The sequence below is a fragment of the uncultured Zoogloea sp. genome (genome assembly GCF_937894855.1).
Classification (GTDB): Bacteria; Pseudomonadota; Gammaproteobacteria; order Burkholderiales; family Rhodocyclaceae; genus Zoogloea; species Zoogloea oryzae.
Genome location: NZ_CALAYQ010000022.1, coordinates 1 through 46,593 on the forward strand (window position 1 = coordinate 1; position 46,593 = coordinate 46,593).

A 46,593-nucleotide genomic window follows, 5' to 3' on the forward strand; every position below is an offset into this window, starting at 1 on the left:
GCCCGCAGAAGCGCTTGTAGCTCATGCGGTCGAGCAGTTGGTACTCCATCTGCTCATCCGACAGGTTGTACAGCCGCTTCAGGACCAGGATGCGCACCATCGTCTCGGTCGGATACGGCGGGCGGCCACCCTGAGGGCTGACCGGCCGGGGCGCAATCCGATCGACCTCGGCCGCCAGCGCCACGAAATCGATGTACGACTCGATCTCGGCCAGCGGGTCGCCCAGAGTGTCGATCTTCTTGCGGTGAAGTTCGTCGGCGAACAGGTCAGTCTTGATGGCGCTGCGCGGTTTCATCGGAGTCGGCTGGGGGCGGATTCAGAACGCTGTAATTTTATCAAGGGCGGGCGAGTCGCGGTTTTTCGAGGTGCCCTACTTTGAACCTGTTGGCAGGCGGATATGTCCGGACTGATGCCCTGATCTGAAAGGGATTAAGACGCTTGGCGGGGGCGTCACTGTCGGCCGTGGGCAGTCCGGACTGATGCCCTGATCTGAAAGGGATTAAGACTCTGGGCGGCTTCGCGCTTGCGCTGCCGGGTGTGTCCGGACTGATGCCCTGATCTGAAAGGGATTAAGACGAAAGCGCGCGGTGAAGGTGTCGAGGAGATCGTGGTCCGGACTGATGCCCTGATCTGAAAGGGATTAAGACACGCAGTTCTTTAACGGCTTCGTATCCCATTACAGTCCGGACTGATGCCCTGATCTGAAAGGGATTAAGACATCTTAAACAAATCCACGTTGTAAATGTTTTTTGTCCGGACTGATGCCCTGATCTGAAAGGGATTAAGACTATCAATTGCCCATTGCATTAGGAAACTGTCTTGGTCCGGACTGATGCCCTGATCTGAAAGGGATTAAGACGCTCTGCGTGCCAGCCATGAGGATTCAGGGCGGCGTCCAGACTGATGCCCTGATCTGAAAGGGATTAAGACCGATCTCGCGGGCCAGGTGTTCGCACCAGGCTTGTCCAGACTGATGCCCTGATCTGAAAGGGATTAAGACGTATCGCCCTTGCTGTTTTGGGCATAGGCGCCGCCGTCCAGACTGATGCCCTGATCTGAAAGGGATTAAGACCCATCAGCTTTGTTTTCTTCGACGAGGTTTTGGAGCGTCCAGACTGATGCCCTGATCTGAAAGGGATTAAGACCGATGATCGCTTCGTAGATTGCGGCTTCCAGTCCAGACTGATGCCCTGATCTGAAAGGGATTAAGACGTCGGCACACCGCTTGCGTTTTGAGTAATGTCCAGACTGATGCCCTGATCTGAAAGGGATTAAGACACAATCAACTGGATGCACATGAGCAGCGCTTTGAGTCCGGACTGATGCCCTGATCTGAAAGGGACCATGACTTTTTTCACCGATACACAGGGCGCAGTATTCGAGTCGGGAGTGATAAGGACTGAATTTGACGCTCCCCGTCTTCACTATCAGCACCGCGTATCCCAGCGATTCCGTCACGTATCCCGATCACTGCGTCACGTGACGCAATGATCGGGATACGAGGGGTCGGGGGCTGGAAGTGGTGGGTTTGGCTGGTGCAGGTTTATTTGGGGTGGGCGACTGAAGCCTCCCCTGCACCACGGCCGGGCTCAGCCCCGCCCGAAACCCTTGCCCCGCGCGGCTTTCAGGCCATTTCCACCTTTTTCCGCCGCCCCCTTCCTCCTCTCCGGCAATCATTCCACGACGTCGTGCACTCATTGCAGGACGTCGTGCAGCAGTTGCCGGATGTCCTGCAAACGCTGCCAGACGTCCGGCATTGATTGCATGACATCTGGCGATCATTCATGGACGTCCGGCTGTGTTTGCTGGACGTCCGGCAACCGCAGCCGGATGTCTGGCAGTCGTTGCCCGATGTCCGTCGATGACTGCCGGATGTCGGGCGACCATCGCAGGACGTCCTGCAACAGGTGCACGACGTCGTGCAGCGATTGCAGGACATCGGGCAGAGGTCGGTCGACGTCGGTGAGCCACCGCAATCCGTCGCCCAAGGCATGGCGGGCGACGCGGGGCGGCTGCCGGGGGTCGGTGGGCGACGGAAGTTGCCCACGCAGGGGTAGCGGGGGCGGCACCGGCCAGCCGCTTCTCCGCCACCCCACCCAGCCCCGCCCCTGTTAATCTCCCCGTCACAAAACCATAACAGCGTTGGGAGAATCGCCATGCCGGTCAAACTGGTCGACCGTACGCCGGACGCGTACGGCTATCCGCTGCTGATCAAGCAGCTTCTGCACACGCCGCTGGCCACTGCGCCGGATCAGGAGATCACCTACATGGGCGGGCGGCGGCACAGCTACCGCACGCTGCGGGAGCGCATCGGGCGGCTGGCCAGCACGCTGGCCGGGCTGGGGGTGGATGCCGGCCACACGGTGGCGATGATGGACTGGGACAGCCACCGCTATCTGGAGTGCTTCTTTGCGGTGCCGATGATGGGGGCGATCCTGCAGACGGTGAATGTGCGCCTCACGCCGGAGCAGATCCTCTACACCCTCAACCACGCGCAGGCGGATGTGGTGCTGGTGAATGCGGAGTTTCTGGGCATCCTGGCCGCCATTGCGCCGCGGCTCACCACGGTGCGGCGTTTCGTGCTGATCGAGGATGCGCCAGCGGATGGGCCGCCGCCGGTGGATTATGCGGGGGAATACGAGGCGCTGCTGGCCGCCGCGTCGCCCGATTACGACTTTCCGGATTTCGACGAGAACGCCAAGGCGACCACCTTTTACACCACCGGCACCACCGGGCTGCCCAAGGGAGTGTATTTCAGCCACCGGCAGCTGGTGCTGCACACCCTGGCGGTGGCGGCGGGGCTGGGCGGGGCGCCGAGCCAGGGCCGGCTGCACCGGGACGATGTGTACATGCCCATCACGCCGATGTTCCACGTGCACGCCTGGGGCCTACCCTATGTGGCGACGATGCTGGGGCTCAAGCAGGTGTATCCGGGCCGCTACGTGCCCGAGACGCTGCTCAAGCTGGTGCGCGACGAGGGGGTGACCTTCTCCCACTGTGTGCCCACCATCCTGCACATGCTGCTGGTGCATCCGCTGTCCAAAGTGATCGACCTCTCCCGCTGGAAGCTGATCATCGGCGGCTCCGCCATGTCGCAGGCCCAGGCCAAGGCTGCGCAGGAGCGCGGCATCGACGCCTTTACCGGCTACGGGATGTCGGAGACCTGTCCGATCCTCACCGTGGCCTTTCTGCCGGAAGCGGCGCTGGACGGCCCGCCGGCGGATCAGGCGCTGCTGCGCACCCACACCGGCCTGCCCCTGCCGCTGGTGGACATCCGCGTGCAGGGGCCAGACGGCGCCGATCTGCCCCGCGACGGGCACAGCGTGGGCGAGGTGGTGGTGAGGAGCCCGTGGCTCACCCAGGGTTATCTGCACGACGCCGAGGCATCCGCCACCCTGTGGCAGGGCGGCGTGCTGCACACCGGCGACATCGGCCACATCTCGCCCGACGGTTGGCTCAAGGTGACGGACCGGATCAAGGACGTCATCAAGACCGGCGGCGAATGGACCTCGTCCCTGCAGATCGAGGACGTGGTGGCCCAGCACCCGGCGGTGGCCGACGTGGCGGTGATCGGCGTGCCCGACGCCAAGTGGGGCGAACGCCCGCTGGCCAAGGTGACGCTCAAGCCCGAGCACGTGGGCAAGGTCACGCCCCACGAGATCCGCAACTTCGCCGCCAAACTCATCGAATCAACCGGCGTGAGCCGCTACGGCGTGCTGCTGCAGGTGGAGTTTGTCGAAGCCCTGGCCCGCACCAGCGTGGGCAAGCTCAACAAACGGGCAATGCGCGAAGCGCAAGGGCGGGAGTAAGCGCCGGTCGGACTGTAGGTCGGACTTCAGTCCGACAGCCCCTGCCTGACCAACCCGCGATGTCGGACTGAAGTCCGACCTACAGGGCGGCGGTTGGTCGGGGTTGGGGGTGGATTGTGGCTGGGCGTGGGGCTGAGGCCTCGCGCGCCGGGCACTGGCTTGCCTCGTTGTAGGTCGGACTTCAGTCCGACAGACCCTGCCTGATCAACCCGTGTTGTCGGACTGAAGTCCGACCTACAGGGCGGCGGTTGGTCGGGGGTGGGGTGGATTGCGGTTGGGCGTGGGGCTGCGGCGTCGCGCGCCGGGCACGGGCCGGCCTCGTGTAGGTCGGACTTCAGTCCGACAAACCCTGCCCGATCAACCCGTGATGTCGGACTGAAGTCCGACCTACAGGGTGGTGGTTGGTCGGGGGTGGGGGCGTGGAGCTGGCTAAACGAAGCGCTGTCCCGTCTGGCTGTAACGCTTGTGATCTACCGTGATCGAGGGCTTGCCGTGCTGCCATTCGGCGCGGAGTCGGGCCGGAAAATGCGGGCGGCGCCCGATGGTGCCGCGGCGGCAAGGGCGTGCCCTCATCCGGGGCCTGACGCCGCCGGCGCACTGGAATGGTGCGATCCATACTCTCCAAGTTGGTGCATCGACACCACGGCCTGGATCGCCGGGGACGGAAAAGAGGGGCGAAAGACGCGCCAAGGCCCTGAATTGGCTTCAAAACGTCGTGACCACGGCATATGCGTCGTGGCATGAACATTGCTAAATCTATCCGCAAGCCTGAAACCCGCAGCTCAAGAACGGAGTCTCCCGTGACCATCCACGTTGCCCTCAATCACCTGACTTCCTACAAGTACGACCGCCCGATCAACGTCGGCCCGCAGGTCGTCCGTCTTCGCCCCGCTCCCCACAGCCGCACCCGCATCCTGTCCTACTCCCTGCGTGTGCTGCCCAAGCCGCACTTCATCAACTGGCAGCAGGATCCGCAGTCCAACTATCTCGCGCGGCTGGTGTTTCCGGAGAAGGTCACCGAGTTCAGCGTCGAGGTTGATCTGGTGGCCGAGATGTCGGTCATCAACCCCTTCGACTTCTTCCTGGAGCCCGAGGCCGAGAACTTTCCGTTCGCCTACGACAAGACCCTCGCCCACGAACTCGCGCCCTTCCTGCTGAAGGAAGAGGCCACCCCCGCCTTTGCCGAATACCTCGCCACCATCTCGCGCGAGACGATGCGCAGCGTCGATTTTCTGGTGAAGATCAACGCCGACCTGCAGCAGCACATCGGCTACGTGATCCGGATGGAACCCGGCGTGCAGACGCCCGAAGAGACCCTCACCAAGTGCACCGGCTCGTGCCGCGACTCCGCCTGGCTGCTGGTGCAGTTGCTGCGCCACATGGGCCTGGCCGCGCGCTTTGTGTCCGGCTACCTGATCCAGCTTAAGGCCGACGTGAAGGCCCTGGACGGCCCGTCGGGCACCGAAGTGGACTTCACCGACCTGCACGCCTGGACCGAGGTCTATCTGCCCGGCGCCGGCTGGGTCGGCCTCGACCCGACCTCCGGCCTCTTTGCCGGTGAAGGCCACATCCCGCTGGCCTGCTCGCCCGACCCCTCCTCCGCCGCGCCGATCTCCGGCCTCATCGACGAGTGCGAGTGCGAGTTCGAGCACCGCATGGCCGTCACCCGCGTGAAGGAAGCGCCGCGGGTCACCAAGCCCTACACCGAAGAGCAATGGGCCGAGATCGAAGCCCTGGGCCACCTCATCGACGTGGACCTGGAAGCCCACGACATGCGCCTCACCATGGGCGGCGAGCCCACCTTCGTGTCCATCGACGACCCGGACGGCGCCGAGTGGAACACCGAGGCGATGGGCCCCAACAAGCGCATCCGCGCCGAAGACCTCTACCACCGCCTGCGCGACAAGTACGCCCCCCAGGGCCTCGCCCACTTCGGCCAGGGCAAGTGGTATCCGGGCGAGCAGCTGCCCCGCTGGTCGCTCACCTGCTTCTGGCGCAAGGACGGCGAGCCCATCTGGACGCGCTCCGACCTCATCGGCGATTCGGCCACCCCCGGCAACGTCAAGGTCGACAAGGCCCACACCTTCCTCGCCGGCGTGGCGCAGCGCCTCGCCGTGGACCAGCGCCGGGTCTTCCCGGCCTATGAGGATGCCTTCTACTACCTGTGGCGCGAGCGCCGCCTGCCGGGCAACGTGGATCCGTTCGACGCGCGCCTGGACGACCCGCTGGAACGCGACCGCATCCGCCGCGTGTATGAGCACGGCCTGCCCAACCCGGTGGGCTACGTGCTGCCGATCTCCCTCAACGCCTACACCGGCGCGTGGCAGACGGGGCCGTGGTTCCTGCGCGACGAGCGCTGCTACCTGATCCCCGGCGATTCGCCGGTGGGCTACCGCCTGCCGCTGGATTCCCAGCCGTGGGCCGCGAAGGGTGACTACCCCTACGTGAACCCGGTGGACAGCCACCAGACCTTCCCGCCCCTGCCGTCCCACTCGGCGATCCGTCGCCAGCTGCCCGGCGGCCAGACCGCCGTGCTCAACGCCCTCACCGACGACGAGAGCGGCTTTGGGACGTCCGCCGCGGCCCGCGCCGCCGAAGCCCTCAAGGCCGCCCGCGCCGCCGAGAAGCTGAGCCCCACCGACCGCCAGCCCCAGCCCTTCCAGTCGGCCGACTGGATCGTGCGCACCGCCATGTGCGCCGAGCCGCGCAACGGCACGATGCACATCTTCATGCCGCCGCTGTCCAGCCTCGAGAAGTACCTGGAGCTGGTCACCGCCATCGAAGCCACCGCCGCCGACCTCGGCATGCCGGTGGTGCTGGAAGGCTACGAGCCGCCGCAGGACCCGCGCCTCACCCACTTCCGCATCACCCCCGACCCCGGCGTGATCGAGGTGAACATCCACCCGGCCAGCAACTGGGAAGAGCTGGTGGAGCGCACCACCCACCTCTACGAAGCAGCCCACTACTCGCGCCTCACCACCGAGAAGTTCATGGTGGACGGCCGCCACACCGGCACCGGCGGCGGCAACCACTTCGTGCTGGGCGGCGCCACCCCGGCGGATTCGCCCTTCCTGCGCCGGCCGGACGTGCTGCGCAGCCTGATCTCCTACTGGCACAACCACCCGAGCCTGTCCTACCTGTTCTCGGGCCTGTTCATCGGCCCGACCAGCCAGGCCCCGCGGATCGACGAAGCCCGCAACGACTCGGTATATGAAATTGAGACGGCCTTCCGCCAGTTCCCGAAGATCGGCGAGCAGGTGCCGCCGTGGCTCATCGACCGGCTGCTGCGCAACCTGCTGATCGACGTCACCGGCAACACCCACCGCTCCGAGTTCTGCATCGACAAGCTGTACTCGCCGGACGGCCCCACCGGGCGGCTCGGCCTGGTCGAGATGCGCGCCTTCGAGATGCCGCCCCACGCGCGCATGTCGCTGGCCCAGCAGCTCCTGCTGCGCGGCCTGCTGGCCCGCTTCTGGGAAACCCCCTACGCGCCGGAACGCCTGGTGCGCTGGGGCACCGAGCTGCACGACCGCTTCCTGCTGCCGCACTTCGTGGATCAGGATTTCAGCGACGTCATCGAGGACATGCAGGCCCACGGCCTCGGCTTCAAGAAGGAATGGTTCGCCCCGCACCTGGAGTTCCGCTTCCCCAAGATCGGCGACTTTGCGGTGCGCGGCATCGAGGTGGAGCTGCGCAACGCCCTCGAACCCTGGCACGTGATGGGTGAGGAAGGCGCCATCGGCGGCACCGTGCGCTTCGTGGATTCGTCCGTCGAGCGCCTGCAGGTGAAGGTGACCGGCATGTCCGACGACCGCTTCCAGTTGGCGGTCAATGGCCGCACGGTGCCCCTGCAGCCCACCGGCACCGTTGGCGAGTACGTGGCCGGCGTGCGCTACCGGGCCTGGCAGCCGCCGTCGTGCCTGCACCCGACCATCCCGCCCCACGCGCCGCTCACCTTCGATCTGGTGGACACCTGGAGCGAACGCTCCCTGGGTGGCTGCCAGTACCACGTGGCGCACCCGGGCGGTCGCAGCTTCGAGACCTTCCCGATCAACGCCTTCGAGGCCGAGAGCCGCCGCCTGGCGCGCTTCTTCCGCATGGGCCACACCGCGGGCGAGCCGAAGGTGAAGGTTTCGCCGGTGGAGAAGGAGTTCCCCTTCACCCTCGATCTGCGCCGCTAGCCCGGCAGGGCAATCCGGCCGTAAAGCCCCCCCGTGAAGTGCCCGGTGATATCCTCACCGTGCACTTCATCCTTTACGCCCCCCACGCAACGTCAGTAGCCTATGGGGTTCGCGGAGAGGGGCCGACCTCCCGCGTGGAGGCTCGGCCCGGCTCCACTCCGCCCTACCAGACACCTGCCGCGACCGCATGACAAGCCCACTCCTCGCCCATTACACGTACCGCCCCGAAGTCTACGACGAGCTGTGCGGCGAAGAAGGCGTACGCCCGCACTGGCAGCAGTTCATCGACCACCTGGACGAATCCGGCAGCGATGTGCTGAAGGCCCGCGCGGCCCAGCTCGAACGGGGCATCCAGCAGAACGGCGTCACCTACAACGTGTACGCCGACCCGCGGGGCATGAGCCGCCCGTGGTCCCTCGACCTGCTGCCGCTGATCCTCGAAGCCGACGAATGGCGCGGCATCGCCGCCGCCATCGGGCAGCGCGCGCGCCTGCTCAACACCCTGCTGGGTGATCTCTACGGCCCCCAGACGACCCTCGCCGAGGGCCTGCTGCCCCCCGAACTGGTGTTCGGCCAGAAGCGCTTTTTGTGGCCGTGCCAGGGCATCAAGCCGGTCGGCGGCAACTATCTGCACCTCTACGCCGCCGATCTGGCCCGCTCGCCCGACGGCCGCTGGTGGGTGATCGCCGACCGCACCCAGGCTCCGTCCGGCGCCGGTTACGCGCTGGAAAACCGCCTGCTGGTGTCCCGCGCGTTTCCGGATCTATTCCGCGACATGCAGGTGCAGACCCTGGCGCGCTTCTTCCGCAGCCTGCAGAGCACCCTCGCCAGCCAGGCCCCCACCGACGGTGAGCCGCCCCTCACGGTGCTGCTCACCCCGGGGCCCTTCAACGAGACCTACTTCGAACACGTCTACCTGGCCCGCTACCTGGGCTTCCCCCTCGTCGAGGGCCAGGACCTCACGGTGCGCAACGACACCGTGTACCTCAAGACCGTCTCCGGCCTGGAGCGGGTGCACGCCATCCTGCGCCGCCTGGACGACGACTTCTGCGATCCGGTCGAGCTGCGCGCCGACTCGGCCCTGGGCGTGCCCGGCCTGCTCGGCGCGGTGCGCGCCGGCCGGGTGCTGGTGGCCAACGCGCTGGGCTCGGGCCTGCTCGAATCCGCCGCCCTGCCCGGCTTCCTGCCCGCCATCTGCCGCCACCTGCTGGGCGAGGAGCTGGCCATGCCCTCCGTCGCCACCTGGTGGTGCGGCGAGGCCCCGGCCCGCAAGGAGGTGATCGAAAACCTGCGCAAGCTGGTGCTCAAGCCCACCTTTCCGGGCGCGTCCAACGAAGTCATCTTCGGCGACCGCCTGGGCGAGGAACAGCTCGCCGCCGTGGCCGCCCGCATCGAAGCCGACCCTTCCGCCTTCGTCGCCCAGGAGCTCGTCAAGCTGTCCCGCGCGCCGGTGTGGATCGACGGCCAGCGGCGCAAGCTGCGCTCCCGGGCCATGGGCCTGCGGGTCTACGCGGCGCTCACCCCCGAAGGCTACACGGTGCTCCCCGGCGGCCTGGCGCGGGTGGCCGGCGTCGAGAACACCCGCATCCTCACCCTCCAGAAGGGCGGCAGCAGCAAGGACACCTGGGTGCGCGCCGACGGCCCGGTGTCGGGCTTCAGCCTGCTCCACAGCACCATCCGGGTGGATGACCTCATCAAGGAAACCGGCACCCTGTCGTCCCGGCTGGCCGAAAACCTGTTCTGGTTCGGCCGCTACTCCGAGCGCTGCGACGCCATCTCCCGCCTCGCCCGGCTGGCCCTGGCCCGGCTCTCGGAAGGCCGCCAGGCCCAGCGCGCCGGCGCCCTCACCTCGCTGCTGGAGCTCGCCGCCGGCGCCCAGCTGATCGAACCCGAGGTGATCGACGCGCCCGTCGCCAAGGCCGAACTCGACCTCTTCCGCGCGGTGCTCGACCGCCACGCCGAACACGGCCTCGCCGCCAACCTGCAGCGCCTCACCTGGTGCGCCGGGCAGGCCCGCGAGCACCTGTCGCTCGACCACTGGCACGCCCTCAAGCGCCTCTCGGCCGAGATCGAAACCTGTCGCAAGCGCGTCTCGGACGTGCCCGCCCTGCTCGAATTCCTCGACGAAGCCCTGACCACCTTCGTGTCCCTGTCGGGCTTTGCGATGGACAACATGACCCGCGACATGGGCTGGCGCCTGCACATCGTCGGGCGGCGCATCGAGCGCCTCGACAACCTCGCCTCGCAGCTGTCCACCTTCCTGCGCGCCCACACCGAAACCTCCGCCGCCCTGCACCGGGAGCTGGCCATCGAGGCGCTGCTGGAGCTGTGCGACTCGATCATCACCTACCGCACCCGCTACCGCGCCCAGCCGGCCCTGCTGCCGGCCCTGCACCTGCTGTGCATGGACGACGCCAACCCCCACGCGCTGTCCTTCCAGGTGCGCATGCTCAGCAACTACCTCGTCCGCTTCAACGGGGAGAGCGGTGGCCTGGGTATCGCCGGGCTCGAAAGCGCCTTCGAGGCCCTGCGGGATTTCCCCTGGCAGCAGCTCGAGGACGGCGTGGCAGACGACATCCGCAACGCCGCCTGCCTCACCCTGGCCAACCACTTCGATGGCCTTGCCGCCGCCGGCCGCCAGCTCTCCGACCAGCTGGCGATGCGCTTCTTCAGCCACACCGGGCGTACCGCCCAGGCCACTTTCGCGGCATGATGACGCAGCCATGACCCGAAGCATCGACTACATCGTCATCCACGAGACCGAGTACCCGCCCTGCGGCGTGCCGGTCTCGCTCGCCCAGCACCTGCTGCACCTGATCCCCCGCGACCTGCCCTGGCAGACCCGCGCGTCGGGCACCATCACCATCGACCCGGATCTGTCGCGCCTCATCGAAGGCGAAGACGTGTTCGGCAACCCGGTAGCCTGGCTGTCGCTCGACACCCCCCACGACGGCCTGCTGGTGCGCGCCGAGAGTCACGTCACGGTGATCGGCCGCAGCCTGCCCAAGCCCGCCGACTCGCCCCCCTGGGAAGAAGTGCGCGAGCGTTTCCGCTACCGGCCCGAGCCCTGCGAGGCCAACGTCCTCGACGCCCAGCGCTACCTCTACGCCTCGCCCCGGGTGCCCTGCGACGCCGCCCTCGCCGCCTTCGCCCGCCAGGCCTTCAAGCCCGACGTGCCGCTGCTGGCCGGCGCCCAGGCGCTGATGGACCTGATCTTCAAGACCTTCACCTTCGACGCCAAGGCCACCGAAGTGGGCACCCCGGTGCATGAGGTCCTCACCCGCAAGCGCGGCGTGTGCCAGGATTTCGCCCACCTGATGATCGCCGCGCTGCGCTCCATCGGCCTGCCGGCGCGCTACATGTCCGGCTACCTGCTCACCGACCCGCCGCCGGGCAAGCCGCGCCTCATTGGCGCCGACGCATCCCACGCCTGGGTGTCGGTGTGGTGCCCCGAGAACGACTGGGTGGAGTACGACCCCACCAACGGCATCCAGCCCGATCTGCGCCACGTCACCCTCGGCTGGGGACGCGATTTCCAGGATGTCTCGCCGCTCCGCGGGGTGATCCTCGGCGGCCTCGCCCAATCCCCGGAAGTACGCGTCACGGTGATGCCCGAAGCCGAATGGCAGGCCCGCCAGGCGGCGGCCGAGAAAAAGAAGTAGCTCAGTCCGTCAGCGGCAGGCGGACATCCACCCGCAGCCCGCCCAGCACCGCCGAGCGCCCGAACCCGATCGCCCCCCCGTATTGGGCGACGATGTCGCTGACGATCGCCAGGCCCAGCCCATGACCGGGCCGCGCCTCGTCGGTGCGCAGGCCGGCGGCGCCCAGCCGCTCCAGCACCTCGCCCGGCACGCCGGGGCCGTCGTCCTCGACGCTGAAGGCCAGCACCCGGCCCGATGCATCCGGCGCCACCACCACCCGCACCCGCCCGCGCGCCCACTTGAAGGCGTTGTCGAGCAGATTGCCGAAGAGCTCCAGCATGTCCTCCCGATCGGCCGGAAAGCCCTGCTCCGGCGCGTCGATCTCCACCCCGAAGCGGCCCTCGCCATGCAGGCGCTGGAGCACATCGGCCAATAGCTGCAGCTGGGCGCGGGCGTCGAAGGTTGCCCCCACCGAGCCGCCGCCCGCCAGCCGCGCCCGGCGCAACTCCCGCTCAATGGTGCGGCTCATGGCGTCGACCTGCCCGCGCATCGCCGCGGCCAGCGCGGCGTCGCCCTGGGCTTCGATCCCATCGGCCTGCTGGGCGAGCACCGCGAGGGGCGTCTTGAGGGCATGGGAGAGGTTACCCACCGCGTGGCGGATGCGCCCGAGGCGCTGGGCGTGGTGGCGGGCCAGCCGGCCCACCGCGTCGAGCATGGGCTGCACCTCGGACGGGGCGGTCGCGTCCAGATCGGCCGGCTCGCCGCGCTCCAGCCGCCGGCAGGCCTCGACGGCCGAGTCGAGGGGCGCCAGCCCCTTCAGCAGCAGCCGGCGCTGGAGGATCAGCAGCAGGCTGAGCGCCAGCGCCAGCACGGCGAGCGTCTTGAGGCGGAAATCGGCGATCGCGGCGTCCAGCCCGGCCAGATCCTCGGCCACGGTGACGACCACCGGCGCCGCGTTGCCCACGCCCGGAAAGTGCTTGGCCACCACCAGCAACGACTGCCCGGCCGGGCCGTCCAGCCGCCCCCCCGTGCCGGCGGCAGCCAGGGGGATGTCGGTGTCCCACATGGAGCGCGAGCGGATGCGCTGCCCGCCCCGCTCGATCAGGAAGTAATGCCCGGACAGGGGCAGCTCATACACCGGCCCCGCGCTGCCCAGCCGGGCCGGGTCGATCTCCGCGGCGCCGGGCTCGCCCGCTGCGACCGCATCCGCCAGCCGCACGTAGAGCAGGTCGGCGTCGTGACCAAGGCGGCCAGCCACGTAGTTCTCTACCAGCCGCCGCGGAAAATCCTGCAGGCCCACGGCCAGCAGCGCGCCGGCGGCGATCAGCACCAGGGCGAGGGTGAGGGACAGCCGGCGGCGCAGGGAGCTCATCGGTCGACCCTCACGGCTGGCTGCGGAAGAGGTAACCCTGGCCGCGCCGGGTTTCGATGCGAGCATTGCCCAGCAGGGAGCGCAGGCGGCACACGTAAACCTCGATCACGTTGCTGTCGCGCTCGCCGTCGTAGTCGTACACGTGCTCGGCGAGGTGGGTCTTGGAGAGCACCACGTCCGGGTGACGCATGAAGTAGCGCAGCAGCCGGAACTCGGTGGCGGTGAGCGTCGTCGGCCGCCCCTCGCCATCCACCAGGCACTGGCGCCCCTCGTCGAGCAGCCACGCGCCCACCTGGAGCCGGGTGTCCTGCACCGGCGCGGCGCGGCGCAGCAGGGCCTGGATGCGGGCGATCAGCTCTTCAACGTGGAAGGGCTTGCCCAGGTAGTCGTCGGCGCCGGCCTGCAGGCCCTCGACCCGCTCGGCCCAGCCGTCACGGGCGGTGAGGATGAGCACCGGCACCCGGTTGCCGGCGGCACGCCATTCCCGCAGCACCGCGAGCCCGGGCTTGTCGGGCAGGCCCAGGTCGAGGATCACCGCGTCGTAGGGCTCGGTGGCGCCCAGGTGGGCCCCGTCGATGCCGTTGGCGGCCAGATCCACCGCGTAGCCCAGGCCGGTAAAGCGGGTGACGAGGCTGTGGCCGAGGCTGGCCTCGTCCTCCACGATCAGCAGCCGCATCGATCACTTCTCCCGGTGGCTCAGCAGCTCGCCGGAGGCGGCGTCGAGTTCGAGCTTGTGGAGCTTGTTGGCGGTGTCGATGAGCTTGATCTCATAGACCATCCGGCCGGCCTCGCGCTCCAGTTCGAGCCCGACCAGCTGGCCGGGCTGGATCTTGCGGGCGCGGGCGATGATGTCTTCGGCCGACAGGATCTTGCCGCTTTCGCGCAGCTGGCGGACATCGTCGGCCCGCGCGCGGTCGCCGGCCTGGGCGGTGAGGGCGAGGGATGCACCGGCCGTCACGACGGCCGCGAGGATGAGGGACAGGAATTTCATGGCGGGGCTCCTTGGGGGGCGAGTTGGGCGGCGGGCGCGTCAGCGATCCCTGCGCAGCTTGACGCCGGTAATCATGGCACCGATCAGGTTGGTGCGCTCCAGCCGGCCCATGATGATGGCGGCGGCGGCGTGCAGGCCGGCGAGGCCGAGGAGCGTGGAGGCGAGCGCCTCGTGCACTTCCTCCAGCCATTCGTCGCCCCAGAACATGTCGGTCGTCTGCAGGTAGCCGGTGAGGCCCAGCAGCAGCACGAAGGCCATCAGCGCCAGCATCATCAGCGCGCCGGCCGGGTTGTGGCCCACGTGGTGCTCACGCCGGCCGGCGAGCAGGCTGGCAAAGTGCCGGCGCAGGCGGGTCGGGGTCGGGAAGAAATCCGCGAAGCGCGCATGCCGGGTGCCCACGAAGCCCCACAGGATGCGTGCGCCCACCAGCGCGCTGGCGGCGTAACCCAGCGCCTGATGCAGGGCTTCGCCCTCCTCGACGACGAAGTTGAGGAGCACGCAGACCACGAGGCTCCAGTGGAAGACGCGGACAAACGGGTCCCACACGCGGACGGGCTGGCTGGGGGTCGGTGCGTTCATGGTGTCGCGCTCGCGGTTCGGCTTACTTGGCCAGCAGCACGGCGGCGGTCTGGGGGTCGAAGTAGATCTCGACCTTCTTGCCGGCCTTGTTGAAGCCGTAGATCTCGTAGCAGTTGCCCGGGGTGATCTTGAAGGTCTTGATGCGGTAGCCCTCGGCTTCGAGGCGGGCCTTGAAATCCGGCACCTTCATCCACTTTTCCTGGGGTGCGGTGCAGGTGGGGCCGGCGATGGCGGTGGTGGCGGCGAAGGCGGTCAGGAGGGTGGCCAGGGCGGCGGGCAGCAGTTTCATGTCGGGGTTCTCCAGGGTCTGAGGGGCGCCGCGAATCGCAACGCGTGGCGCATTCTCGCCGCCGCTTCCTGAAGCCAAGCTGAAAGCCGGCCCGCGCGGATCAGGCCCGCCCGCCTCGCGCCCGGGCCGCGACCGCCACGGCCACCAGTACCAGCCCGGCGGCCACGCCGAAGGTGCGCTGCATGCCGGCGGCGACCGCCTCCGGCGTGGCGCCGGCGATGTCGGCCACGCCCACCGCCGCCGCAAACACCGCGCCCATCACCGACGCCCCCGTCACCAGCCCCAGGTTGCGCGACAGGTTGAGCATCCCCGACATCGCGCCCCGCCGCTCCGCCCCCACCGCCGTCATCGCCGCGGTATTGTTGGCGGTCTGGAACAGCGCGTAACTGGCGGTGAGGATCGCGATGGGCACCACGTAGCCGGCCACGCCCGAGGCAGCCGGCAGTGCCGCCAGCAGCACGGCGCCCACGGTCATCCCCGTCAGGCCGGCGATGGTGGCGGGCTGCGCGCCGAAGCGGTCGGCGATGCGCCCGGCCGGCACCCCGGCCAGCGCCGCAACCACCGGCCCCACCGACACCACCAGGCCCACCTGCGCCGCGCCCAGCCCCAGCGCGCCGGCCAGGTAGAACGGCCCGACCACCAGCGTCGCCATCACCACCGCCGACACCAGCAGGCTGGTGCCGAGGCTGGCCGCGAGCAGCCGGTCGCGGAACATCCCCAGCGCCACGAGGGGCGAGGCCGCGCGCCGCTCCACCGCCACGAACAGCGCCACCCCGGCCGCCGCAGCCACCAGCAAAGCCAGGTTGAGCCCGCCGAAGTGGCCACGGCCGAGGGTCATCGCCAGCGCGTAGGCGCCGAGGCTGCCCGCCAGCAGCAGCGTGCCGGGGATGTCGAAGGCGGGCCGGGGCGCGTCTGCTCGCCGCACGTCCTGCGGCAGGTGGCGGCGGGCCAGGTACAGCGCCGCCAGCCCGAAGGGCAGGTTGATGAAGAAGATCGCCCGCCAGCCCGGCCCGGCGATGAGCAGGCCGCCCAGCGACGGCCCGAGGGCCGTGCCCACCGCCGACATCGTGCCCAGCAGGCCCATCGCGCGGCCGGTGCGCTCCCGGGGCACCACATCGGCGACGAAGGCCAGGGTGAGCGCCATCATCACCGCCGCCCCCAGCCCCTGCAGCACCCGGGCCGCCAGCAGCAGCGCCAGCGTGGGCGCCGCGCCGCCTAGTGCCGAAGCACCGGCGAACAGCGCCAGCCCGGCCAGCAACAGGCGCCGGCGGCCGATCACATCCCCCAGCCGCCCGACGCTGACGATGAGCGTGGTGATGGCGAGCAGGTAGGCCAGCACCACCCACTGCACCGCCTGAAAACTCGCCCCGAAGGCCACCGCCAGATCCGGCAGGGCCACGTTGGCGGCGCTGGTGCCCAGCGAAGCCAGCAGCACCGACAGGGCCAGCCCCGCCAGCGCGCCCCGCCCGGACGCGGCCACTTCCGCCCCGGCGCCGTCCATCCTCATCTCCAACCGATCCGTCTTCATGTCCGCTCCTTCCGGGCGACCTGCCCGATGACCTGTTCCAAGCGTAGTGGGCCGCCAGACATGGCGGAAGACGCCGCATTCGCACTTAATCCGTGCACGAAACGCCATGTCTAATGGGCCGACGGTGCTAAGGTGAAACCATGAGCACCCCCGACCTGAACCTCCTCATCACCCTCGATGTGCTGCTCGCCGAGGGCAGCGTGGCCGGCGCCGCCCGGCGACTGCGCCTGAGCCCGTCGGCCATGAGCCGGGCCCTGGCGCGCCTGCGCGAGACCACCGGCGACCCGCTGCTGGTGCGCGCCGGCCGCGGCCTCGTGCCCACCCCGCGGGCCATCGAGCTGCGCGATCCGGTGAGCCGGCTGGTGCAGGACGCCCGGGCCGTGCTGCGCCCGGTCGAGGCCCTCGATCCGGCGCGGCTCGCACGCAGCTTCGTGCTGCGTACCAGCGAGGGTTTCGTGGAGAACTTCGGGGCCGCGCTCATCGCCCGCGTCGGGGCCGAGGCGCCGGGCGTGCGCCTGCGCTTCCTGCCCAAGCCCGACAAGGACAGCGCGCCCCTGCGCGAAGGCCTGGTCGATCTGGAGACCGGCGTGATCGGCAGGGCCACCGCGCCGGAGCTGCGGGTGCAGGCGCTGTTCCGCGACCGCTTCATCTGCGTGGTGCGCGAGGGGCACCCGCTGTGCACGGGCGAAATCACCCCGGCCCGTTACGCCGCCGGCCGCCACGTGCTGGTGGCGCGTCAGGGGGTGGAGCGGGGGCCGGTGGACGAGGCGCTGAAGGCCGTAGGGCTGGAACGTCAGGTGGCCACCACCGTGGGCGGTTTTTCCACCGCGCTGGCCCTCGTGCGCAGCACCGACCTGATCGCCAGCGTGCCCGAGCGCCACACCGGCCTGCTCCGTGCGGGCCTGTTCAGCTTTGCGCTGCCGGTGCCCGTGCCGGAGATCACCGTGTCGATGCTGTGGCACCCCAGGCTCGACGGCGACCCGGCGCACCGCTGGCTGCGCGGGGTGGTGCGACGGGTGTGCGGAGCAGGCTGAAGCGCCCGCCGCAGATTAGCGGGCGGAATCCTGGAAGAAGCGCCAGATCACGTCCGTCGCGTCCAGTGCCCGGGATGCGGGCGCCTTGCCCCGGCGCACGGTGTCGGCACCGGGCCAGCTGTGGCCACCGGTTTCGGTGACGCACAGCTGCACGCTCGCCCCGTCGCGACAGTCCCCATGGGCCTCGCAGAAGGCACCGGGCGCATCGAAGGTGCGCTGCACGGCCGGCGCGCACTGGTCGCGCTTCACCCAGCGGACGATGGTCTCGGGCACCGAGACGAAATCGGTCACCTTGCTGGCGTCGCGGAAGGCGCCCTGGCCGGCGCCGCCACCAAACAGCACGTGGTCGTCGTCGCGGGCATGGATGTGGAGCACCGATATCGGGCGGGACGGGTTGCAGCTCAGGGTGGCGTCGGTGCCGGCCACCGAGGCCACAGCGCGGAACAGGTCTGCCGCGTCGCAGCCCAGCCGGTGCCTCAGCATGCCGCCGTTGGACATGCCGGTGGCGAAGATGCGCGCCGGGTCGATGGCCACCTGCCGGCGCACGTCGGCCACCACCGCGCGGGCAAAGCCCACGTCGTCGACCTTGCGGTCCCGCGCATCGCCGCAGCAGGCGCCGGCGTTCCAGGTGGCGAAGTTGCCGCCGGGCAGCCGGCTGAAGCCATTCGGAAACACCACCACGAAGCCCTCCCGCCGGGCCTTGCCGACCCACCCGTAACGGGCGTCGTCGGCCATCAGCCCGGCGTTTCCGCCGCCGCCATGGAAGGCCAGCACCAGCGGCACCGGCCCTCGCGGGTCGAGGCCGGGCGGGACGTACATCAGGTATTGGCGCTGCAACCCATCGTGGGCCAGCGTATGGGCGAGGGGTGCGGCGGGCTCGGCCCGGCGCTGCTCGAGGCGTTCGCGGATGCGTTCACGCAGGCCTGGCCGCTCGGCGTCCTGGGCCGACGCGCCCGACACCCAGCCGAACACGACAATCAGTAGAAGCCACCACCAGCGACGTCTCATTTCACCCCCCAATCAGCACCCCAGATCGCGATACCGGCTGCGCAGCCCGAACAGGCGTCGCTGCACCTCCGCCAGATCGGCCCCCGCAGCCTGCCGCTCGCTCTGCTCCAGCGCCGGCAGCTGGCTGTCGAGCTGGCGACACTCCCGCTGCGCCTCCGGCGAAAGCTTCATCCGCCGGCCAAAGGCATCGTACTGCCGGGGATTCATCCCGCTGAGGGGCCGTACTGCCTCGGCGATCTGCTCCTTGAAGACCTCGCGACGAACGTCCTCGCCAACCCGCTCCTTGCCCGACAGCTTGCTGACCCCACGGGTCGGCTCCACGTCGACCTTCTTCGCCCCCATGCAGGGCACGTCGGAATACACAACCCGGCCGCCCTCGTCGCACTTGAAGACATGACGGGCTGGCGAAGGCAGGGACTGGGCGACGGCGAGGCTGGTGCAAAGCAACGGGCCTGCAAGCAGGATGAGCGTCTGGAGAGGACGGAATGGCATGGGCGACAGGCAGGGCAAGGTTGGGGGGCGTTGGCGATGACGGCTGATGCTCGTCGGCGGAGAGGGCGCGGCGGCGAATTCTCGCACACGTCATACGTCATGCCAATTTTTCCGAACCCAATCCGCCATCCACACCACAACACCGGCATCGCCGCCAGACGTGACAAGGCCGACCCTTGCGAGGTCGGCCTTGTGTGCTGCCTTGGAGGCTGCCGGTGGACGATCAGCTGCCCTTCCAGCCGCCGCCCAGGGCCTTGAAGAGATCCACCGAGGCGTTGAGGCGGGCCTGACGGTTCTGCACCCAGGCGAGGGTGGCGTCGTTGGCGGTGCGCTGGGCGGTGAGCACTTCGAGGTAGGGCGAATAGCCGCCGTCGTAGCGCGCCTGGGCGAGCTTGAGGGCGCGCTGCGCTGCCGTCATGGCCTTGCCATAGGCGTCTTCGGCTTCGGCGTTCTGACGCACGTTGACCAGCGCGTCGTTCACCTCGCGGAAGGCGGTCTGCACCGTCTTGCGGTAGGTTTCGAGGGTCTGGGTCTGCTGGGCGCTCACCTGATCCACCTGGGCGCGCAGACGGCCGCCCTCGAAGATCGGCTGGGTGATCCCGGCGCCCAGCGACCAGATGGCCGACGGGGCGCTGAACAGCTGGGACAGATCCTTGCTCTCGCGGCCGAAGTTGCCGGTGAGGGTGATGCTCGGGAACAGCGCTGCCTTGGCGACGCCGATCTTCGCGTTGGCGGCGATCAGGTCGGTCTCGGCCTTGCGCACGTCGGGCCGGCCTTCGAGCAGCGCCGAGGGCAGGCCGGCGGGCGGCACCGGCGGCACCGGCAGGCTGCGCAGGTCGGCCGGGGCCAGCTTGAGCCCGGGTTGGCCGACCAGCAGGCCGATGAGGTTTTCGGCCAGGGCGCGGTTCTTCTCGAGCTGCACCTGAGCCGCCGTGTAGGTGGCGAGCTCGCCTTCGGCCTGCTGCACGTCCAGCTGGGAGACGATGCCGCCCTCGAAGCGGGTGCGGGTGAGCTGGGCGCTCCTGGCCTGGGCGGTGACCGAATCGGTATTGACCAGGATCTGGGCGTCCAGCGCGCGCAGGCTGAGGTAGGCCTGGGCCACCGACGCGGCAAGGCTCAGGGACACCGTGTCGCTGGCGTAGCGGGTGCCCAGTGCCTGGGCGCGGGCGGCCTCGGAGGCACGCCGGAGCTTGCCCCACACGTCCAGCTCGAAGGAGGTGGACAGCGCCATCTTCACGTTGCTGCGGGTGATCGGCGCGGTGGACGGGATGGGCGTGGCGGTGGTCTGGCTGATCCGGTTGCGGGTGCCGGCGACGCTGCCATCCACCTGGGGCAGCAGGGCTGCATCCACCTGACGCAGCACGGCGTCGGCTTCCTCGATGCGGGCCGCGGCGATCAGGGCGTCGGGGCTGCTGGCGAGGGCCTGGCGAACGAGCTCGTCGAGGGTGGCATCGCCAAACAGGGTCCACCAGTTGCTGGCCACCGCCGGCGCCGCGGAGAGCGGCGCCGCGGCGTATTGATCGGGCAGCTGGAGCCGGGCGTCGGGGCGGGCGTAGTCGGGGCCGATGGCGCAGCCGGCGAGCGCGCCGGCCACGGACAGCGCCAGGAGGGCGGGAAGGGTGCGGAACATTACTTCACCTCCTCGGTGTGGGCGTGGGGCAGATCGCCGGCCGGGTGGCGGACCTTGCCGCGGCTCAACCACTTGAAGAACAGGGGGACGAAGATGGTGGCGATGAAGGTCGCGGCGAGCATCCCGCCGACCACGCCGGTGCCCATCGAGCGGCGGGCGGCAGCGCCGGCGCCGGTGGAGATGGCCAGCGGCAGCACGCCCAGCACGAAGGCCAGCGAGGTCATCACGATGGGGCGGAAGCGCAGCCGGGCGGCTTCGACCGCGGCCTCGACGATGCCCATGCCTTCGGCCTGCTTCTGGGCCGCGAACTCGACGATCAGGATCGCGTTCTTGGCTGCAAGCCCCACCAGCACCACCAGACCGATCTGGAAGTAGATGTCGTTGGGCATGCCGCGCAGGAGCACGGCCAGCAGGGCGCCGAACATGGCGAAGGGCACCGCCATGATGACCGCCAGCGGCAGCGACCACTTCTCGTACTGGGCGGCGAGGATCAGGAAGACCATCACGATGCCGAAGGTGAAGGCGATCACCGAGGCGTTGCCGGTGCGCTTCTCCTGGAAGGCCTGGCCGACCCATTCGGTGCGATAGCCTTCCGGCAGCACTTCGGCGGAGACTTCCTCGACGGCCTTGATGGCGTCGCCCGAGCTGTAGCCCGGCGCGGCACCGCCCATCACCTTGGCGGCGACGAAGCCGTTGAAGCGCTCGATCATCTCGGGGCCGGTGATGGTCTTGACGGTGGCCACCGCCGAGAGCGGCACCATCGACCCGCCAGCCGCCTTGACGTAGGACTTGAGGATGTCTTCCGGCTTCGAGCGGTAGGCCGACTCAGCCTGCAGCTGGACCTTGTAGGTCTTGCCGCCGCGGTTGAAGTCATTCACGTACAGCGTGCCGGTGGTGGCCTGCAGGGTGGCGTAGATCGAATCCAGCGAGATGCCCATCGACATGGCCTTGGGCTCGTCCACCTCGACGAAGAGCTGCGGCGCGCTGACCCGGAAGAAGCTGTTGATGCCGGCAAGTTCCGGACGCTTCTTGAGGGCTTCGACGAACTGGCCGGTAACTGCCGCCAGATTGCGGGCATCGCCGTCGGCACGGTTCTGCAGGTACACCTCGAAGCCGCCGGCGGTGCCGAGGCCCTGGATGGGCGGCGGGTTGAACACCAGACCCATGCCGTCGGGCAGGGTCATGCCGAGGCCGGTGAACTTGCCGGCCATGGCGTCGGTGGTGACGGTGCGCTCCTCCCACGGCTTGAAGATGATGAAGGTGGTGGCAACGCTGGGCCGGTCGTTACCGGTGATGAAGTCCACGCCCTTCACGAAGAAGATGTTTTCGATGTCGTCCGAGGCAATGCGCTGGCGCATCTGGTCGGTGGCGACTTCGGTCCGCTTGGCCGAGGCACCATCGGTGAGGGTGACGAAGCCGAACAGGTAGCCCTGATCTTCGGCCGGCACGAAGCTGCCCGGCACGGTACGCAGCAGGAAGGCCGCAGCGCCGATAGTCAGCAGGAACACCAGGGTGCCGATGATGCCGTGGCGCAAGGTGAGGCTCACCGTGCCGGTGTAGCTGTTGGTGAAGCGCTCGAACAGCCGGTTGAAGGGCTTGAACAGCGGCTTCTCCTCGTGGGTCGGCTTGAGCAGCAGGGCGCACAGGGCCGGCGTGAGGGTCAGCGCGACGATGCCGGAGATCACCACCGCGACCGCCACGGTGACCGCGAACTGCTTGTACAGCACGCCGGCGATGCCGCCCAGGAAGGCCACCGGCACGAACACCGCGCAAAGCACCAGCACGATCGCGATCACCGCACCCGAGACTTCGCGCATCGCTTCGACGGCGGCGTCCTTGGGGGATAGCTTCTGCTCGTTCATCAGGCGCTCAACGTTCTCGAGCACGACGATCGCGTCATCCACCACGATGCCGATCGCCAGCACCATCGCGAACAGGGTGAGGGTGTTGATCGAGAAGCCGAACAACCACATGCCCGCAAAGGTGCCGATCAGCGACACCGGCACCGCGATGATCGGGATCAAGGTGGCGCGCCAGTTCTGCAGGAAGAGATAGACCACCGCGATCACGAGGATCACCGCTTCGGCGAGGGTCTTCAGCACTTCCTTGGCGGATTCCTGGATGAAGCGGGTGGTGTCGTAGGGGATGATGTACTCGACGCCCTTCGGGAAGCGCTTCTGCATCTCGTCGAGGCGCGCCCGCACCAGCTTGGCGGTGTTGAGGGCGTTGGCGCCGGACTGCAGGTAGATGCCCATGCCGGAGACCGGCGCGCCATTCACGGTGGTGCTGCGGTCGTAGCTGTCAGCACCCAGTTCGATGCGCGCCACATCACGCACGCGCACCACCCCGTTGGGGCCGTCGGCTCGCAGGATGATGTTGCCGAACTCCTCGGTGGTGAGCAGACGGCCCTTGGCGGTGACGGTGTAGGTGAGCTGCTGGCCGTTGACCATCGGCTCGGCACCGATCTTGCCGGCGGCGTTCTGGGTATTCTGCACCCGGATCGCGGCGGCCACCTCGGAGGTGGTGACGCCGAGCTTGGCCATCACGTCGGGCTTGAGCCACAGGCGCATGGCGTAGATCGGGTCGAACTGCTGGGCGTCGCCCACGCCGGGGATCCGGCGGATCTCCTCGACCACGTTGGTATTCACGTAGTTGGAGAGGAACAGCGCGTCATGGGTGCCTTCGGGCGAGCGCAGGGCCGCGAACATCAGGATGTTGTTGGAGCGCTTCTGCACCAGCACGCCGGTACGCCGCACGTCGTCGGGCAGGCGCGGCTCGGCCACCTTGACCCGGTTATTGACGGCGATCAGCGCGTTGTCGGGGTTGGTGCCCACCTCGAAGGTGGCGGTGATGGTGACCACCCCCGCCGAGTTGCTGGTGGAGTTGTAGTAGATCAGCCCTTCCACGCCCGACAGCTGCTCCTCGATGGGCGCGGCGACGGTCTTGGACAGGGTTTCGGCGTTGGCGCCGGGGAAGCTGGCGGTGATGATCACCGTCGGCGGGGTGATTTCGGGGTACTGGGCGACCGGCAGCGTGAGCGAGGCCATGAGGCCCGCGATCACGATGACGATCGAGATGACCGATGCGAAGATCGGGCGACTGATGAAGAAGCGTGACATGGATGGCGCTCCCTCAACCCTTGGCCGGCGCAGCGGCCGGGGCGGCACCCGGCTTGCCGCCGGCACCCGGGCCTTCACCCGGCCCGTGCGGGGCCACGGTGGCGCCCGGACGGAGCTTGATGAGGTTGTCCACGATCACCTTGTCGCCGGCCTTCAGGCCACCCAGGATCACCCACTCCTTGCCGCTCCACTGGCCGGTCTTGACCGGACGCGGGGCGACCTTGTTCTCGGGGCCGACGGTCATCACCACCGGGCCGCCGTCGGTCTGCATCACCGCCGCCTGGGGCACCTTGAACACCCCTTCGCGCTCGCCGGTGATCAGGCGCGCCTTGACGAACTGGCCGGGCAACAGCTTGCCGTCGGGGTTGGCGAACTCGCCGCGGAACTGCAGGGTGCCGAGCTTCGGGTCGATCTGGCTGGCGGCAAAGTTGAGCCGGCCGCGCTGGGCGTAGGTGCTGCCGTCAGGCAGGACGAGCTCGACGCCGCGGATCGCCTTGGGGTTGAAGCGGCCATCCGGCGACGCGTTGGCGAGCTCGGTGTCGGACACCGAGAAGCGCACCCAGATCGGGTTCACCTGGACGATGGTGGTCAGCAGGGTGCCTGCGCCGCTGGCAACCAGCGTGCCTTCCGACACCTGGGCGCGGCCGGTCACGCCGGAAACCGGCGCGGTAACGTTGGCGTACGAAAGATTCAGCTCGGCCTGGCGCAGGGCGGCCTGGGCGGCCTGCACCGCAGCCTGGGCGACGCTGTTGTCGGAGGTGGCGGTGTCGTACTCGCGCTGGCTGATGGCCTGCTGGGCGAGCAGCGCCTTGAGGCGGGCGGCTTCGCGCTGGGTCTGCTCGACCCTGGCCTTGGCTTCGGCCAGCTGGGCCCTGGCCTGGGCGACGGCCACGTCGAGGGGCTCGCGGTCGATCTGGAAGAGGGTCTGGCCGGCCTTCACGGTGGCGCCTTCTTCATACACGCGCTTCATGAGGATGCCGCCAACCCGGGCGCGCACTTCCACTTCCCGCGCGCCTTCGGTCTGGGCGACGGCCTCGACGCTGGTCTCGGCGCGGGTGGGCTGCATCTCGACGGCGGTCACCGGCATCGGCGGCATGCCGCCGGCGGGCGGGCCACCAGCACCTTGTTCCTTGCCGGAACAGGCGCTGAGCAGAACAAGGGAAACCGCCAGGGCCGGCAAGGCGAGGCGGGACGAAAGGGGCTGCTGGGGGCGGGGGTTAGCGCTCAAGATCAACTCCAGGGCTGGATTTCTGGTTTGTATTGGGGCATAGTTTTATACAAACACGAATGTATGTAAATAGCTCTCAACATCATTCTACGACGGGATTAATGCAATATGGTTCGTAAGACCAAGGAAGAAGCCGAAGCGACGCGACGCCAGATCATCGAGGCTGCCCGCCGGATCTTTCTGGAATGCGGGGTGGGCAGTACCAGCCTCGAAAAGATCGCCGCCGCCGCCGGCGTGACCCGCGGCGCGGTGTATTGGCACTTCAAGAACAAGACCGATCTTTTCTTCGCGATGCGCGAGGATGCAGTGCTGCCCTTTCTCGACCGGGTGGTGTTCGACGCGGAGGCCAACGACCCGCTTGGCGGCGTCGAGCACGCCCTGCAGGAGATCATCCGCATCCTGGTGGATCAGGCCCAGACCCGCGAGACCTTCGAGATCCTCGCGTTCAAGTGCGAATACGTGGGCGAGTTCAGCTCGATGAAGGGCTGCACCGCCGGGCAGATGGATTTTCTGGGGATGCTCACCGACGCCTACCGCCGGGCCGCCGCCAAAGGCCAGCTGCGCCTGCCGGCCGACCCGGAGATGCTGGCCTACGACACCTTCCTGTTCGTCGGCGGGCTGATCAAGCACTGGATATCCAGCACGCCCGACGAGCGCTTCCGAACCGACGCCGAGCGCTTCATCACCCAGCACGTGGCCCTGCGCCGGGCCTGAGGCCGGTCAGCGCCCCGCCGGCTGGCGGGTCACCATCCCGTGGCTCTGGAAGGCGCCCGGCGCCCAGGCTGCAGGCGGCGCGAGCGGCTGGGTGCCGATGGGCAGCGCAAACTCGGCCCGGGGCGTGAGCAGTTCGCCCAACGGGCCGTCGGGTTTATCGACCCGCCCGCGCAGGATGGCCGGCGGCGTGAAATCCAGAGACTCCGGCTCGATCGCCCCGCCGGGCAGCGGGAAGTTGCCCCGATGATCACCGGGCAGCGACAGGCTGAAGCCCCCCAGCCCCACGGTGAGGTTGTTGCGGGTGACGATCTGGGTATCCGGCGGCAGCTTGTCGGACCACGCCCGGGTAAACCAAGCCGGCCGCCAGCCCGCGTTGATCAGGGTGTTGTGGGCCATCAGCAGGCGGTTTTCGGCCCAGCGGCTGCTTTCGGCGCCGTAGGCCACGACGATCGGGTTGGGGCTGTCGGCGCTCTGGGCGATCACGTTGCCCACCACCACCGCCACCCCGCCTTCCGGAAACTCCAGCTCGTACGACGCCATGCCGCCAGGCCCATCCACCAGCAGGTTGTAGCGGATCTCGTTGCGCCCGGCCCGGCTCTTGACCAGATGCCCCTGGTAGCCCTGGTGGAAGCGGCTGCCTTCCAGCACGAAGGATTTGATGTGCCCCACGTAAAGCAGGTGGTGCAGCCGGCCGGGCTCGCGCGGGGCGCGGCTGAAGCTGCTGTTGTAGATGCGCAGCTCGGCGGTGTCGAAGTTGGCGGTGATGAGGCCGTTCTGGTTGTCTTCGAAGACGCAGTCGCGCACCTCCAGGCTGCCCTGCTCGAAGCGGATGCCGGCGCCGTTGCCATCGGCCACCCGGGCGCCACGGAACTCGATGTTCTCGACCTTGTAGTTGCCATTCACGAACACCCAGATGCCCTTGCCGTCGGCGTCGCGGCCGTCGGCGTCGAGCACCGGGCGACCGCCGAAACCGCGGATGGTCAGGGATTTCTGGGCCCACACCGCCACGTCACCCTTGTAGGTGCCGGGGCGGATCAGCACGGTGTCGCCATCCTTGGCGAGGCGGGCTGCATCGGCGATGCGGGTGACGGATTCGCCGGGCCCGACGAGGATGGTCGCCGCGGCGGCGGGCACGGCTGGCGCCGAAAGCAGGATGGCGAGGAGCGCGGTTCGGACGTTCATGGCGATGGGCAACGGTCGGGAATAACGATCAGCGCGCCGGCGGCTGGCGCAGGTTGAGGGCCAGCCAGGCCAGCAGCAGCAGGAAGACGGTGATCCGCGGCATGTCGAGCAGGCTGTCCACCATCCCCACCGTCGCCAGCCCCACCAGCGCCGCCAGCAGCGTGGGCGCGTGGGCCTGCAGGCGGGTGGGCGCGCGGGCCAGATGCAGCAGCCCGCCGGCCAGGATCAGCAGCATCGCCACGGTGCCGAGCACGCCCTGCTCCACGAAGGTGTGCACGAAGAGGTTCTTGCCGTGCCAGGGCAAGTGATCCCGGTCCGAGCTGAAGAACCAATGGGCGCCGCCCTGCTCGAAGCCGCCGTTGGCCACCAGCGGCCGCAGCTGGGCGTCGGTGAGCTCGATGTCGTCCAGGTCGATGGGCGTGGGCGAGGTGGTGCCGAGGGTCAACACGGTCGTCCGCGGCAGGCCGCCCACCGAAGCGAGGCCGGGGTCGTTGAGCTGGCTGTCGACGGTGATCCAGCCCTTGCCGCCCGACAGGCGCACCAGCGCGGTGGCGCATGGGTTGGCGTAGAGCAGGTGCTTGCGGCACACCTGCACGATCATCTGGGTATCCACCTCGCTGCGGGCCTTGAAGCGCAGGTGCAGCGGCGTGACGGTATCCACCGGCAGACGCTGGGTGAGCAGCACCACCTCGTCGATGCTGCGCCCCTGGCGCGGCCCGGCCAGCCGCATCGCGCGGCCGTTGGCGTCGTTGATGAGCGCCAGCGAGCCCGGCGTGGCGGGGTCGGCCACCTTCCAGAAATACGCCTCGGGATAGCGCCCCAGGCCCAGCCCGACCAGCGCATCGAGCGGCCCATCCACCAGCCCGATGCTGCGGGTGGTGTGCTGGAAGCGAGTGCCGGCGTCGAAGCCGGTGTTGGAAAGGCGGGCGCCCATGTAATAGCCACCGAGGGTGGTGACCACCATGCCGCCGGCCACCAGCACCACCAGCAGGCCCTGCAGATCGTGCAGGCGCGGCTGCCACAGGGGCGTGCGGCCGAGGGCCTGGCGGGCCAGCACGGCGATCACCAGCAGCGCGCCACCCAGGCTGCCCATGAAGCGCGTCGGCTCGCTCCAGAAGGCACTGATCAGCACAGTCGCCAGCGCCAGCCCGACCAGCAGCGCCAGCATCACCGCGCCGCCCACCCGCAGCCCGCGGCCGCGCAGCACGACGAGCAGCGCCGCCAGTGCCCACAGGCCGGCGTAGGCCAGATAGACGCCCTTCGGCAGCGCCAACGCTGCCGCCGCACAGCCCGCCGCCAGCACCAGGCCGCCCACCAGCCCGAGCACGAAACCGCCGATCCGCATCCCCGAGAGCGCTGCCCCCGCCGGCCAGGCCAGCAGGGCGAGGCCGGTGAAGGCCAGCAGCGCCCGGTAGCCGCCTTCGGGGAAGGTCAGCATCCCGCCCGCCAGCACCACCGCCGCCAGCGCGGCCAGCACCGCCGGATGGCGCCGAGGCCGATCGGCCGGCTGATGCGCCGCCGGCCGGCGCAGGCTGGCCACGCCGAGCACCACCATCGACACGAACAGCGCGCCATAAACGATTCGCGAGAAGGTGGTGAACATCGCGTAGATGCCCACCCCGACCACCACCAGCGCCAGCGCCCGTCCCACCACGCCGTGGGCACGCCGGAAGCTCAGCACCGCAAACGGGAAGCTCAGCATCAGCCAGGCATCGAGCGCCGCGCCGCCCACGTGCATCTCCCAGAACAGGGCGGTCGTACGGTAGTCCGACGCAAAGTTGGTGAGGCCCGGAAAGGCCACCCGCTCCCACATCGCGGTGAAGGCGCAGGTGGCAAAGCCGAGGGTGAGGCCGAGGGTCAGCCGATCCAGCGCCGCGTCGCCATCCCGCCGCACCGCCAGCTGCAGGAAGGGGATCAGCGCAAACGCCAGCAGGAAGCCCTTGCCCACCCGCAGCGCATTGACCGTGGTGTTGTAGCCGATCAGCGATCCCGCATCCAGCGCCGGCAGCGGCAAGCCGCCGCGCAGGCCGGCGATGGCCACGCTCGCCGCCAGCAAGCCGAAGGCCCCCAGGGCGCCGGCCCGCAGCTTGACGGGCGCCCGCCCGGCGAGGGTCGGCACGGGCGGGGCGAAGGCTTCCCGCAGCCCGAGGGCCGCCAGGGTGACGAGGGCCAGCGCGTCGCTCTCGGTGAAGTGGATATGCCCGCCCCACGGCGCCAGATCCACCACCGGCCACAGGGCCGGCAGCAGCACCAGCCACAGGGCCGGGCGGATCACCAGCGCCAGCCCGTAGGCCCCCAGCAGCGCACCTGCCACCGCCCGGTCGAGGGGATAGGGGGCAAACCACGCCGACAGGGCGACGATGGCGAGCACGAGCATCAGGCCGCCGTACAGGCGGGCACCGGGGCCGGAGCGGGGAAGGGCGACAGAGGGGTGGGCGGTGGCGGTCAAGATCGGCAGCGCAGGGGACGAAGTCAGCCAAGGATGCTAACCGATTCGAATGAACGGCGGACGCCCGCGATCGCATCCACCCTTGACCGGTGTCACGGCGCATCGCAGGATTGCGCATTCCGTCACACCTGCCCGCCGATGTCCGCCTCCCCCGCCCCCGCCGAACCCACGCCCGCCCTGCGCGCCCGGCCCCTCGTGGCCTGCCTGCTGGCGACGCGTCCGGCCTTTCTGGCGGTGACGCTGTTCGCCTGCCTCATCGGGCTGGCGGTGGCCCACGGCAGCGGCGTGGCCATCGACACCGGCAAGGCGCTGCTCACGGTGTGCTTCGCCCTCGTCGCCCACGCCGGCATCAACGTGCTCAACGATTTTTACGACGCCAGGAGCGGCGCCGACGCGGCCAACACCGAGCGGGTGTTTCCCTTTACCGGCGGGAGCCGCTTCATCCAGAACGGCGTGCTGTCCGAAGCCGAGACCGGCCGCCTGGGCTGGGTGCTGATGGCGGCCGTGGTGCCCGCCGGGCTGTGGCTGGCGTGGCATGCCGGGCCGGGGCTGATCCTCATCGGCGTTGCCGGGCTCGCGCTCGGCTGGGCCTACACCGCGCCGCCGCTGGCGCTGGTGTCCCGCGGGCTGGGCGAGCTCGCGGTGGCGGCCGGCTGGCTGATCGTGGTGATCGGCACCGATTTCGTCCAGCGCGGCGGGTTTGCGCTGGCGCCGGTCAAGGCCGGGCTCTCCTACGCGCTGCTGGTGGCGGCGATCCTGTTCATCAACGAGTTCCCCGACCTGCGCGGCGACGCTGCCGCCGGCAAGCGCACGCTCGTCGTGCGCCTGGGGCCCCACGCGGCCAAGTGGGTGTTTCTGGCCACGCTGATCGTCGCCTACGGCTGGCTGGTGCTGATGGTCGGCCGCAACCAGCTGCCCCAGGGCGCGGCCGCCGCGGCGCTGACGCTGATCCTCTCTTTCCGCGCCGCCCGCCACCTGCTCGCCCACGCCGACGAGCCCGCCGAACTCGCCCCCGCCATCAAGCTGACCATCGCCGCCGCCCACCTTCACGGCCTCGTCCTCGCCGCGACGCTGGCCTTCGGACGCTGGCCGGGAGCCACTTCATGAGCTTTACCCTGCCCTTCGCCGCCGGCGACATCCGCGGCGTCATCTTCGACATGGACGGCCTGCTCCTCGACAGCGAGCGGGTCGCCCTCGCCACCGTCGCCGCGGCCGCCGCCGAGCTGGGCCTGGAATGGCGCTACGAGGTGGGCCTCGCGATGGTCGGCCTCAACGCCCACGACGGCCCGCTGGTGATCCGCCGCCACCTGGGCGACGACTACCCCACTGCCGCGCTGTACGAGGCCTTCGGGCGGATCTACGAGACCGCCATCCTTGAAGGCCGCATCCCAGTGAAGGGCGGCGCAGCCGAGCTCTTCGACCAGCTCGACCGCCTGGCCCTGGGCCGCGTGGTGGCCACCTCCACCCGCCGCTCCCGGGCCGAGCCCAAGCTCGCCGCCGTCGGCCTGCTGCCGCGGGTGCACGGCATGGTGTGCGGCGACGAGGTCGAGCGCGGCAAGCCGGCGCCGGACATCTTCCTGGCCGCCGCCGCGCGCCTGGGCGTGCCGGTCGAGCACTGCCTGGTGCTGGAAGACTCCAACGCCGGCGTGCGCGGCGCGCTGGCCGCCGGCGCCCGGGTGGTGATGGTGCCCGATCTCCTCCAGCCCGCCGACGACGTGCGCGCCGCCGGCGTACCGCTCGCCGCCAGCCTCCACGACCTCGCCCGCTTCTTTGCCCGATGACCACCGCGATGCGCCACCTCGCTGCCCTCCTCGCCGCCCTGGCCCTGCCCGCCGGCGCCGCCGATCCGCAGCCGACCGCGGCGGGCTCCACCGCCTTCTGCCTGTTCGCCCTCCCCACCGACAACGCCACCCAGCGGCTCATCAATCTGGGTATCGTTCAGTATGTCGACCTGCGGGCCGACGAAGTCCGGATCTACTTCGGCGGCGGCAACCTGGGCAGCGGCCACGAGGCCCGCATCCCGGTAAAAAGCCGCGACGAAGCCGACGCCGTCCTCGCCCGCCTTCGCGCCACCGCCACCCGCTGCGCCCAATCCACCACCGGAGCCACTCCATGAAACTCGTCGGAATGCTTGATTCGCCCTTCGTCCGCCGCACCTTCATCAGCGCCCGGATGCTCGGCGTGCCCTTCGAACACCAGTCCCTGTCGGTGTTTCGGAACTTCGCCGAATTCCACGCCATCAACCCGCTCGTCAAGGCGCCCACGCTGGTGCTGGACGACGGCGGCGTGATGGTGGACAGCAGCGTCATCATCGACTGGTTCGAGCACACCGCCGCGCCGGGCAAGAGCCTGCTGCCGGCCGATCCGGCCCGCCTGCAGCGCTGCCTGCAGCTCACCGGCTGGGGCCTCGCCGCGGCCGAGAAGAGCGTCCAGCGCTACTACGAGACCAAGGTGCGCCCCGAGGAAGCCCGATCGCCCGACTGGATCGATCGCGTCACCGGCCAGATCCGCGACACCTACGCGTTGATTGACCGCCACGTGGGCCAGGACGACTGGCTGTGCGGCGATCGCCCCACCCAGGCCGACATCACCGTGGCCGTGGCGTGGCGCTTCACCCACCACACCGCGCCGGGCCTGGTGGACGACAGCGACTACCCCCACCTCGCCGGCCTCGCCGCCCAGGCCGAAGGCCTGCCGGCCTTCCGCGCCGCAGATTTCACCTGAACGAAAGCCCCCATGATCGGACGCATCACCGGCCGCCTGGCCGAGAAGAACCCGCCACAGATCCTCATCGACGTGAGCGGCGTCGGCTACGAGCTCGAAGTGCCCATGAGCACCTTCTACGGCCTGCCCGCCACCGGCCAGACGGTCAGCCTCGCCACCCACATGGCGGTGCGCGAGGACGGCCATTTTTTGTACGGATTTGCCAGTGAGGACGAGCGCGCCACCTTCCGCCAGCTCCTCAAGGTCGCCGGTATCGGCGCCCGCACCGCGCTGGCAGTGCTCTCCGGGCTGTCGGTCACCGATCTGGCCCAGGCCATCGCCCTGCAGGAATCCGGCCGGCTCATCAAGATCCCCGGCATCGGCAAGAAGACCGCCGAGCGCCTGCTGCTTGAGCTCCGCGACAAACTGCCCAAGGCCCTGCCCGGCCTCGCCGCCCAGGCCGCCGCACAGCCCGGCGACGACCGGGGCGACATCATCAACGCCCTGCTGGCCCTCGGCTACAACGAGAAGGAAGCCCTCGGCGCGGTCAAGCAGCTGCCCGACGGCGTGGGCGTCTCCGACGGCATCCGCCAGGCGCTCAAGGGCCTGTCGAAGGCATGAGCACCAAACTCAAACAGGGTTTCATGCGCAACGTAAAACTGAGCGCCGGCACCCTGCGCCTGCTGATGAACCTGTGGCCGCCCTTCATCGGCGCCGGCATCCACGTGGAGCGCCTGTCGCCCGACTACACCGAAGCCGTGGTGCGCATGCGCCTCGGGCTGCTCAACCGCAACTACATGGGCACCCATTTCGGCGGTTCGCTGTACGCCATGACCGACCCCTTTTTCGCGCTGCTGGTCATGCACCAGCTCGGCCGCGGCTACGTGGTGTGGGACAAGGCCTCCAGCATCGACTACAAGCTCCCCGGCCGCGGCACCGTCCGCGCCCGCTTCCGCGTCACGCCCGAGCAGGTCGAAGCCATCCGCCAGGCCACCGCCGGCGGCGACAAGTTCGAGCCGGTGTTCACGGTGGACGTGGTCAACCGAAAAGGCGAGGTGGTGGCGACGGTGGAGAAGACGGTTTATGTGAGGCGGAAGCCCGGCATCTGAAATGCCGCCCACCGCGCCGGACGCTTGGCGCCGCCCGATTCAGGGATAATCCCCCCATCCCCAACCCGAGACTCCCCCATGGCTCCGCGACGTACTGCCCAGGTGGCCATCACCGCCCTTCTGCTGCTCGGCTGCGCCTTCGTGCTCAGCCCCTTCTTCGCGGCGATCCTGTTTGCCGGGACGGTGTGCATCACCACCTGGCCGATCTACCGGTCGCTGCACCGCCGGATGGGCCGGCGCAACGGGCTGGCGGCGATTTCGATGACCTTCCTGCTCACCGCGGTGCTGCTGGTGCCGATGATCGGGCTGGCGGCGTCCCTCACCGACGCGGCGATGGCGGCCGTGGATTGGGCGCGGACGGCCATCGAGCAATCCGACGGCCGCCCGCCGGAGTGGGTGAAGGACATCCCGGTGGTGGGCCGCGACGTGGACGCTTACGTGCGCAAGCTCACCCACAGCCAGCAGGAGATGCGCAAGCTCGCGCTGCAGGTGGTCGAGCCAGCCCGCAAGTTCGCTCTCGGGCTGGGCGGCGTGCTGGGCCAGGGGCTGCTGCAGATCACCCTGGTGCTGTTCATCGGCTTCTTCTTTTACCGGGACGGCGCGACCATCTACGACCAGCTCGAAACCGGCGCCCAGCGCCTGGGAGGCGAACTGGGCAACCGGCTGCTCGATCTGGCCGCCAACACCGTCAAGGCGGTGATGATCGGCATTGTCGGCACCGCCGCCGCCCAGGCCCTGGTGGCGCTGATCGGCTTCGTGATCGCCGGGGTGCCGGGCTCGCTGCTGCTGGCGGCGGGCACCTTCTTCCTGTCGCTGGTGCCGGTGGGCCCGCCGCTGATCTGGGGTGGCGCGGCGTTCTGGCTGTACCAGCAGGGCGAGAGCGGCTGGGCGATCTTCATGGTGCTGTGGGGTGCGCTGGCGGTCAGCTCGGTGGATAACTTCCTCAAGCCCTTCCTGATCAGCCGCACCGCCAGCCTGCCGATCCTGCTGATCGCCCTGGGCGCCTTTGGCGGCGTGCTGGCCTTCGGCTTCATCGGGCTGTTCCTCGGCCCCACCTTCCTGGCCCTGGGCCAGGCCCTGTTCCGGGAATGGACCGCCCACGACGCGGCCCTTCCCCCCGTCACGACGGACGAATCCCAATGATCGAGACCGATGCCATCAAGGGCGGCCAGCCCGACGCCACCGCCAGGCTGATCGGCGCGGCCAAGGCCAGCAACCAGGAAGAGGCGCTGGAGCGCGCCCTGCGGCCCAAGCGGCTGGCCGATTACGTGGGCCAGCAGAAGATCCGCAACCAGCTGGAAATCTTCATCCAGGCCGCCCGCAAGCGCGGCGAGGCCCTCGACCACGTGCTGCTGTTCGGCCCGCCGGGCCTGGGCAAGACGACCCTCGCCCACATCGTGGCGGCCGAGATGGGTGTCAATCTGCGCCAGACCTCCGGCCCGGTGCTGGAGCGCGCCGGCGATCTGGCCGCGCTGCTCACCAACCTCGAACCCCACGACGTGCTGTTCATCGACGAGATCCACCGCCTGAGCCCGGTAGTGGAGGAAATCCTCTACCCGGCGCTGGAGGATTTCCAGATCGACATCATGATCGGCGAAGGGCCGGCGGCGCGCTCGGTCAAGCTGGATCTGCCGCCCTTCACGCTGGTGGGCGCCACCACCCGCGCCGGGATGCTCACCAACCCGCTGCGCGACCGCTTCGGGATCGTGTCGCGGCTGGAGTTCTACACCGCGCAGGAGCTCGCCTACATCGTCAGCCGCTCGTCACGCCTGCTGGACGTGGAGATCGATGACACCGGCGCCTTCGAGATCGCCCGCCGCGCCCGGGGCACGCCGCGGATCGCCAACCGCCTGCTGCGGCGGGTGCGCGACTACGCCGAGGTGCGCGCCGACGGCCGCATCACCGCCGAGGTGGCGGATGCGGCGCTGACGATGCTCGACGTGGACCATCTGGGCCTGGATCTGATGGACCGCAAGCTGCTGGGTGCAATGCTTGAGAAGTTTGGCGGCGGGCCGGTGGGGCTCGACAACCTGGCGGCGGCGATCGGCGAATCGTCCGACACCATCGAGGACGTGCTGGAGCCCTACCTCATCCAGCAGGGCTACCTGCAGCGCACGCCGCGGGGGCGCATGGCCACCGCGTCGATCTGGCAACACTTCGGGCTTCGGCCGCCGGGCGGCAGCCAGGGCCTGTGGGAAGAAAGCTGACCCGCCACGCTGGCTGAAATCCGGCCGGCGCTGCGGGCAACAGGGGGATCAGGCGGTCTGCCGGGCCGCCTTGGCGTTTGCCATCACGGCCTCGATGCGGCTCGCGGTGGTGAGGAAATCGCTCTGGTTTTCTTCGTCGAAGGGCTTTAGGCAGAGCGACACGGCCTTGGCGGTGATCGTCAGGCCACCCTTCGGGTCGCGGTCGATCAGGCCGTTCTGGATCAGGTAGCTCACCTTGCGCCGCACGGTTTCCCGCGGGATGCCGGTGGACGAGCTGATCGAGAAGGCGTTGCACGGGCGCAGCGACAGGCGACTGAAGGTTTCTTCGTCGGTGCAACAACTGGGCACGCTGGAGCCGTCGCCGAGCGCAAGACTGCCCATGTTGTAGAGGCCCACTTCCCCGAGCACGATGGGCAGCAGCAGGTCGCCGTCGAAGGCGCCGTAAAGCCGGACCAGATAGCGAAGGTTGTAGCGGGCGAGGTGCAAGGCGGCCAGGCGCCTTTCGCGAGGAACTTCGGGCCCCGTCGTCCCGGTCAGTTCGTCGGGTGGAACTGACCCTTTGGAGTCAGGGGGCAGCAGGGTGTTCATGTAGTTCTCCATGATGCTTCTGGCTGAATGGTGTGTAACATCATTTAACCATTCAATGCCCGGAGAATACATACCCCCGTCTTGCGAAACCGCGAAAAACTGCGCTCGCTATGGACTAATTCACACCTGACAGGCCAGGCCCTTAAGGTATTCGCCCTCCGGGACGGCCAGACCGATGGGATGATCGGGGGATGCGGACAGGCGATGCAAAATGCGTGCCTCGATCCCGACGTCCGCCGCGGCACCCGCAACGATCTTCTGGAACAGTTCGAGCCCGATGCCACCGGAGCACGAATACGTCATCAGAATGCCACCCGGGTTGAGCAGGCGGAAGCCCAGGAGATTGATGTCCTTGTAGGCGCGGGCGGCCCGGTCGGCGTGGGCGGCCGAGGGCGCGAACTTGGGCGGATCGAGGACGATCAGGTCGAACTTGCGGCCTTCGGTCTTGAGGGTGCGCAGGGCCTGGAAGACGTCGTCCTCCCGCCATTCGGCGCGGGCGGCGTCGAGCTGCGGGTTGAGCGCCACGTTGCGCGCCGCGGTGGCCAGCGCCGGGCCGGACGAGTCGATGGAGATCACGCTCTTCGCGCCACCCGCCAGCGCCTGCAGCGAGAAGCCGCCGGTGTAGCAGAAACAGTTGAGCACGTCGCGCCCGGCGGCCAGCTGGCCGGTGAGCAGGCGGTTGTCGCGCTGGTCGAGGTAGAAGCCGGTTTTATGGCCGCCGGCCACGTCCACTTCCATGCGCACGCCGTTTTCGACGATGGTGAGCTGCTCGGGCATCTCGCCGAACACCAGCCCGCTCACCGGGCCGAGGCCTTCGAGCTTGCGCACGTCAGAATCCGATCGCTCATACACCGCGCTGCAGCCGGTGGCCTGGACCAACCCGGCGACGATGGCCTCACGCCACTTGTCGGCGCCCGCGCTGGTGAGCTGCACCACCACCACCGGGCCGTAGCGGTCGGCGATCACGCCGGGCAGGCCGTCGGACTCACCGTGGATCAGGCGCACGCCATCCTGCTTGGCCAGCCAAGGATGGGCCGCCCGCCGCGCCACCGACGCCGCCACCGCGCGCTTGATGAAGGCGTGGTCGATGGACTGCTCGCAGTCGAAGGTCCACACCCGGGCGCGGATCTGCGATTCGGGCGACCACGCGGCCCGCGCCAGCGGCTTGCCGCCGGCATCCTTGACGAGCACCGTGTCACCCGCCCGCGCCCGCCCCTCCAGCCGATCCACCGAACCGGCAAAGATCCAGGGGTGACGACGCATCACGGAGCGTTCCTTACCGGGTTTGAGAATGAGATCGGCCATGGGGGGATGTGGGGATTGGGAAATGGGGAATGGAAATTGGGGGAAAGGCTAAACCGTCAGCCTCTCCCGGCACCTGAGGGGCGAAGAGCGCGTAGCGAGCGGCCCGAGGTTGCATCGAGAAGCGCAGCCGTACATGAGTACGGCGAGCATCACAGACGCAAGATCGGCCTGCGCAGTAGCTTTATGCGCCCCTCAGCCGAGTTGGCGGACGAGGGAGGCGGAAACCATCTCGCCGATGCGGGTGACGTAGAGCGTGCCCATCGCCGGATAGAAGCGCTCGGGATCTTCGCTGCCCATGGCCAGCAGGCCAAAGGTCTTCTCGTCGCGGCGCAGGGGCACCAGGGCCACGGACTTCACCTGCCGGCCGGCGGCGCCGAACCAGTTGATGACTTCGCGGATCGTCGGGGTGCCGCAGAAGGGGCCGGTGAGGTCGCCGGTGAAGAAGCGCACTTCCTCGCCCACCGGCAGGAACTCGGGGCCGCTGCGCGACAGCACGCTGTTCCATACCCGGAAAGCCACGTGGGGCACGGTGAAGTCTTCCTGCAGGTGGGTGTAGATCGCCTGGCGGATGGATTCGAAATCCTCGGCCTCGAGCAGCGACAGGGTGAGGCGATGCACCTTCTCGCCGATGGCGTCGTTCTCCTCGCCGAATTCGAGCAGCTCGGCGAACTTGTTCTCGAGCTGGGCGATGCGCTCGCGCAGGGCCAGCATCTGCCGTTCGATGAGCGAGATGGCCTGGCCGTTGTGGGGGTGGGTCACCGTCAGATCGGTCAGCAGGCCCGAGTTGTCGTCGAAGAAATCGGGGTTGGCCTGCAGGAACTGGATGACGTCGGAAGCTTTCATGGCGAGGGGCCGGGTGGGGTGAAGATCAGGGGAGCGTGAGTTCGCCGGAGAAGACGGTGACGGCCGGGCCGGTCATGAGCACCGGGGTACCGACGCCGTTCCAGGCGATGGTGAGTTCTCCGCCGCGGGTCTCGACGGCCACCGGCGAGGCGACCAGGCCACGCAGGATGCCCGCCACCACCGCCGCACAGGCGCCGGTGCCGCAGGCCAGGGTTTCGCCGGCGCCGCGCTCGAAGACGCGCAGGCGCACGCGGTGGTCGTCCACGACCTGCAGGAAGCCGGCATTCACCCGTGCCGGAAAGCGCGGGTGATGCTCGATCAGCGGGCCCTGCTCGGCCACCGGAGCGGTGTCCACATCGGCCACCACCTGCACCGCGTGGGGGTTGCCCATGCTGACGGCGGTGATCGCCACACTGGTGCCGGCCACGTCGAGGGGCTGCACGTAGGCGTCGGAATCGCTGACGAAGGGCACATCGGCGGGGTTCAGCACCGGCACGCCCATGTCGACGGTCACGTTGCCGTCGGCCTCGAGGCGCGGCGCGATGATGCCTTTCTTGGTCTCGACGCGGATCTCGCGCTTGTCGGTGAGGCCCTGGTCGAACACGAAGCGGGCGAAGCAGCGCGCGCCGTTGCCGCACTGTTCGACCTCGCCACCGTCGGCGTTGAAGATGCGGTAGCGGAAATCGACACCCGGCGTCTGGGCCGGCTCGACCACCAGCAGCTGGTCGCAACCGACGCCGAAATGACGGTCGGCCAGGTAGCGCACCTGGTCTTCGGTGAGCTGGATGGGCTGGCGCACGGCGTCGATCATCACGAAGTCGTTGCCGAGGCCCTGCATCTTGGTAAAGGCGAGCTTTCTGCTCATGGGATAAAATCCAGGTAATCCCGCCAGACGCAGCGGTCCATCACCACCGTCATGCCGGCAGCTTGCGCGCGCGCGGCGGCTTCTTCGTTGATCACCCCGTCCTGCAGCCAGAGGCGCCTGACGCCGAGGGCGATGCATTCGTCCACGATCGGGCCGACTTCGTCGGATGCGCGAAAGACATCCACGAGATCGGGCACGAAGGGCAGATCGGACAGGCGCGCATAGGCTTTTTCGCCGAGCACCTCGGAAACTGCCGGACGAACCGGTACGATGCGATAGCCGAAGCCCTGCATCGCGCGGGACACCCGGTAACTCGGGCGCTCGACGCGCGGCGACAGGCCGACGACGGCGATGGTCTTGACCTCCTGCAGCAGGCGGCGGATCTGGTCGGGCGGGGGATTGGCAAACATGGGCGGATTCTACCGGATTGGCGGGGCGCCGAAACCTTGCGGGCAACCGCAGGCAGCATGACAGGCAAACATTGGAGAGCAGGATGGATCGCAGTACGCGGCCGGGTGTCGTGAGAAGAGTTTGGTCGGGTATCTGGCGTGGGGTGGACCGGCTGCGCCGGGCGAGCATCAACCTGCTGTTCCTTGCAGTCATCGCGGTGATCGCCGCCAGCTGGTGGTCGAGCCAGATCGAGCCGCTGCCCACCGACGCCGCGCTGGTCATCGCGCCCAACGGAAGCCTCGTCGAGCAACGCAGCGTGCGCAGCCCGATGAGCGTGCTGCAGGGCGGCGACGGCATCCGCCAGGTGCTGCTGCGCGACGTGGTGGACGCCATCCGCAACGCCGCCACCGACCCGCGCATCAAGGTGCTGATCCTCGAACCGGACGGCCTTTCCGGCGCCGGGCTGTCCAAGCTGGAGGAGATCGGCGCCGCGGTGGCCGACTTCCGCAAGGCCGGCAAGAAGGTCTACGCCTGGGGCAAGAACTTCAACCAGACCCAATACCACCTGGCGGCCCAGGCCGACGAGGTGTTCGTCAATCCCGACGGCTACGTGCTGCTCACCGGCTTCGGGCGCTACCCCACCTACTTCAAGGGCCTGTTCGACCAGATCGGCGTGAAGATGCAGGTCTTCCGGGTGGGCACCTACAAATCCTTCGTCGAGCCCTACACCCGCAGCGACATGTCGCCGGAAGACCGCGAGGCGACCCGCGAATACCTCGACGCCGCGTGGCAGGCCTATCAGGCCGACATCACCGCCGCTCGCCCCAAGGCCGGCGCCGGGATCACCCGCTACGTGGGCGAGGCGCCCGAGCTGCTGGCCGCCGCCGATGGCGATTCGGCGAAGATGGCCCTCGACGCCGGCTTCGTGGATGGCCTCAAGAGCGCCGACGAGTGGCGCGACTTCGTGCGCGGGCTGGTGGGCCCGGCCGCGGACGGCAAGGGTTTCAAGCACGTGGATCTGGCCACTTACATCTCCCGCGTCCGCGAGGAAGCCCACCATCCGGCCGCGAAGATCGGCGTGGTGGTGGCCCAGGGCGCCATCGTCGACGGCGAACAGCCGCCGGGCGTGGTGGGCGGCGATTCGGTCGCCGGACTGATCCGCCAGGCCCGCGAGGACGACGCCATCAAGGCCCTGGTGCTGCGCATCGACAGCCCTGGCGGCAGCGCCACTGCATCCGAAGTGATCCGCCGCGAACTGGCCCTCACCCGCAAGGCCGGCAAGCCCGTGGTGGTGTCGATGGGTTCGGTGGCGGCCTCCGGCGGCTACTGGATCGCCATGGCCGCCGACGAGGTGTGGGCCAGCCCCACCACCATCACCGGCTCGATCGGCATCTTCGCGATGCTGCCGGATCTCTCCGGCCCGATGGCCAAGCTCGGGCTCACCGTCGACGGCATTGGCACCACGCCGCTGGCCGCCGGCCTCGACCCGCGCCGCGCCCTCGACCCGCAGATCGGCAAGCTCCTCCAGTCGAGCATCGAGCACGGCTACAAGCGCTTCCTCGGCGTGGTGGGCGAAGCGCGCAAGATGAGCCCGGAAGCCGTCGATCAGGTGGCCCAGGGCCGCGTGTGGATGGGCATCCAGGCCAAGGAAAAGGGCCTGGTGGACAAGCTCGGCGGGCTCGACGCCGCCCTCAAGGCCGCCGCCGCCCGCGCCGGGCTCACCGACTACGACGTGAGCTACGTCGAGAAGCCCCTGTCGCCCCGCGACCAGCTGCTCGCCAAGCTCCTCGACAACGGCGAGGAATCCGACGGCGGGGAACCCGGCAGCCGCTCGCTGGTGGATCAGACCGTCGCCCGCCTGCGCGCCGAACTCCAGGGCCTGGCCCTGTGGAACGACCCGGGCCACGTGTATCTGCACTGCCTGTGCGAGGCACCGTAGCCGGGGCCTCCAGGCGCTTTCACTGCCTGTAAGCGGAATGTTGCCGGATTGTCCCTGACCGGCAACATCCGCGTCACGCCCCGGCAACCCGCCCCGCCGATACTTCCCGGCACCACATCACGTGCCGGGAAAGTCATGTCCGCTCCTTTGTTCCAGCTCGGCGCCTGCGCCGCCGCCGTCCTCCTCCTTGCCGGCTGTGGCAGCAGCGGCAGCAACGCCCCCAGCGTGCCGACCGGCTCGACCACCACGCTGGCCCTGCTGGAGACCACCGACCTCCACACCAACGTGATGAGCTATGACTACTTCAAGCTCACCGAGGACACGTCGCTGGGCTTCGAGCGCACCGCGACCCTCATCGCCGCCGCCCGCCAGGAGTTTCCCAACACCCTGCTGATCGACAACGGCGACACCATCCAGGGCACCGCCCTGTCGGACTACCAGGCCACCGTCAAACCCCTTGGCTGCAGCGAGACGCTGGCCATGTACAAGGTGATGAACGCCACCGGCTACGACGGCGGCGGCATCGGCAACCACGAGTTCAACTACGGCCTGCCCTTCCTGAGCCAGGTGACCGGCAACCGCTTCAGCATCACCGGCATGGCCGAGCCGGCCGACCAGCCCGTCTGCAAGGGCCCAAACTTCCCGCTGGTGCTGGCCAACGTCCTCAGCGTGAAGACCGGCCAGCCCCTGTTCCAGCCCTACGCGATCATCGACAAGACCGTCACCGCCACTGGGCCGGACGGCAGCGCCGTGACCGGCGTCGTCAAGGTCGGCATCATCGGCTTCACGCCGCCGACCATCATGAGCTGGGACAAGCGCTGGCTGGACGGCAAGGTCTACACCACTGGCGTCAAGGAAGCCGCCGAGAAGTACATCCCCGAGATGCGCGCCAAGGGCGCCGATCTGGTGGTGGTGATCTCCCACGGCGGCCTCGACAACAGCGCCTATTCGCCGACCATGGAAAACGGCAGCTACCACCTGTCCAGCGTGGCGGGCGTGGATGCCATGCTGATCGGCCACTCGCACCAGATATTCCCCAACGCCACCAGCACCGTGGCGCAGTTCAACCTGCCCGGGGTGGACAAGGTTGCCGGCACCGTGAATGGCGTCCCCACCGTGATGGCCAACTACTGGGGCAAGCACCTGGGCGTGATCAAGCTCGGCCTCGCCTACGACGGCAGCAAATGGACCGTCGACAAGACCAAGACGGTCGTCCAGGCACGCTCGGCCCAGAACGCCGACAAGAGCTACGTGGCCGTCACGCCCTCCGTCGCCGCCGCCATCGCCGCCGAACACCAGGCCACCATCGACTACGTGAAGACGCCGATAGGCAGCACCGACTTCGAGATGTCGTCCTACTTCGCCGACGTGGGCGATCCGGGCGCGATCGAGCTGGTGAACCAGGCCCAGGCCGACTACGTGGCCCGCTACGTGGCGGCCAACCTGCCCCAGTACGCCAGCCTGCCCGTCCTGTCGGTGAGCGCCCCGTTCAAGAGCGGCTTTGCCGGCGGCTCGGACTACACCGACGTGGCCCAGGGCAACGTGGCGATCAACAACGCCGCCGACCTCTACCTCTACCCGAACACCATCTACGCGGTGAAGGTGACCGGCGCCGACCTCCGGAACTGGCTCGAAACCGCGGCCAGGCGCTTCAACCGGATCGATCCGACGAAGACCACCCCGCAGGAGCTGGTCAGCAGCTTCCCGGGCTACAACTTCGACATGTTCACCAGCCCCGACATCAGCTACGAGATCGACGTCACCCAGGCCGTCGGCAGCCGCATCGTCAATCTGCAATACAAGGGCGTTGCCATCGACCCGGCCAAGGAGTTCATCGTCGCCACCAACAACTACCGGGCGAGCGGCGGCGGCAGCTTCCCTGGCCTGGACGGCAGCAAGACCATCTACGCGTCGCCGGACGCCAACCGGGACGTGCTGATCGAGTACATCAAGGCGATCAAGACCGTCACCCGCGCCGCCAACGGCTCGGACCGCAGCTGGCGCTTCAGCAAGGTCGGCACCGCGGGGCCCGTGGTCTTCCATTCCGCCCAGGGCAAGCTCGCCCTGGCCACTGCGGCGGGGCTGACCAATGTCACCCTCGCCCAGGCCGACGACGGCAGCGGCAAGAACCTGGCGCTCTATGCGATCGATCTTTCGAAGTAAGCGGGGCCGGATCGGCGGCGTCCTCGCCGCCGGCATGACCCTCGCAGCAGCCCTGGCCTGGAGCGCCGCCACCCCACGCGACAACCTGCCGGACGACCCGCGTCAGCTGCAGGTGCTGGCGGGCCCGGGCAGGCAGCCTGCCGCGCTGGACCGGCTGCGGACGCTGGCCGAGGGCAACACGCCCCTCGCCCGCCGCGCACTGGGCGAAGCCCTGCTGGGCAACCGGGAATCCGCCACCGAAGCCCGGGTCTGGCTCGGCCTCGCCGCCCAGGCCGGCGACGCCCACGCCGCCTTCCTGCTCGGCAAGAGCTTGATGGACGGCACCCCCGGCATCCCCCGCGACCCCGCCCGCGGGGCAATGTGGCTGGGCGCTGCCGCCGAGGCCGGCCATGGGGGCGCAGCCTTTCATCTGGGGATCGCCCACCGCAACGGCTACGGCGTGGGCCGGGATGCGATCAAGGCGGCGCGGTGGTTCCGGGTGGCGGCGGAGCAGGGCATCCCCGCCGCCCAGTTCATGCTCGCCAATGCCTACCGCACGGGCGACGGCGTGCCCCGCGACGAACGCGAAGCCCTGCGCCTCTACACCGAAGCGGCCGAACAGGATCATCCGGAAGCCGTCCAGACCCTGGCGATGGCCTACCGGGACGGCGAACTGGGCCTGGCGCGGGACGAGATGCAGGCCCGTCATTTCATGCTGGAGACGGCCCACGCCCTCAAGCATCCGGCGCTGCGCCCCTGATCGCGACAGGATCGCTGCACAAAAAAAAAGCGCAGGGCGATCACCCTGCGCATCCGTCACCGGCTGGCGGCGCTTACCAGCGCTTGATCACCCACTTGGGCACGCGCACGCCGGCATCCTGGGCGTCGCGGCGGGTGAAGTCGCCGTTGCCCACGTCGTCGTAGAGGTAGTAGGGCACGCCGTGGGGCGGAGTAACCTTGACCATGTAGAGCTGGCCATTGACGCGGAACTCCTCGACCGTGTCCTCACCTTTTTTCAGGATGGTGACCTGGGGTTCCTGCTCGGCGTCGAGCTCCATGCCCGGAGGCGGGGGCGGCGGTTCGGGCAGGGGTTCGAGTTTCGGGGGTTGCTGCTGGGCCCAGGCCGACGCCGTGACGGCGAACAGCAGGGCGGCGAATTCTTTTACGCGGGGCATGGCGGTCTCCTGACTATGCCGCGATTGTAACCCGCCGGCCTCGGCAGCCGGCAGGCGATGGGCTTACAGGTTGAGCATCAGCTCGTGCTCTTCGGGCAGCGGCAGGAAGCCGCGGCTCTGGTAGTGGTTGAAGATCGCGTCGACGACCTTCTCGGGCTCGTCGATCACCTGCACGAGGTTCAGATCGTCGGGGTTGATCATCTTCTCGTCCACCAGCCGGTCCTTGAACCAGTCGAGCAGGCCGCTCCAGAAGGCCGACTCGACCAGGATCACCGGGATCTTGCGGCTCTTGCCGGTCTGGATCAGGGTCATCGCCTCCAGCAGCTCGTCCAGCGTGCCGAAGCCGCCGGGCATCACCACGTAGGCCACCGCAAACTTCACGAACATGAACTTGCGCGCAAAGAAGTGCTGGAAGGTCTGGGAGATGTCCTGGTAGGGGTTGGCCTGCTGCTCCATCGGCAGCTGGATGTTGAGTCCCACGCTGGGCGACTTGCCGAAGTAGGCGCCCTTGTTGGCGGCTTCCATGATGCCGGGGCCGCCGCCGGAGATCACCGAGAAGCCGGCGTCCGACAGCAGCCGGGCGATGCGCTCGGTCTTCTCGTAGTAGGGGTGATCGGGTTTGGTGCGGGCGCTGCCGAAGATCGACACCGCCGGGCGGATCGGCTTGAGGCGCTCAGTGGCCTCGACGAACTCTGCCATAATCCCGAAAATCCGCCACGACTCCCGGGCGGTGAAGTTCTGGGCCGTGGTGCTCGGAATCTCCCGGGGAAGTTTGTCTTTTGCAGTCATTTTTCTTTAGGAGTGAGGGGTGAGGGCTTGGGCTCCGCCTGCTCTTCCTCGCATGCCCATGCCTACCTTGTTGCTCGTCGACGGTTCCAGCTACCTGTACCGCGCCTTCCATGCCCTGCCCGACCTGCGCAATTCGGCAGGCGAACCGACCGGTGCCGTGCGCGGCGTGCTGTCCATGCTACGTCGGCTCGAATCCGACTACAAGGCGGAGTATCGCGCCTGCATCTTCGACGCAAAAGGCAAGACCTTCCGCGACGACTGGTTCCCCGACTACAAATCCCACCGCCCGCCGATGCCCGACGATCTGCGCGCGCAGATCGAGCCGCTCCACGAGGCGGTCAAGGCCGAAGGCTGGCCGCTGCTGGTCGAGGACGGCGTCGAGGCCGACGACGTGATCGGCACCCTCACCCGCCAGGCCGTCGAGGCCGGCTGGGAGGTCGTCATCTCCACCGGCGACAAGGATCTCACCCAGCTCGTCCAGCCCGGCGTGCGCTGGGTCAACACGATGAGCGAGGAAGTGCTCGACAGCGACGGCGTGACCGCCAAGTTCGGCGTGCCGCCCGAGCGCATCATCGACTACCTGACGCTGGTCGGCGACACCGTCGACAACGTGCCCGGCGTCGAGAAGTGCGGCCCTAAAACAGCCGTCAAGTGGCTCACCGAATACGGCACCCTCGACAACCTCATCGCCAACGCCGACAAGGTGGGCGGCAAGGTCGGCGAAAACCTGCGCAAGCACCTGGATTTCCTGCCGCTGGGGCGCAGGCTCGTCACCGTTGTCACCGATCTCAAGCTGCCCGTCGGCCCCGCCGACCTGCCCGCCCGCGACGACGACAAGGCCGCGCTCGCCGCCATCTACCGGCGCATGGAGTTCAAGGGCTGGCTGAAGGAGCTCGAAGACGGCGCCCAACGTGCCGCAGCCCCGGCCGCCGCCGAAACCGCCACGCCTGCACCCGAAGCCGAACCCGGCGCCCACCGCACCGGCTACGAGACGCTCCTCGACTGGGAAGCCTTCGACGCCTGGCTGGCCAGGATTTCTGCCGCCGGGCTCACCGCCTTCGACACCGAAACCACCGGCCTCGACCCGATGGTCGCCACGCTCGTCGGCATGTCCTTCGCCACCGTCGAAGGCGAAGCCGCCTACCTGCCGCTGTCCCACGGCTACGCCGACGCGCCGGCCCAGTTGCCGCTCGCCGAGGTGCTCACCAAACTCAAGCCCTGGCTCGAATCCGACGCCCACCGCAAGCTCGGCCAGAACCTCAAGTACGACGCCCACATCCTCGCCAACCACG

General features: G+C 68.8%; 40 protein-coding genes and 1 CRISPR repeat array. Of the genes, 18 read left to right on the forward strand and 22 right to left on the reverse strand.

Translation table 11 applies throughout. From position 1 onward, the window contains the following. A partial coding sequence (locus tag Q0672_RS01795; protein WP_298619103.1) for a transposase occupies positions 1-295 on the reverse strand: 295 nt, incomplete at its 3' end. 104 nt (positions 296-399) lie between these two features. Continuing rightward, positions 400-1,349: direct repeats of the CRISPR family, unit length 37 nt; unit sequence GTCCAGACTGATGCCCTGATCTGAAAGGGATTAAGAC. 429 nt (positions 1,350-1,778) lie between these two features. Next, entirely contained in the window at positions 1,779-1,976 is a 198-nt protein-coding gene (locus Q0672_RS01800; RefSeq protein WP_298619105.1) for a hypothetical protein, read from the reverse strand. A gap of 180 nt (positions 1,977-2,156) precedes the next feature. Here Q0672_RS01800 and Q0672_RS01805 point away from each other — a divergent pair, with 180 nt between their 5' ends. From Q0672_RS01805 to Q0672_RS01820, 4 genes are all read left to right on the forward strand, one after another. After that, entirely contained in the window at positions 2,157-3,809 is a 1,653-nt protein-coding gene (locus Q0672_RS01805; RefSeq protein ID WP_298619107.1) for a fatty acid--CoA ligase, read from the forward strand. A gap of 800 nt (positions 3,810-4,609) precedes the next feature. Then, positions 4,610-7,990: a DUF2126 domain-containing protein gene (locus Q0672_RS01810; protein WP_298619109.1), complete on the forward strand. Its 3,381-nt coding sequence runs from the start codon at positions 4,610-4,612 to the stop codon at positions 7,988-7,990. 187 nt (positions 7,991-8,177) lie between these two features. Further along, on the forward strand, positions 8,178-10,703 hold the full coding sequence (locus tag Q0672_RS01815; protein WP_298619111.1) for a circularly permuted type 2 ATP-grasp protein: 2,526 nt from the start codon (positions 8,178-8,180) through the stop codon (positions 10,701-10,703). A 10-nt stretch (positions 10,704-10,713) separates the two neighbouring features. After that, entirely contained in the window at positions 10,714-11,652 is a 939-nt protein-coding gene (locus tag Q0672_RS01820) for a transglutaminase family protein (protein WP_298619113.1), read from the forward strand. 1 nt (position 11,653) lies between these two features. On the opposite strand, the gene Q0672_RS01825 is transcribed toward Q0672_RS01820, so the two are convergent. The 6 genes from Q0672_RS01825 to Q0672_RS01850 form a co-directional block, all read right to left on the reverse strand. Then, positions 11,654-13,003, reverse strand: a complete 1,350-nt coding sequence (locus Q0672_RS01825; RefSeq protein WP_298619115.1) for a sensor histidine kinase — start codon at positions 13,001-13,003, stop codon at positions 11,654-11,656. A gap of 10 nt (positions 13,004-13,013) precedes the next feature. After that, the gene (locus Q0672_RS01830) at positions 13,014-13,679 is read right to left on the reverse strand and encodes a response regulator transcription factor (protein ID WP_298619117.1); all 666 of its coding nucleotides are present in this window, start codon (positions 13,677-13,679) and stop codon (positions 13,014-13,016) included. A gap of 3 nt (positions 13,680-13,682) precedes the next feature. Beyond that, a complete protein-coding gene (locus Q0672_RS01835; protein WP_153162867.1) occupies positions 13,683-13,994 on the reverse strand; it encodes a PepSY domain-containing protein in 312 nt (103 codons plus the stop codon). A gap of 39 nt (positions 13,995-14,033) precedes the next feature. Continuing rightward, positions 14,034-14,573: a cytochrome b/b6 domain-containing protein gene (locus Q0672_RS01840; RefSeq protein ID WP_298619120.1), complete on the reverse strand. Its 540-nt coding sequence runs from the start codon at positions 14,571-14,573 to the stop codon at positions 14,034-14,036. A 22-nt stretch (positions 14,574-14,595) separates the two neighbouring features. Then, positions 14,596-14,862 carry a PepSY domain-containing protein gene (locus Q0672_RS01845; RefSeq protein ID WP_298619122.1) on the reverse strand — a complete coding sequence of 89 codons (267 nt, stop codon included), beginning with the start codon at positions 14,860-14,862 and terminating at the stop codon, positions 14,596-14,598. A gap of 100 nt (positions 14,863-14,962) precedes the next feature. Next, positions 14,963-16,390 carry an MFS transporter gene (locus Q0672_RS01850; protein WP_298619124.1) on the reverse strand — a complete coding sequence of 476 codons (1,428 nt, stop codon included), beginning with the start codon at positions 16,388-16,390 and terminating at the stop codon, positions 14,963-14,965. A 140-nt stretch (positions 16,391-16,530) separates the two neighbouring features. Here Q0672_RS01850 and Q0672_RS01855 point away from each other — a divergent pair, with 140 nt between their 5' ends. After that, positions 16,531-17,424 (forward strand): LysR family transcriptional regulator, encoded by an 894-nt coding sequence (locus Q0672_RS01855; RefSeq protein WP_298619126.1) that lies wholly within the window; start codon positions 16,531-16,533, stop codon positions 17,422-17,424. Positions 17,425-17,439: 15 nt separating this feature from the next. Here Q0672_RS01855 and Q0672_RS01860 read toward each other — a convergent pair whose 3' ends face one another. From Q0672_RS01860 to Q0672_RS01880, 5 genes are all read right to left on the reverse strand, one after another. Then, positions 17,440-18,432: a PHB depolymerase family esterase gene (locus Q0672_RS01860; RefSeq protein ID WP_298619128.1), complete on the reverse strand. Its 993-nt coding sequence runs from the start codon at positions 18,430-18,432 to the stop codon at positions 17,440-17,442. Positions 18,433-18,444: 12 nt separating this feature from the next. Continuing rightward, positions 18,445-18,924: a DUF4124 domain-containing protein gene (locus tag Q0672_RS01865; RefSeq protein WP_153162872.1), complete on the reverse strand. Its 480-nt coding sequence runs from the start codon at positions 18,922-18,924 to the stop codon at positions 18,445-18,447. A gap of 223 nt (positions 18,925-19,147) precedes the next feature. Beyond that, positions 19,148-20,554 carry an efflux transporter outer membrane subunit gene (locus Q0672_RS01870; protein ID WP_298619131.1) on the reverse strand — a complete coding sequence of 469 codons (1,407 nt, stop codon included), beginning with the start codon at positions 20,552-20,554 and terminating at the stop codon, positions 19,148-19,150. Continuing rightward, complete coding sequence (locus tag Q0672_RS01875; protein WP_298619133.1) at positions 20,554-23,673, reverse strand: efflux RND transporter permease subunit; 3,120 nt, start codon at positions 23,671-23,673, stop codon at positions 20,554-20,556. The genes Q0672_RS01870 and Q0672_RS01875 overlap by 1 nt, the downstream gene beginning before the upstream one ends. A 13-nt stretch (positions 23,674-23,686) precedes the next feature. Next, entirely contained in the window at positions 23,687-24,901 is a 1,215-nt protein-coding gene (locus tag Q0672_RS01880; RefSeq protein WP_298619135.1) for an efflux RND transporter periplasmic adaptor subunit, read from the reverse strand. Between the two features lie 108 nt (positions 24,902-25,009). On the opposite strand from Q0672_RS01880, the gene Q0672_RS01885 reads away from it, so the two are divergent. Beyond that, positions 25,010-25,615 (forward strand): TetR family transcriptional regulator, encoded by a 606-nt coding sequence (locus tag Q0672_RS01885; RefSeq protein WP_298619137.1) that lies wholly within the window; start codon positions 25,010-25,012, stop codon positions 25,613-25,615. 6 nt (positions 25,616-25,621) lie between these two features. On the opposite strand, the gene Q0672_RS01890 is transcribed toward Q0672_RS01885, so the two are convergent. After that, entirely contained in the window at positions 25,622-26,797 is a 1,176-nt protein-coding gene (locus tag Q0672_RS01890) for a right-handed parallel beta-helix repeat-containing protein (protein WP_298619139.1), read from the reverse strand. 28 nt (positions 26,798-26,825) lie between these two features. Further along, positions 26,826-29,246: a hypothetical protein gene (locus Q0672_RS01895; RefSeq protein ID WP_298619141.1), complete on the reverse strand. Its 2,421-nt coding sequence runs from the start codon at positions 29,244-29,246 to the stop codon at positions 26,826-26,828. Positions 29,247-29,384: 138 nt separating this feature from the next. Between Q0672_RS01895 and Q0672_RS01900 the strand changes: the two genes are divergently transcribed. The 8 genes from Q0672_RS01900 (at position 29,385) to ruvB (ending at position 35,265) form a co-directional block, all read left to right on the forward strand. Beyond that, positions 29,385-30,353 (forward strand): prenyltransferase, encoded by a 969-nt coding sequence (locus tag Q0672_RS01900; protein ID WP_298619143.1) that lies wholly within the window; start codon positions 29,385-29,387, stop codon positions 30,351-30,353. Continuing rightward, positions 30,350-31,027: an HAD family phosphatase gene (locus Q0672_RS01905; RefSeq protein WP_298619145.1), complete on the forward strand. Its 678-nt coding sequence runs from the start codon at positions 30,350-30,352 to the stop codon at positions 31,025-31,027. Before Q0672_RS01900 ends, Q0672_RS01905 begins: the two co-directional genes overlap by 4 nt. Next, positions 31,024-31,362 (forward strand): hypothetical protein, encoded by a 339-nt coding sequence (locus tag Q0672_RS01910; RefSeq protein WP_298619147.1) that lies wholly within the window; start codon positions 31,024-31,026, stop codon positions 31,360-31,362. Before Q0672_RS01905 ends, Q0672_RS01910 begins: the two co-directional genes overlap by 4 nt. Then, positions 31,359-31,970, forward strand: coding sequence for a glutathione S-transferase family protein (locus Q0672_RS01915; RefSeq protein ID WP_298619149.1), 612 nt, complete (start codon positions 31,359-31,361; stop codon positions 31,968-31,970). Before Q0672_RS01910 ends, Q0672_RS01915 begins: the two co-directional genes overlap by 4 nt. 12 nt (positions 31,971-31,982) lie before the next feature. Further along, a complete protein-coding gene (gene ruvA, locus Q0672_RS01920) occupies positions 31,983-32,570 on the forward strand; it encodes a Holliday junction branch migration protein RuvA (RefSeq protein WP_298619151.1) in 588 nt (195 codons plus the stop codon). Continuing rightward, positions 32,567-33,058: a DUF4442 domain-containing protein gene (locus tag Q0672_RS01925; protein ID WP_298619153.1), complete on the forward strand. Its 492-nt coding sequence runs from the start codon at positions 32,567-32,569 to the stop codon at positions 33,056-33,058. The genes ruvA and Q0672_RS01925 overlap by 4 nt, the downstream gene beginning before the upstream one ends. 78 nt (positions 33,059-33,136) lie before the next feature. Beyond that, the gene (locus tag Q0672_RS01930) at positions 33,137-34,201 is read left to right on the forward strand and encodes an AI-2E family transporter (protein ID WP_298619155.1); all 1,065 of its coding nucleotides are present in this window, start codon (positions 33,137-33,139) and stop codon (positions 34,199-34,201) included. Next, positions 34,198-35,265: a Holliday junction branch migration DNA helicase RuvB gene (gene ruvB, locus Q0672_RS01935; RefSeq protein WP_298619157.1), complete on the forward strand. Its 1,068-nt coding sequence runs from the start codon at positions 34,198-34,200 to the stop codon at positions 35,263-35,265. The genes Q0672_RS01930 and ruvB overlap by 4 nt, the downstream gene beginning before the upstream one ends. Before the next feature lie 48 nt (positions 35,266-35,313). Here the strand turns inward: ruvB and Q0672_RS01940 are convergent, their stop codons facing one another. The 5 genes from Q0672_RS01940 to Q0672_RS01960 all read right to left on the reverse strand — a co-directional run bounded on the left by Q0672_RS01940 (position 35,314) and on the right by Q0672_RS01960 (position 39,276). Beyond that, entirely contained in the window at positions 35,314-35,853 is a 540-nt protein-coding gene (locus Q0672_RS01940) for a hypothetical protein (RefSeq protein ID WP_298619159.1), read from the reverse strand. A gap of 120 nt (positions 35,854-35,973) precedes the next feature. Next, positions 35,974-37,158: a class I SAM-dependent methyltransferase gene (locus tag Q0672_RS01945; protein ID WP_298619161.1), complete on the reverse strand. Its 1,185-nt coding sequence runs from the start codon at positions 37,156-37,158 to the stop codon at positions 35,974-35,976. Positions 37,159-37,350: 192 nt separating this feature from the next. Beyond that, complete coding sequence (locus tag Q0672_RS01950) at positions 37,351-38,001, reverse strand: DUF484 family protein (RefSeq protein ID WP_298619163.1); 651 nt, start codon at positions 37,999-38,001, stop codon at positions 37,351-37,353. 25 nt (positions 38,002-38,026) lie between these two features. Then, positions 38,027-38,866, reverse strand: coding sequence for a diaminopimelate epimerase (gene dapF / locus Q0672_RS01955; RefSeq protein ID WP_298619165.1), 840 nt, complete (start codon positions 38,864-38,866; stop codon positions 38,027-38,029). After that, on the reverse strand, positions 38,863-39,276 hold the full coding sequence (locus tag Q0672_RS01960; RefSeq protein WP_284188372.1) for a CoA-binding protein: 414 nt from the start codon (positions 39,274-39,276) through the stop codon (positions 38,863-38,865). Before Q0672_RS01960 ends, dapF begins: the two co-directional genes overlap by 4 nt. A gap of 83 nt (positions 39,277-39,359) precedes the next feature. On the opposite strand from Q0672_RS01960, the gene sppA reads away from it, so the two are divergent. From sppA to Q0672_RS01975, 3 genes are all read left to right on the forward strand, one after another. After that, on the forward strand, positions 39,360-41,195 hold the full coding sequence (gene sppA / locus Q0672_RS01965) for a signal peptide peptidase SppA (protein ID WP_298619167.1): 1,836 nt from the start codon (positions 39,360-39,362) through the stop codon (positions 41,193-41,195). 135 nt (positions 41,196-41,330) lie between these two features. Beyond that, positions 41,331-43,358, forward strand: coding sequence for a bifunctional 2',3'-cyclic-nucleotide 2'-phosphodiesterase/3'-nucleotidase (locus Q0672_RS01970; RefSeq protein ID WP_298619169.1), 2,028 nt, complete (start codon positions 41,331-41,333; stop codon positions 43,356-43,358). Positions 43,359-43,392: 34 nt separating this feature from the next. Continuing rightward, positions 43,393-44,097 (forward strand): tetratricopeptide repeat protein, encoded by a 705-nt coding sequence (locus tag Q0672_RS01975; RefSeq protein WP_298619171.1) that lies wholly within the window; start codon positions 43,393-43,395, stop codon positions 44,095-44,097. A 73-nt stretch (positions 44,098-44,170) separates the two neighbouring features. Here Q0672_RS01975 and Q0672_RS01980 read toward each other — a convergent pair whose 3' ends face one another. Both Q0672_RS01980 and Q0672_RS01985 read right to left on the reverse strand, forming a co-directional pair. Continuing rightward, a complete protein-coding gene (locus Q0672_RS01980; RefSeq protein WP_284188368.1) occupies positions 44,171-44,512 on the reverse strand; it encodes a DUF2782 domain-containing protein in 342 nt (113 codons plus the stop codon). A gap of 63 nt (positions 44,513-44,575) precedes the next feature. Further along, entirely contained in the window at positions 44,576-45,301 is a 726-nt protein-coding gene (locus Q0672_RS01985; protein WP_298619173.1) for a TIGR00730 family Rossman fold protein, read from the reverse strand. A gap of 58 nt (positions 45,302-45,359) precedes the next feature. Between Q0672_RS01985 and Q0672_RS01990 the strand changes: the two genes are divergently transcribed. Beyond that, positions 45,360-46,593: 5'-3' exonuclease H3TH domain-containing protein (locus Q0672_RS01990; protein WP_298619175.1), on the forward strand; the 1,234-nt coding region annotated here is incomplete at its 3' end.

Bases quoted from the DNA above. Each gene is read 5' to 3' on its own strand.
- Q0672_RS01805 (WP_298619107.1), top strand. From the start codon at position 2,157: ATGCCGGTCAAACTGGTCGACCGTACGCCGGACGCGTACGGCTATCCG.
- Q0672_RS01815 (WP_298619111.1), top strand. From the start codon at position 8,178: ATGACAAGCCCACTCCTCGCCCATTACACGTACCGCCCCGAAGTCTAC.
- Q0672_RS01820 (WP_298619113.1), top strand. From the start codon at position 10,714: ATGACCCGAAGCATCGACTACATCGTCATCCACGAGACCGAGTACCCG.
- Q0672_RS01825 (WP_298619115.1), bottom strand. From the start codon at position 13,003: ATGAGCTCCCTGCGCCGCCGGCTGTCCCTCACCCTCGCCCTGGTGCTG.
- Q0672_RS01830 (WP_298619117.1), bottom strand. From the start codon at position 13,679: ATGCGGCTGCTGATCGTGGAGGACGAGGCCAGCCTCGGCCACAGCCTC.
- Q0672_RS01835 (WP_153162867.1), bottom strand. From the start codon at position 13,994: ATGAAATTCCTGTCCCTCATCCTCGCGGCCGTCGTGACGGCCGGTGCA.
- Q0672_RS01840 (WP_298619120.1), bottom strand. From the start codon at position 14,573: ATGAACGCACCGACCCCCAGCCAGCCCGTCCGCGTGTGGGACCCGTTT.
- Q0672_RS01845 (WP_298619122.1), bottom strand. From the start codon at position 14,862: ATGAAACTGCTGCCCGCCGCCCTGGCCACCCTCCTGACCGCCTTCGCC.
- Q0672_RS01850 (WP_298619124.1), bottom strand. From the start codon at position 16,390: ATGAAGACGGATCGGTTGGAGATGAGGATGGACGGCGCCGGGGCGGAA.
- Q0672_RS01855 (WP_298619126.1), top strand. From the start codon at position 16,531: ATGAGCACCCCCGACCTGAACCTCCTCATCACCCTCGATGTGCTGCTC.
- Q0672_RS01860 (WP_298619128.1), bottom strand. From the start codon at position 18,432: ATGAGACGTCGCTGGTGGTGGCTTCTACTGATTGTCGTGTTCGGCTGG.
- Q0672_RS01865 (WP_153162872.1), bottom strand. From the start codon at position 18,924: ATGCCATTCCGTCCTCTCCAGACGCTCATCCTGCTTGCAGGCCCGTTG.
- Q0672_RS01870 (WP_298619131.1), bottom strand. From the start codon at position 20,554: ATGTTCCGCACCCTTCCCGCCCTCCTGGCGCTGTCCGTGGCCGGCGCG.
- Q0672_RS01875 (WP_298619133.1), bottom strand. From the start codon at position 23,673: ATGTCACGCTTCTTCATCAGTCGCCCGATCTTCGCATCGGTCATCTCG.
- Q0672_RS01885 (WP_298619137.1), top strand. From the start codon at position 25,010: ATGGTTCGTAAGACCAAGGAAGAAGCCGAAGCGACGCGACGCCAGATC.
- Q0672_RS01890 (WP_298619139.1), bottom strand. From the start codon at position 26,797: ATGAACGTCCGAACCGCGCTCCTCGCCATCCTGCTTTCGGCGCCAGCC.
- Q0672_RS01900 (WP_298619143.1), top strand. From the start codon at position 29,385: ATGTCCGCCTCCCCCGCCCCCGCCGAACCCACGCCCGCCCTGCGCGCC.
- Q0672_RS01905 (WP_298619145.1), top strand. From the start codon at position 30,350: ATGAGCTTTACCCTGCCCTTCGCCGCCGGCGACATCCGCGGCGTCATC.
- Q0672_RS01910 (WP_298619147.1), top strand. From the start codon at position 31,024: ATGACCACCGCGATGCGCCACCTCGCTGCCCTCCTCGCCGCCCTGGCC.
- Q0672_RS01915 (WP_298619149.1), top strand. From the start codon at position 31,359: ATGAAACTCGTCGGAATGCTTGATTCGCCCTTCGTCCGCCGCACCTTC.
- ruvA (WP_298619151.1), top strand. From the start codon at position 31,983: ATGATCGGACGCATCACCGGCCGCCTGGCCGAGAAGAACCCGCCACAG.
- Q0672_RS01925 (WP_298619153.1), top strand. From the start codon at position 32,567: ATGAGCACCAAACTCAAACAGGGTTTCATGCGCAACGTAAAACTGAGC.
- Q0672_RS01930 (WP_298619155.1), top strand. From the start codon at position 33,137: ATGGCTCCGCGACGTACTGCCCAGGTGGCCATCACCGCCCTTCTGCTG.
- ruvB (WP_298619157.1), top strand. From the start codon at position 34,198: ATGATCGAGACCGATGCCATCAAGGGCGGCCAGCCCGACGCCACCGCC.
- Q0672_RS01940 (WP_298619159.1), bottom strand. From the start codon at position 35,853: ATGAACACCCTGCTGCCCCCTGACTCCAAAGGGTCAGTTCCACCCGAC.
- Q0672_RS01945 (WP_298619161.1), bottom strand. From the start codon at position 37,158: ATGGCCGATCTCATTCTCAAACCCGGTAAGGAACGCTCCGTGATGCGT.
- Q0672_RS01950 (WP_298619163.1), bottom strand. From the start codon at position 38,001: ATGAAAGCTTCCGACGTCATCCAGTTCCTGCAGGCCAACCCCGATTTC.
- dapF (WP_298619165.1), bottom strand. From the start codon at position 38,866: ATGAGCAGAAAGCTCGCCTTTACCAAGATGCAGGGCCTCGGCAACGAC.
- Q0672_RS01960 (WP_284188372.1), bottom strand. From the start codon at position 39,276: ATGTTTGCCAATCCCCCGCCCGACCAGATCCGCCGCCTGCTGCAGGAG.
- sppA (WP_298619167.1), top strand. From the start codon at position 39,360: ATGGATCGCAGTACGCGGCCGGGTGTCGTGAGAAGAGTTTGGTCGGGT.
- Q0672_RS01970 (WP_298619169.1), top strand. From the start codon at position 41,331: ATGTCCGCTCCTTTGTTCCAGCTCGGCGCCTGCGCCGCCGCCGTCCTC.
- Q0672_RS01975 (WP_298619171.1), top strand. From the start codon at position 43,393: ATGACCCTCGCAGCAGCCCTGGCCTGGAGCGCCGCCACCCCACGCGAC.
- Q0672_RS01980 (WP_284188368.1), bottom strand. From the start codon at position 44,512: ATGCCCCGCGTAAAAGAATTCGCCGCCCTGCTGTTCGCCGTCACGGCG.
- Q0672_RS01985 (WP_298619173.1), bottom strand. From the start codon at position 45,301: ATGACTGCAAAAGACAAACTTCCCCGGGAGATTCCGAGCACCACGGCC.